This is a genomic window from Noviherbaspirillum humi, assembly GCF_900188095.1.
GTDB lineage: Bacteria > Pseudomonadota > Gammaproteobacteria > Burkholderiales > Burkholderiaceae_D > Noviherbaspirillum > Noviherbaspirillum humi.
Genome location: NZ_FZOT01000001.1, coordinates 279,459 through 336,329 on the forward strand (window position 1 = coordinate 279,459; position 56,871 = coordinate 336,329).

General features: G+C 63.7%; 51 protein-coding genes and 1 pseudogene (2 of these 52 running past the window's edge). 25 read left to right on the top strand and 27 right to left on the bottom strand.

Translation table 11 applies throughout. The annotated features are described in order from the left end of the window. Positions 1–716 carry the 3' portion of a b-glycosidase gene (locus tag CHB88_RS01360; RefSeq protein ID WP_089397491.1) on the top strand. It extends 529 nt beyond the left edge of the window, so 716 of the gene's 1,245 nt are visible here — the last part of the coding sequence; its start codon lies beyond the left edge, outside the window; the stop codon is at positions 714–716. Between the two features lie 47 nt (positions 717–763). Here the strand turns inward: CHB88_RS01360 and CHB88_RS01365 are convergent, their stop codons facing one another. Both CHB88_RS01365 and CHB88_RS01370 read right to left on the bottom strand, forming a co-directional pair. Then, the gene (locus CHB88_RS01365) at positions 764–1,282 is read right to left on the bottom strand and encodes a hypothetical protein (protein WP_089397492.1); all 519 of its coding nucleotides are present in this window, start codon (positions 1,280–1,282) and stop codon (positions 764–766) included. A 100-nt stretch (positions 1,283–1,382) separates the two neighbouring features. Further along, complete coding sequence (locus tag CHB88_RS01370; RefSeq protein ID WP_089397493.1) at positions 1,383–3,902, bottom strand: bifunctional diguanylate cyclase/phosphodiesterase; 2,520 nt, start codon at positions 3,900–3,902, stop codon at positions 1,383–1,385. A gap of 184 nt (positions 3,903–4,086) precedes the next feature. On the opposite strand from CHB88_RS01370, the gene CHB88_RS01375 reads away from it, so the two are divergent. After that, positions 4,087–5,394, top strand: a complete 1,308-nt coding sequence (locus tag CHB88_RS01375; RefSeq protein ID WP_089397494.1) for a family 1 glycosylhydrolase — start codon at positions 4,087–4,089, stop codon at positions 5,392–5,394. A gap of 45 nt (positions 5,395–5,439) precedes the next feature. Here the strand turns inward: CHB88_RS01375 and cls are convergent, their stop codons facing one another. After that, positions 5,440–6,873 (bottom strand): cardiolipin synthase, encoded by a 1,434-nt coding sequence (cls, locus tag CHB88_RS01380; protein ID WP_342745470.1) that lies wholly within the window; start codon positions 6,871–6,873, stop codon positions 5,440–5,442. A gap of 125 nt (positions 6,874–6,998) precedes the next feature. On the opposite strand from cls, the gene CHB88_RS01385 reads away from it, so the two are divergent. Continuing rightward, positions 6,999–7,808, top strand: a complete 810-nt coding sequence (locus CHB88_RS01385) for a DUF429 domain-containing protein (RefSeq protein WP_089397495.1) — start codon at positions 6,999–7,001, stop codon at positions 7,806–7,808. 30 nt (positions 7,809–7,838) lie between these two features. On the opposite strand, the gene CHB88_RS01390 is transcribed toward CHB88_RS01385, so the two are convergent. Next, a complete protein-coding gene (locus tag CHB88_RS01390) occupies positions 7,839–8,090 on the bottom strand; it encodes a DUF6139 family protein (protein WP_089397496.1) in 252 nt (83 codons plus the stop codon). Positions 8,091–8,470: 380 nt separating this feature from the next. Between CHB88_RS01390 and CHB88_RS01395 the strand changes: the two genes are divergently transcribed. From CHB88_RS01395 to CHB88_RS01415, 5 genes are all read left to right on the top strand, one after another. Next, a complete protein-coding gene (locus tag CHB88_RS01395) occupies positions 8,471–9,766 on the top strand; it encodes a dienelactone hydrolase family protein (RefSeq protein ID WP_245844636.1) in 1,296 nt (431 codons plus the stop codon). A gap of 68 nt (positions 9,767–9,834) precedes the next feature. Beyond that, positions 9,835–10,065 (top strand): hypothetical protein, encoded by a 231-nt coding sequence (locus tag CHB88_RS01400; protein WP_089397497.1) that lies wholly within the window; start codon positions 9,835–9,837, stop codon positions 10,063–10,065. Positions 10,066–10,212: 147 nt separating this feature from the next. After that, on the top strand, positions 10,213–10,983 hold the full coding sequence (locus CHB88_RS01405) for a histidine phosphatase family protein (RefSeq protein WP_089397498.1): 771 nt from the start codon (positions 10,213–10,215) through the stop codon (positions 10,981–10,983). A 19-nt stretch (positions 10,984–11,002) separates the two neighbouring features. After that, on the top strand, positions 11,003–11,890 hold the full coding sequence (locus tag CHB88_RS01410) for an NAD(P)H-hydrate dehydratase (RefSeq protein WP_089397499.1): 888 nt from the start codon (positions 11,003–11,005) through the stop codon (positions 11,888–11,890). Between the two features lie 110 nt (positions 11,891–12,000). Next, entirely contained in the window at positions 12,001–12,420 is a 420-nt protein-coding gene (locus CHB88_RS01415; protein WP_176442282.1) for a BLUF domain-containing protein, read from the top strand. A 9-nt stretch (positions 12,421–12,429) separates the two neighbouring features. Here the strand turns inward: CHB88_RS01415 and CHB88_RS01420 are convergent, their stop codons facing one another. Beyond that, positions 12,430–12,909, bottom strand: a complete 480-nt coding sequence (locus CHB88_RS01420) for a L,D-transpeptidase (RefSeq protein ID WP_089397501.1) — start codon at positions 12,907–12,909, stop codon at positions 12,430–12,432. A gap of 169 nt (positions 12,910–13,078) precedes the next feature. Between CHB88_RS01420 and CHB88_RS01425 the strand changes: the two genes are divergently transcribed. After that, a complete protein-coding gene (locus CHB88_RS01425) occupies positions 13,079–13,693 on the top strand; it encodes an MSMEG_1061 family FMN-dependent PPOX-type flavoprotein (protein ID WP_089397855.1) in 615 nt (204 codons plus the stop codon). Positions 13,694–13,714: 21 nt separating this feature from the next. Here CHB88_RS01425 and CHB88_RS01430 read toward each other — a convergent pair whose 3' ends face one another. After that, positions 13,715–14,248, bottom strand: coding sequence for an SET domain-containing protein (locus tag CHB88_RS01430; protein WP_089397502.1), 534 nt, complete (start codon positions 14,246–14,248; stop codon positions 13,715–13,717). Positions 14,249–14,366: 118 nt separating this feature from the next. On the opposite strand from CHB88_RS01430, the gene mnmC1 reads away from it, so the two are divergent. The 7 genes from mnmC1 (at position 14,367) to CHB88_RS01465 (ending at position 25,108) form a co-directional block, all read left to right on the top strand. After that, on the top strand, positions 14,367–16,208 hold the full coding sequence (gene mnmC1, locus CHB88_RS01435; protein ID WP_245844638.1) for an FAD-dependent 5-carboxymethylaminomethyl-2-thiouridine(34) oxidoreductase MnmC1: 1,842 nt from the start codon (positions 14,367–14,369) through the stop codon (positions 16,206–16,208). 536 nt (positions 16,209–16,744) lie between these two features. Then, positions 16,745–18,667, top strand: a complete 1,923-nt coding sequence (locus CHB88_RS01440; protein WP_089397503.1) for a PrkA family serine protein kinase — start codon at positions 16,745–16,747, stop codon at positions 18,665–18,667. Between the two features lie 110 nt (positions 18,668–18,777). Next, positions 18,778–20,046 carry a YeaH/YhbH family protein gene (locus CHB88_RS01445; protein ID WP_089397504.1) on the top strand — a complete coding sequence of 423 codons (1,269 nt, stop codon included), beginning with the start codon at positions 18,778–18,780 and terminating at the stop codon, positions 20,044–20,046. Next, positions 20,043–21,608, top strand: coding sequence for a SpoVR family protein (locus CHB88_RS01450; protein ID WP_089397505.1), 1,566 nt, complete (start codon positions 20,043–20,045; stop codon positions 21,606–21,608). Before CHB88_RS01445 ends, CHB88_RS01450 begins: the two co-directional genes overlap by 4 nt. A gap of 377 nt (positions 21,609–21,985) precedes the next feature. Continuing rightward, on the top strand, positions 21,986–22,756 hold the full coding sequence (locus CHB88_RS01455; protein WP_245844640.1) for a DUF4142 domain-containing protein: 771 nt from the start codon (positions 21,986–21,988) through the stop codon (positions 22,754–22,756). A 39-nt stretch (positions 22,757–22,795) separates the two neighbouring features. After that, the gene (locus CHB88_RS01460) at positions 22,796–23,245 is read left to right on the top strand and encodes a PA2169 family four-helix-bundle protein (RefSeq protein ID WP_089397506.1); all 450 of its coding nucleotides are present in this window, start codon (positions 22,796–22,798) and stop codon (positions 23,243–23,245) included. A 213-nt stretch (positions 23,246–23,458) separates the two neighbouring features. Then, positions 23,459–25,108: an NAD(P)/FAD-dependent oxidoreductase gene (locus CHB88_RS01465; RefSeq protein ID WP_089397858.1), complete on the top strand. Its 1,650-nt coding sequence runs from the start codon at positions 23,459–23,461 to the stop codon at positions 25,106–25,108. Here CHB88_RS01465 and CHB88_RS01470 read toward each other — a convergent pair. Both CHB88_RS01470 and gstA read right to left on the bottom strand, forming a co-directional pair. Further along, positions 25,105–25,593 (bottom strand): metallophosphoesterase family protein, encoded by a 489-nt coding sequence (locus CHB88_RS01470; protein ID WP_089397507.1) that lies wholly within the window; start codon positions 25,591–25,593, stop codon positions 25,105–25,107. The two genes, CHB88_RS01465 and CHB88_RS01470, sit on opposite strands and share 4 nt — an antisense overlap. 46 nt (positions 25,594–25,639) lie before the next feature. Further along, a complete protein-coding gene (gstA, locus tag CHB88_RS01475; RefSeq protein WP_089397508.1) occupies positions 25,640–26,251 on the bottom strand; it encodes a glutathione transferase GstA in 612 nt (203 codons plus the stop codon). Positions 26,252–26,446: 195 nt separating this feature from the next. Here gstA and CHB88_RS01480 point away from each other — a divergent pair, with 195 nt between their 5' ends. Next, entirely contained in the window at positions 26,447–28,105 is a 1,659-nt protein-coding gene (locus CHB88_RS01480; protein ID WP_089397509.1) for a long-chain fatty acid--CoA ligase, read from the top strand. A 761-nt stretch (positions 28,106–28,866) separates the two neighbouring features. Here CHB88_RS01480 and CHB88_RS01485 read toward each other — a convergent pair. Continuing rightward, positions 28,867–29,907, bottom strand: a complete 1,041-nt coding sequence (locus tag CHB88_RS01485; RefSeq protein ID WP_425436051.1) for an IS630 family transposase — start codon at positions 29,905–29,907, stop codon at positions 28,867–28,869. A gap of 304 nt (positions 29,908–30,211) precedes the next feature. On the opposite strand from CHB88_RS01485, the pseudogene CHB88_RS01490 reads away from it, so the two are divergent. Next, positions 30,212–30,586: pseudogene (locus tag CHB88_RS01490) on the top strand (AMP-binding enzyme); the annotation flags it as partial. 421 nt (positions 30,587–31,007) lie between these two features. On the opposite strand, the gene CHB88_RS01495 reads toward CHB88_RS01490, so the two are convergent. Beyond that, positions 31,008–34,016, bottom strand: coding sequence for a hypothetical protein (locus CHB88_RS01495; RefSeq protein ID WP_143131100.1), 3,009 nt, complete (start codon positions 34,014–34,016; stop codon positions 31,008–31,010). Between the two features lie 547 nt (positions 34,017–34,563). Between CHB88_RS01495 and CHB88_RS01500 the strand changes: the two genes are divergently transcribed. Next, on the top strand, positions 34,564–36,069 hold the full coding sequence (locus CHB88_RS01500) for a B12-binding domain-containing radical SAM protein (RefSeq protein WP_089397859.1): 1,506 nt from the start codon (positions 34,564–34,566) through the stop codon (positions 36,067–36,069). A 16-nt stretch (positions 36,070–36,085) separates the two neighbouring features. Here the strand turns inward: CHB88_RS01500 and CHB88_RS01505 are convergent, their stop codons facing one another. The 10 genes from CHB88_RS01505 to CHB88_RS01545 all read right to left on the bottom strand — a co-directional run bounded on the left by CHB88_RS01505 (position 36,086) and on the right by CHB88_RS01545 (position 44,421). Then, positions 36,086–36,304, bottom strand: coding sequence for a DUF3717 domain-containing protein (locus CHB88_RS01505; protein ID WP_089397512.1), 219 nt, complete (start codon positions 36,302–36,304; stop codon positions 36,086–36,088). A 25-nt stretch (positions 36,305–36,329) separates the two neighbouring features. Then, positions 36,330–36,458 (bottom strand): hypothetical protein, encoded by a 129-nt coding sequence (locus tag CHB88_RS25790; protein WP_281254967.1) that lies wholly within the window; start codon positions 36,456–36,458, stop codon positions 36,330–36,332. 10 nt (positions 36,459–36,468) lie between these two features. Then, complete coding sequence (locus CHB88_RS01510; protein WP_089397513.1) at positions 36,469–37,686, bottom strand: MFS transporter; 1,218 nt, start codon at positions 37,684–37,686, stop codon at positions 36,469–36,471. A 71-nt stretch (positions 37,687–37,757) separates the two neighbouring features. After that, a complete protein-coding gene (locus tag CHB88_RS01515) occupies positions 37,758–38,528 on the bottom strand; it encodes a hypothetical protein (protein WP_089397514.1) in 771 nt (256 codons plus the stop codon). An 85-nt stretch (positions 38,529–38,613) separates the two neighbouring features. Beyond that, entirely contained in the window at positions 38,614–39,453 is an 840-nt protein-coding gene (locus CHB88_RS01520) for an alpha/beta fold hydrolase (protein ID WP_089397515.1), read from the bottom strand. An 8-nt stretch (positions 39,454–39,461) separates the two neighbouring features. Beyond that, positions 39,462–40,535, bottom strand: a complete 1,074-nt coding sequence (locus CHB88_RS01525; RefSeq protein WP_089397516.1) for a branched-chain amino acid ABC transporter permease — start codon at positions 40,533–40,535, stop codon at positions 39,462–39,464. Next, a complete protein-coding gene (locus CHB88_RS01530; RefSeq protein WP_245844694.1) occupies positions 40,532–41,491 on the bottom strand; it encodes a branched-chain amino acid ABC transporter permease in 960 nt (319 codons plus the stop codon). Before CHB88_RS01530 ends, CHB88_RS01525 begins: the two co-directional genes overlap by 4 nt. A gap of 104 nt (positions 41,492–41,595) precedes the next feature. Next, on the bottom strand, positions 41,596–42,333 hold the full coding sequence (locus CHB88_RS01535; protein WP_089397517.1) for an ABC transporter ATP-binding protein: 738 nt from the start codon (positions 42,331–42,333) through the stop codon (positions 41,596–41,598). Then, the gene (locus CHB88_RS01540; protein ID WP_089397518.1) at positions 42,330–43,127 is read right to left on the bottom strand and encodes an ABC transporter ATP-binding protein; all 798 of its coding nucleotides are present in this window, start codon (positions 43,125–43,127) and stop codon (positions 42,330–42,332) included. The genes CHB88_RS01535 and CHB88_RS01540 overlap by 4 nt, the downstream gene beginning before the upstream one ends. A 118-nt stretch (positions 43,128–43,245) precedes the next feature. Next, entirely contained in the window at positions 43,246–44,421 is a 1,176-nt protein-coding gene (locus CHB88_RS01545) for a substrate-binding domain-containing protein (protein WP_089397519.1), read from the bottom strand. Positions 44,422–44,612: 191 nt separating this feature from the next. Between CHB88_RS01545 and CHB88_RS01550 the strand changes: the two genes are divergently transcribed. Continuing rightward, positions 44,613–45,107: a methylated-DNA--[protein]-cysteine S-methyltransferase gene (locus tag CHB88_RS01550; RefSeq protein ID WP_089397520.1), complete on the top strand. Its 495-nt coding sequence runs from the start codon at positions 44,613–44,615 to the stop codon at positions 45,105–45,107. A gap of 198 nt (positions 45,108–45,305) precedes the next feature. On the opposite strand, the gene CHB88_RS24130 is transcribed toward CHB88_RS01550, so the two are convergent. After that, positions 45,306–45,566, bottom strand: coding sequence for a hypothetical protein (locus tag CHB88_RS24130; protein WP_143131101.1), 261 nt, complete (start codon positions 45,564–45,566; stop codon positions 45,306–45,308). Between the two features lie 285 nt (positions 45,567–45,851). Between CHB88_RS24130 and CHB88_RS01560 the strand changes: the two genes are divergently transcribed. Next, positions 45,852–46,772 carry a cation diffusion facilitator family transporter gene (locus tag CHB88_RS01560; protein ID WP_089397522.1) on the top strand — a complete coding sequence of 307 codons (921 nt, stop codon included), beginning with the start codon at positions 45,852–45,854 and terminating at the stop codon, positions 46,770–46,772. Between the two features lie 84 nt (positions 46,773–46,856). On the opposite strand, the gene CHB88_RS01565 is transcribed toward CHB88_RS01560, so the two are convergent. Further along, the gene (locus CHB88_RS01565; protein WP_089397523.1) at positions 46,857–47,069 is read right to left on the bottom strand and encodes a glycine zipper 2TM domain-containing protein; all 213 of its coding nucleotides are present in this window, start codon (positions 47,067–47,069) and stop codon (positions 46,857–46,859) included. Positions 47,070–47,265: 196 nt separating this feature from the next. Between CHB88_RS01565 and CHB88_RS01570 the strand changes: the two genes are divergently transcribed. Then, on the top strand, positions 47,266–47,673 hold the full coding sequence (locus tag CHB88_RS01570) for a GFA family protein (protein ID WP_089397524.1): 408 nt from the start codon (positions 47,266–47,268) through the stop codon (positions 47,671–47,673). Between the two features lie 116 nt (positions 47,674–47,789). On the opposite strand, the gene CHB88_RS01575 is transcribed toward CHB88_RS01570, so the two are convergent. From CHB88_RS01575 to CHB88_RS01590, 4 genes are all read right to left on the bottom strand, one after another. Next, positions 47,790–50,471, bottom strand: a complete 2,682-nt coding sequence (locus CHB88_RS01575) for a DNA topoisomerase III (RefSeq protein WP_089397525.1) — start codon at positions 50,469–50,471, stop codon at positions 47,790–47,792. A 268-nt stretch (positions 50,472–50,739) separates the two neighbouring features. Next, complete coding sequence (locus CHB88_RS01580; RefSeq protein WP_089397526.1) at positions 50,740–51,216, bottom strand: Smg family protein; 477 nt, start codon at positions 51,214–51,216, stop codon at positions 50,740–50,742. Between the two features lie 220 nt (positions 51,217–51,436). Then, complete coding sequence (gene dprA / locus CHB88_RS01585; RefSeq protein WP_089397527.1) at positions 51,437–52,555, bottom strand: DNA-processing protein DprA; 1,119 nt, start codon at positions 52,553–52,555, stop codon at positions 51,437–51,439. A 12-nt stretch (positions 52,556–52,567) separates the two neighbouring features. After that, entirely contained in the window at positions 52,568–53,662 is a 1,095-nt protein-coding gene (locus CHB88_RS01590) for a LysM peptidoglycan-binding domain-containing protein (RefSeq protein ID WP_089397528.1), read from the bottom strand. Between the two features lie 178 nt (positions 53,663–53,840). On the opposite strand from CHB88_RS01590, the gene def reads away from it, so the two are divergent. Together def and fmt are read left to right on the top strand one after the other, a co-directional pair. Continuing rightward, positions 53,841–54,374: a peptide deformylase gene (def, locus tag CHB88_RS01595; RefSeq protein ID WP_089397529.1), complete on the top strand. Its 534-nt coding sequence runs from the start codon at positions 53,841–53,843 to the stop codon at positions 54,372–54,374. Between the two features lie 54 nt (positions 54,375–54,428). Next, a complete protein-coding gene (gene fmt, locus CHB88_RS01600) occupies positions 54,429–55,382 on the top strand; it encodes a methionyl-tRNA formyltransferase (RefSeq protein WP_089397530.1) in 954 nt (317 codons plus the stop codon). Positions 55,383–55,397: 15 nt separating this feature from the next. Here fmt and CHB88_RS01605 read toward each other — a convergent pair whose 3' ends face one another. Further along, a complete protein-coding gene (locus CHB88_RS01605) occupies positions 55,398–55,871 on the bottom strand; it encodes an Lrp/AsnC family transcriptional regulator (RefSeq protein ID WP_089397531.1) in 474 nt (157 codons plus the stop codon). A gap of 135 nt (positions 55,872–56,006) precedes the next feature. Here CHB88_RS01605 and rocD point away from each other — a divergent pair, with 135 nt between their 5' ends. Next, positions 56,007–56,871 carry the 5' portion of an ornithine--oxo-acid transaminase gene (rocD, locus tag CHB88_RS01610; RefSeq protein WP_089397532.1) on the top strand. It continues 377 nt past the right edge of the window, so only the first 865 of its 1,242 coding nucleotides appear in the window; it begins with the start codon at positions 56,007–56,009; the stop codon falls past the right edge of the window.

Sequence of the window (56,871 nt, forward strand, 5' to 3'; positions counted from 1 at the left end):
CCGGCGTCAAGGCGATACGCGAGGTCGCCCCTCAGGCGCGCATGATCCACATCGATCCGCTGGTGTACGTGGTGCCGCCGCGCGACCGCCCCGACCTGAAGGACGCCGCCTGGCACGAAACCTTTGTCGACACCTTCCTCGCCTGGGACATCATTGCCGGCCGGGAGCATCCGGAGCTGGGCGGCTCGCCGGAGGTGCTGGACATCGTCGGCGCCAACAATTACTCCTTTGGACAGATGGAGTACCGGGAGCATGGCCCGCACAAGGCGCTCGATCCGGACGACGACCGCATCAAGCCGCTATGCGAACTGCTCGGCTGGGTCTGGAACCGCTACCGGCGGCCGATGATCATCGGCGAGACCAGCGGCATGGGCCAGGGCCGCGCCGCCTGGCTGCACGACGTGATGCAGGAGTCGCTGGCGGCGGTGGACGAGGGCATGGACCTGCAGGGCATCTGCCTGTTTCCGGCGGTCGACATGCCCGACTGGCACACGGGGGAATGGCTGCACAACGGCATCTGCGATCTGGTCGAGCAGGATGGCGACCTGAAGCGGGTGCCGGACAAGGACTACGTGGATGAGCTGCGGCGCTGGCAGAAGGAACTCAACCGGGTCACCCGCCTCGACGCCGATCCCTTCAGCGACCCGGTGGAGCTGCAGGACGTGATCGACGCCGCCAAGCGTTTGAAGGCAAAGCCGGACGCCAACTGGTGCTGAATGGTTCGCCTGCGGCTCGTCGCCGGGATGCGCACTCGGCCCATGCGCTACTTGTGCCGCTCCAGGAAAGGCAGTCCGAACTGCTCCACCTGCGACAGCGCTTCCAGCGCCGGCTCGCGCACCCGATTGCGCGCCAGGACATGGGACAGACGCGGCTGGGCCTGGGTAAGGAAGGCGCTTACCTGCCGCTCCGGTTTCGAAAAGCGGTTTTCCACCCACCACCAGCTGTCGCTGCGCGGCGTGTCATCCAGCAGGCGGCCGAGCCGGCACAGGTAGTTGTCCAGCCGGGCGGCATGGCGCGGCGCCACCGGCGCCTGCTGCGCACCGGGCGAGGGCGGTTCCGGCAGGGACGACCAGCCCAGCTCGATGGTGAAGGCATCGCAGGTCGCATGCGGCACCAGCAGCAGCCAGTGATGCCGCAGGGGCGACGCCTTGCGCCCGTAGGCGTGCGCCTTGCGTTCCGCACCTGAACCGTCTTCGGATCCGAAGGCGGAAAACGGCAGGCTTTTCTCGGCGAGGACTTCGGCGAACACCTCTTCCAGGGCGGTCCAGTATTCGATCTTCATCGGCAGGCAACGGGATATCGACCGCTTCATTTTCGGGGGGCCGCGCGGCGGCGCGAAGTGCCGGACGGAAAATGACTTTTTGAGGCGGCAACAACTGTGGTTACAGACTCATGCCCTGCAGCGGCTTCGGCCGGCCGATCCAGAAGCCCTGAGCGTAGTCGATGTGCAGATCGCGCAGGTCCTCCAGCGTGTCCTCATCGCCGACGAACTCGGCGATGGTCTGCCGGCCCATGATGTGGCTGATCTCGTTGGTGAAGCGGATCATCTCGCGGTCGATCGGGCTCTCCTTCATCATGGTGACGAAGGAACCGTCTATCTTGATGAAGTCCACCGGCAGCATCTTCAGATAGGAGAATGAGGTCATGCCGGTGCCGAAGTCGTCCAGCGAGAAGCGGCAGCCGAGTTCCTTGAGCGATTCGATGAAGCGGATGGTGCGGTTGGGATTGTCGATCGCGCCATTCTCGGTGATCTCGAAGCACAGCTTGTGCGGCGGCACCGGCGAGGCTTCCAGGCACTGCAGCGCGAACTGCTGGAAGGACTCGTCGGCGAGGGTGCGGCGCGACAGGTTGATGGTGCACATGTCGAGCTGGCGCACATGCTCCGGCTGGCTCTCCAGCCAGGCCAGCACCCGCTTCAGCACCCAGCGGTCGACCGCCGGCATCAGGTCGTAGCGCTCCGCTGCGGGCAGGAAGGCGCCGGGGCCGATGTGGCGCCCGTCGGTATCCTTCAGCCGCAGCAGGATCTCGTAGTGCAGCAATTCATGCCGGTCATCCACCGGGGCGATGGTCTGGTAGAACAATTCCAGCTGGTCGGTGCGAAGCGCTTCGTTGATGCGCGCCACCCAATGCATGTCGCTCTGGCGCCGGATGGTGTCGGCATCATTGTCCTGGTGCACGAAGACCCGGTTGCGGCCGTTCTCCTTGGCGATGTAGCAGGCATGGTCGGCGCGCCGCAGCGTCTGCTCCAGCGAGATGGCGGAGGCATTCACCGGCACCACGCCGATGCTGGCGCCGACGGAGAAGGTGCGTCCGCCGAAATTGAATTTGAAATTGGTGGTGGTGTCGAGCATCTTGTTGGCGACGCAGACCGCGTCCTCGATGCCGCAATGCTCGACGATCAGGGCGAACTCGTCGCCGCCCAGCCGCGCCAGCGTGTCGCGCTCCCGGATCACCGACTGATAGGTCTGCGCCAGCTGCCGCAGCAGTTCGTCGCCGGCGGCATGGCCGCAGGTATCGTTCACCACCTTGAACTGGTCCAGGTCGAAATACAGCAGCGCGCTGTTGCCGCGTCCGCCCCTGGCCCGCTCCAGCGCCCGCTGCAGCCGCACCTCGAACTCGCGCCGGTTGAGCAGGCCGGTGAGGGCATCATGGCTGGCCTGGTGCGCCAGCGTGCGCAGCAGGCGGCGCGACTCGGTGACATCGTGCAGCACCAGCACCGCGCCCACCAGGCGGCCATCGGAAAGGTGGATCGGCGCCACCGCCGCATCCACCGCATAGCTGCGGCCGGTCGCCGAGCGCAGGGTGCCGTGCTGGAACAGCGCCGGCGTGTCGCCATCGTGCAGGCAGCGGGCCACGATGCCGGTTTCCGCCTGGGCCGCATCCATGCCCTCGAAGTCCAGCACCGCCGACAGCGCCTGCCCGCGCGCCTGTGCCAGCACATGGCCGGTCAGGTGTTCCGCCGCCGGGTTGAGGTATTCCACCCGGCCGCCGGTATCGACGATGATCACGCTGTCGGTCAGCACCTGCAGCGTGACCTGGGCCTTTTCCTTTTCCACCGTCAGCGAAGCCTGCATCTCCTTCAGCGGCTGCACGTCATGCAGCACCGAGACCGCATGGGTGATGCGGCCCTGTTCGTCGCGGATGGGCGCGGCGCTCACCGCCAGCACCGCCATTCTGCCGTCGGGCCGGCGGTAGGCGATTTCCTCGGCATGCAGCACCTCGCCCAGGCGCAGCGCCCGCATCACCGGCAGCCGGGCGACCGGCATCATGCGGCCCTGGTCATCGATGGCGCCGGCACCGTCCGCTTCGGCAGCCGCCAGCTTCGGCTCTCCGCCGAGCAGCCGCGCCACCTCGGCGTTCTGGTAGACCAGCCTGCCGGAATCGGCTTCGATGATGAAGACGCCGGAAGGCATCTGGTCCAGCACCGACTGGAAGCGGCGCCGTTCGGCGGCCACGCGCGTCTGCCGCGCCTGCTGCCAGTGCTGCAGCAGCTGCTCCTCCAGGCGCCAGCGCTGGCGCAGGTCGAGCAGGCTCAGGCTGAAGCCGTCCGGCATGGCGTCGTGGTCGAGCGCCGCCTCGAGCAGGAAATGCGTCGGCATGATGTCGCCGTCGCTGCGCCGGCAATCCAGTTCCAGCGCCTGCTTGCCGAGCGCCGCGGCTTGCATCAGGCTGGCCAGTCGGTCGGCATCGGCCGCGTTGGCGAGCAGGAAGGCGGGCATGCGGCCGACCGCCTGGGCTGCGTCATAGCCGGTCATGGCGGCGGCCTGGCGGCTCCAGCGGCTGATGCGGCCTCCGGCGTCGAGCTGGATCGAGGCATACAGCTGCACGCACTCCGCCATCAGCCGGGAATGGGCCGCGACTTCTTCGGGCGTTGCAGGGAAGGAAGCGCTGGGATTGAGCATGCGCTGGCCATGGGTGTTTTTCGTATTATCAGTACGACCAGCCGCCCGTCATTAAATTCCTGCCGATATCGGCCGCGAGGGCGCAATGCACACCGGGATGTCCCGATGAAACTTCGCCCGGCCGGTGCAGTCGATGCATCAGCAGCCGCCCGCGCCGAGGCGGCCATCCTCATCGGGAGGCGCCATGGTTCCGGGCTTCATTTTCGCCACCGGCATCGAAAACAGCATTCCTACCATCCAGGGCGGCCGGGTGCGCATGGACGAAATGGAGAAATGCGGCCACTACCAGCACTGGCGCACCGACTTCGAGCTGGTGCAGGAACTCGGCATCTGCTTCCTGCGCTACGGGCCGCCGCTCTACCGCACCTTCATCGGCTCGGAGCGCTATGACTGGTCCTTTTGCGACGAAGCCTTCGCCGAGCTCTACCGGCGCAATATCTGCCCCATCGTCGACCTGTGCCACTTCGGCGTGCCGGACTGGATCGGCAACTTCCAGAATCCGGATTTCCCGGACCTGTTTTCGCAGTACGCCGAAGCCTTCGCCCTGCGCTATCCCTGGGTGCAGCTGTACACGCCGGTCAACGAGATGTTCATCTGCGCGCTGTTCTCCACCTTGTACGGCTGGTGGAACGAACAGGAAACCACCGACCGCGCCTTCGTCACCGCCATCAAGCACCTGGTGAAGGCCAACGTGCTGGCGATGAAGGCCATTCTCCGGGTGCGCCCGGACGCCCTGTTCATCCAGAGCGAATCGTCGGAGTATTACCATGCGGAGAGCCCGAAGGCGGTCGGAACGGCGGAACTGATGAATGCGCGCCGCTTCCTGTCGCTCGACCTGAATTACGGCCGCCGCATCGACTCCGAGATGTACGAATACGTCATGGACAACGGCATGACCCGCGAGGAGTACCACTATTTCCTGGCGAACCATCTCAAGCACCACTGCATCATGGGCAACGACTACTACCTCACCAACGAGCACCTGGTGTCGGCCGACGGCATGACGCACGCGTCGGGGGAGATATTCGGCTATGCCGTCATCACCCGCCAGTACCATGAGCGCTACCGCCTGCCGGTGATGCATACCGAAACCAACCTGAGCCAGGGACCGAAGGGCGACGAGGCGGTGCTGTGGCTGCGCAAGGAGTGGGCCAACGTGCTGCGGGTGCGAAACGACGGCGTGCCCATCGTCGGCTTCACCTGGTACTCGCTGACCGACCAAGTCGACTGGGACAGCGCGCTGCGCGAGAACAACGGCAATGTGAATCCGCTCGGGCTGTACGACCTGAACCGAAACATCCGCGCCGTCGGCGCCGCCTATCGCCAGCTCATCAGCGACTGGCGCCAGGTGCTGCCGACGCAGAGCGTCTGCCTGCAGGTGCCCATCGTGATGCCGAACCAGTATTCGGAGCCGTGGGCGATGCGCAGCCGGCAGAGCGCGGAACGCACCGGACAGGCTTCCGCCGACGCCCAGCGGCCGCCCGAGCAGTAGCGCCGGCCGCTGGGCGTCGGCGGGGCGCGATTCACAGACAGTGATTCACAGCCAGTAGGAAAGCAGCCGCGTCGACCATTCGCGCATGCGCTGGAACATGCCGCGCTGGCTCCACTGCTCTGGCAGGATCTGGTCCGACTCCAGCACGTCGCGCTGGAACAGGGCCTCCATGCGGTCGGCGAAGTCGGTGCTGAGGATGACGGCATTGATCTCGTCGTTGTGCAGGAAGCTGCGGATATCGAGATTGGTGGAGCCGATGGTGGACCAGACGCCGTCGATCACCGCCGTCTTCGCATGCAGCATCGCCTGCTTGCGCTCGTAGATCTTGACGCCGGCGGCGAGCAGTTCGTCGTAGTAGGAGCGGCTGGCGTAGAGGATCAGCGTGTGGTCGGTGAAGCTGGGGAAGATGATGCGCACGTCGATGCCGCGCCGGGCCGCATCGATGATGGCGCCGACGATCTCCTTGTCGGGCACGAAGTAGGCGGTGGTCAGGTGCACATAGCGGTCGGCATGCGCCAGCGCCGAGACATAGGTCTTGTAGACCGAGTAATCCTCCTTCTCCGGCGTGCTGCCGATGGCCCGCACCAGGGAATTGCCTTCGCGCCTGAGCGGCGGGAAGAAGCCGGCGTCGGGCAGCGCCTGCCCGGTCTTGCGCAGCCAGGTGTCGACGAACATTTTCTGGAACTCGGCCACCGCCGGCCCTTCGATCTGCATGTGGGTGTCGCGCCAGGCGGCTTCCTTGGCATCCGGCGGGTTGTCGTCCTGGCGGCGGTTGCGGCTGAAGAAGGAACTCTTGCCATACACCCGGCTGATATTGACGCCGCCGGTGAAGGCGATGCGACCATCCACCACCAGCAGTTTGCGGTGGTCGCGCTGGTTCACCGTCCAGTTGCCGCGCGCCTCGAGCGGATTGACCGGATTGAATTCCAGCAGCCGGACGCCGCCGGCGCGCAGGCGCTCGAAGAACTCCTTCGGCGTGCCGAGCGTGCCCACGCTGTCGTAGATGACGCTGACCTGGACCCCGGCGGCGCGCTTTTCCAGCAGCAGATCGGCCAGCGCGCGGCCGACTTCATCATCCTCGAAGATGTAGGTTTCCAGGTTCACATGCCGGCTGGCGCCGCGGATGGCGTTCATCATCGCCCGCATGGTGATCGGGCCGTCGTCCAGCAGTTGCACCTTGTTGCCGGCCACCAGCGGCGCGCCGATGATGGCTTCCTCCGCCGCGATGTGCTTGCTCAGGATGTCGGTGGCGCCGGCCCTGGCCGCCATGCCGTCGATGATGGCCTGCTTGCGGCTGTCCGGCAGCTCGCCGCGGCTGCCGACGATATTGGGGGTGGCTTTCGGCGTGAGCTGGCTGTCGCGCAGATAGGAGACATCCGGCAGCGAGGCGCAGCTGCTCAGCAGCAACAGCAGCAGCAAGGCGCAGAAGCGTTGCAGCGGGCGGGAAAGCGACGGATGCATGGCGGAGTCTGTCATCATGGAAAGGGGATTGATGCTTTGAACATATTTGCAGGCAAATAATTCCGCATGGCGAAACCGATGATGCGACAGCGCCTGGACATTGCATCAGGTTGCGCTAGCTGCCGACCGGCTACACTGCCGGCATGAACATCATCGGCGTCGACTTCACCTCCGTTCCCCGCCGCAGCAAGCCCATCACCGTCGCCCATGGCGAGGCGGACGGCGCGGTGCTGCGCATCACCCGGCTGGTGCCTTATCCCGACTGGGCATCCTATGAGCACTGGCTGGCGCAGCCCGGCCCCTGGATCGGCGCCTTCGACTTTCCCTTCGGCCTGTCGCGCGAACTGGTGGACCACCTCGGCTGGCCGGGCACCTGGGCGGAGCTGGTGACGCATTGCGCCGCCCTGCCCCGCGCCGCCCTGCGCGACACCTTCAAGGCCTTCTGCGATGCCCGGCCGGCGGGCAGTAAGTTCGCGCACCGGGTCACCGACGGCCCGGCCGGGTCCAGCCCGTCCATGAAATGGGTCAATCCGCCGGTGGCTTACATGTTTCATGAAGGCACCCGGCGCCTGCTGCAGGCCGGCGTGACGGTGCATGGCCTGCACGCCGGCGATCCGCAGCGCATCGCGCTGGAAGGCTACCCCGGCCTGGTGGCGCGGGCGGTGACGCGCGCTTCGTACAAGAGTGATGAAAAGAGCAAGCAGACGCCGGCGCGGCGCGCGGCGCGCGTGGCCATTTTGCGTGCGCTGCAGGAGGGCAGCCATCCGCTCGGCGTCACGCTCAAGCTGAGCCGCAAGCTGGCTGGGGAATTGGTGGAGGATGGCAGCGCCGACTGGCTCGACGCGGTGCTGTGCGCGGTCGCCGCCGCCTGGGCGGCGCAGCGACCGAATTATGGCTTGCCGGCCGACATGGATCCGGTGGAAGGCTGGACCGCCGGCGCGGCATTCGATTGATCAGGCGGCATTCATTGTCCGCCCGTTAGCTCAGGCGTTCGGTCCGAGCCAGACCTTGTTCTGCACGCGGGAGATGGCATAGCCCTTGGCGCCGATCTGCTCCAGCGCATCGCGCGCATCCAGTCCCAGCACCGTCTCGTTGTCTTCGTCCAGGTCGATATTTTGCTCGGCCGTCTCCCAATCGATGTTCGTCGCTTCCTCGGGGATGGGCCGGCCTTCGGGCACGGCCAGATAGGAATAGTTGCCCGCGTTCTCAGGGCGCTTGTAGACATCAACTTTCATCTTCCTGTCCTTTCATGAGGGTTCCAGAACTCTCCCATCCCCCTTCTTGCCGGGGATGAAATGAGTTCTAGCATTGACCATCCGACATCACAAAAGGTTGCGGTGCCGGCGGGGCCCGTCGATCAAGTCGGTGCTTGCCTGCAGCCGCCGGCCGATCGTCTTGGCGGCCTGCCATGAAAGTTGAAGCCGGCCATGCCGCCTCGCCAACATACTCCAAATAAATCTTTCTGTATTGCATAAACGGATATTGAGTCCGGGAAACCCGATATTTAGAATGGGAAACGTTGCGCCACGTCAAGAAATTCTTGACCGAACGTCACCAGTCTTCAACGGGTTCTTCCAGAGCCGGTTTGCTTGCAATCCGAAAGTGTTTAGAGAGTATGTCAAAGTTTTTTGCACAGAAAAGAAACGCCCGCAGCAAATGGACCATTCAAGCCGCCCTCAGCGCGTTCGGTGCCGCCTTCGTCGGCGCCAGTTTGCTGTTCTCTTCCCTGCCTGCCGCCGCCGCCGCACCGGCGCCGATCGTACCGGCAGCACAGGCTGCGCCAATGACCATCGATGCCTCGATGAACGAGCAGGTCGTCATGGTGCCGGCCATGGTCGGCAACACGCGCGCCGCCGAGCTTGAAACCACCCTCTTCAAACCGCCGGGCAACGGTCCCTTTCCGCTGGTGATCATGAACCACGGCAAGGCGCTCGGCAATCCGCGCCTGCAGGGCCGCGACCGCTTCGTCTTCCTCAGCCGCGAGTTCGTCAAGCGCGGCTATGCGGTCGCCATCCCGATGCGCAAGGGCTTTTCCCAATCCACCGGCGAGTACGTCGACCGCGGCTGCGACATGACCGCGCACGGCCAGACCCAGGCCGACGACCTGCAGAGCGCGCTCGAGTATTTCCGTGCCCAGCCCTGGGTCGACAAGAACAGCATCGTGCTCGCCGGCCAATCCTATGGCGGCCTGACCGCGCTCGCCGCCGGCACCCGCGGCCTGCCCGGCGTGAAAGCCCTGATCAACTTCGCCGGCGGCCTGCGCGTGCACGGCGGCGACTGCGCCTGGCAATCGTCGCTGATCAAGGCCTTCTCCGAGTACGGCAGCCATACCAGCCTGCCCAGCCTCTGGTTCTACGGCGAGAACGACAACCACTTCAGCCCGGAGCTGGCCTCGCGCATGTACAACGCCTACCAGCAGGCCGGCGGCCGCGCCCGCCTGATCGCCTTCGGCCCCTTCAAGTCGGATGCCCATGGCATGAGCGGCAGCCGCGACGGCGTCAGGATCTGGTGGCCGGAAACCGAGCGCTTCCTGAAGGAGATCGGCATGCCGACCGACGAGATGTACGCGCTGGCCGACGACAACCGCATTCCGAAGACCGACTATGCGGCGATCGACAACATCGAGGCCGTGCCTTTCCTGCGCGACGGCGGCCGCGAGCAGTACAAGGTCTTCCTGAGCAAGTCGGCGCCGCGCGCCTTCGCCGTGTCGCCTACCGGCGCCTGGAGCTGGGCCGAGGATGGCGACGACCCGGCGGAGCAGGTGTTGGCCACCTGCCAGAAGAACAGCTCGCAGCCGTGCAAGCTGTACGCCGTGGACAACAACGTGGTCTGGGCGCCGGACACCATGACCGCCAGCGGCGGCAAGCCGGCCAATGCCAGCGGCGTCACGCCCAAGCTGACCGGGCCCTGATCTTTCCGCCAACCCCGACGCCTGCTTCGCGCCGCGGCCGAGCAGGCGTTTTCCATTCGCCTTCACTCATGAAAAACCCGCTTTCCAAATCCCGTGCCGGCCTGCTTGCCTCGATCGGCCGCCATTATTCCGGCCCGATCACCGGCGTCGCCCTGGCGGCGCTTTCCGCTTTCATGATCGTCACCGGCATCAAGGGCCTGCTCGGTTTTCCCATGACCCGCGCCAACGCCGCCGCCGACCTGCTGGGCATCGTCATCGTCATCGGCGCGCTGCGCTGGATGCGGTCGCGCAAGGATTAGCCTTCGCTGGACCCTGCCAGCGTCTAGGCGTTTTCCGGGCGGCATGGAATCCATGCCGCCCTTTTGCTTTCTCATCCGCTTCTGCATCCCTGACGAAACTTCACCCGGCGCGGCTTGTCATTCAAGACATATCGGGAAAGGCACAGCATGGTCGAGCAGAAATGGCCGCAGCACATCTGGATCGTCCGGCACGGACAGAGCGCCGGCAATGTCGCGCGCGACCAGGCCGAGGCGGCGCGCAAGATACTGATCGACATCGCCCATCGCGACATGGACGTGCCGCTGTCGGACCTGGGCCGGCAACAGGCGCAGGCGCTCGGCCGCTGGTTCGGCGCCATGCCCGTGGACCAGCGGCCGAGCGTGGTGCTGTGCTCTTCCTATGTGCGCGCGCAGGAGACGGCGCAGATCGCGCTGGAGGCGGCCGGCGTCGATATCGACGACATCGTATTCCAGGTCGACGAGCGCCTGCGCGAGAAGGAATTCGGCATCCTCGACCGCCTCACCACCTACGGCATCCGCCACAAGTACCCCGAGCTGAGCGAGCAGCGCGGCCACGTCGGCAAGTTCTATTTCCGTCCGCCGGGCGGCGAGAGCTGGTGCGACGTCATCCTGCGGCTGCGCAGCGTGCTCGACACCATCAGCCGCGAATACCGGCGCGAGCGGGTGCTGATCGTCGGGCATCAGGTGATCGTCAATTGCTTCCGTTACCTGCTGGAGCGGCTGGACGAAAGAGCCATTCTGGAGATCGACCGCGCCGCCGACGTGCCCAACTGCTCGGTCACGTCCTATGAATTCGATCCGGCCCGGGGCAAGCATGGCAAGCTGGTGCCGCGCCTGGTCAACTTCCTGGCGCCGCTGCAGGAAACCGGCACTCCGGTGACGGCGGAGCCGGACATGCCGGCCGCACCGAAATCCTGACCTTGCGCGAGATGCCTCCATGACCGAGCCCGACGGCGAGATCCAGCTCATCGACGACGACAGCCTGCGCGCATGGCCGCTGCCGATGCCGGCGATGGAGGGCGACAAGGAAGAGCGCGGCCGCGCCCTGATCGTCGCCGGCTCGCGCGAAATGCCGGGCGCCGCCCTGCTCGCCGTCAACGCCGCGCTGCGCGCCGGCGCCGGCAAGGTCACCCTGGCCACCGGAGAGAGCATCGCCCTGCATCTGGCCATCGCCCTGCCCGAAGCGCGGGTCGTCGCCTTGCCGGAAACCGACGATGGCGCCATCGCGCCGGAGCTCGGTCCGCTGCGCGAGCTGGCGCCGCGCTATGCCGCCGTGCTGATCGGCCCCGGGATGCAGAACGAGGAAGCGACATGCGCGCTGGCCGCGGCGCTGCTTCCGCTCGTGCGGGAGGCGAGCGTGGTGATCGATGCCAGCGCCATGGCGGTGCTCGCGAACGGCCGGCGCATCGATTCGCCGGTGCTGATCACGCCGCATGCCGGCGAGATGGCGCACCTGTCCGGCGACGACAAGGAGTCCATCCAGCGCGACCCGCTCGACGCCGCCCGCCGTGCGGCCCGCCGCTGGAACGTGCTGGTGGCGATGAAGGGAGCCACCACCTTTGTCGCCCATCCCGACGGACGCGCCTGGCGCCATGACGGCGGCAATGTCGGCCTGGCCGTGTCCGGTTCCGGCGATACCCTGGCCGGCATCATCGTCGGCCTGGCGGCGCGCGGCGCGCCGCTGGAACAGGCTTGCGCCTGGGGCGTGGCGCTGCATGCCCGCGCCGGCGAGCGGCTGTCGATCGCCGACGGCCTGCTCGGCTATCTGGCGCGCGACATCCCGGCCCAGGTGCCGGGCCTGATGCGGTCGCTGCGCAGCAATTGAGCCCGCCGGGATGACAGACTTATGGGATGCGTTCCGCCGGGGACGCGGATAAACTTTTCCCCGTCGACCATGCGGGACCATCTGCACGGCGCATCGACCGGGAGATTCCGATGCTATCCCTTACCTATCTCAGTTCGGCGGTCCGGCTCATGGGCGAAGCCGAGCTGGTCAACATGCTCAAGGCAGTGCGGCCGATCAACGAGCAGCTCGGCATCACCGGGCTGCTGCTCTACCGTGACGGCAACATCATCCAGACCCTGGAAGGGCCCGACGAGGCGGTGGAAGCCACCTTCGCCAAGATCTCGCGCGACCAGCGCCACAAGGATGTATTCCTGCTGATGAAGCAGGCGATCGACAAGCGGCAGTTCCCGAACTGGTCCATGGGCTTCCACAATGTCAGCAAGCTGTCGCCCGACGCGCTGAACGGATTCAGCGCCTTCCTGAGCGATCCTGTGGCGGCCGAAGCCTTCCGCGATTGTCCGGAGCCGGCCTACCAGCTGCTGGCCATGTTCCGCGAGAACATGAAGTAGCCCCCGAATTCACCCCTCGATATCCACCGCGCAGCCCGCCGGCACCCGGTCGAACAGATCGATGATGTCGGCGTTTCGCATGCGCACGCAGCCATGCGACAGCGGCACGCCCATGGGCTCGCTGTCTGGGCAGCCGTGGATGTAGATGTAGCGCCGCATGGTATCCACTTCGCCGAGGCGGTTGCGTCCCGGCTCGCAGCCCGACAGCCACAGGATGCGGCTCAATATCCAATCGCGCCCCGGATGCCGCGCCGCCAGTTCTTCCGAATGGATTTCACCCGTCGGCCGACGTCCGACGAACACCGTATTGGCCGGCAGGCCGGCGCCGATCCTGGCCCGTACCACATGGCGGCCGCGCGGCGTGCAATGGCTGCCGCGTCGTTCGCCGGCGCCGCGCAGCGCGGTCGATACCGGATAGCGGCGGATGGTTCCGTCGTCCTCGACGAGGCTGAGGCGTTGTTCGGGAATGCTGATGATCAGGCGCGGCATGTCAATCTGCTAAGCGGGTGGGACGAGGAAGCGTCGGCGGGAACAACGATAGCACCAAGCGCCCGGCGTCCACAATCACGCCGCGTTTGCGGCTGCTGCGAACCAGCCGGTTCTGGTAAGCTCGAACCGCGGTCCGCCCATGAGGAACCCTTGAGGAAGTTTGGAAATCATGTCTTTGCCCGATCCCGGTTTCGATATCACCAGCCTGAGCGCGCTGGAATCCCTGTTCGATGCGCCCAGCAAGGCGGCGATCGTCAAGGAATCCGACCGCATCATCCCCGGCTACCGGCAGCTGATCGAAGCCTCGCCCTTCGTCGCCCTGGCCACCGCCGGCGCAGGCGGACTCGACTGTTCGCCGCGCGGCGATGCTGGCGCGGTGGCGCAGGTGCTGGATGAAAAGACCCTGGTGCTGCCCGACCGGCGCGGCAACAACCGCATCGACAGCCTGCGCAACATCATCCACGATCCGCGGGTGGCGCTGCTGTTCCTGATCCCCGGCGCGGTGCTGACGCTGCGCGTGGCCGGCCGCGCCCGCATCAGCGTCGACCCGGCGCTGCTGTCCCGGTTCACGCAGGAAGGCAAGCCGCCCAAGGTCGTGATCGTGGTCAGCGTGGAGTCGGTGTTCTTCCAGTGCTCGCGCTCGGTGGCCCAAGCCGGACTGTGGGACGGCGCCAGCCATGTCGATGCGTCGCGCCTGCCGACGCCGGAAGCCCTGCTGGCGCAGCGCGGCGGCGCGCCCGGCGATGCGAAATACGACCCGCGGCCGGAACCGGCCGGGGCCTAGATCTCATTCAGGAATCGGCTTTCAGGCGGCCGCTTCCTTCTTCGCCGCCGGCTTGCGCTTGGACGCGAGCATGGTGCCGCGGCACTCCGGCGCGCCGCAGCGGCAGCCGTAGATGCGCTTCAGCTTGGCGGTATGCCGCTCCTCCAGTTGCAGGCCGTAGTCGTAATTCAGCTCTTCGCCGCGCGCGATGTCGCGCACGGCGTAGATGTACACCTTGCGGTCCTCTTCCCGGGCTTCGCAGTTCGGCGCGCAGGAATGGTTGATCCAGCGCGCATCGTTGCCCTCGCTGCCGCCGTCGATGATGCGGCCGCTCTCCAGGCTGAAGAAGAAAGTATGGCCGGACTCGCTGTCCTGCGCCTGATGGCGCTTCTCCGCCTTGCGCCAGCTGATGCGCTCGCCGCCGTATTCGATGATCCGGGTGCCGGCCGGGATCTTGCGGGTCGCGAATACGCCCTTGCCATGGACCTTGGAGTCTCTCACTGCATAGAACGGCTTTTCTGCGGACGGGGCGGGTGCGGCGGCAGGACTGCTCTTGGTGTTCTTGGAAGGTTTCATTCTCGGTTCGGGATGAGGAAAGCCGCCATCAGGGCGGCGGCTCGCGGGCTATCATTGTAATTTAAAGCGCTGCCCGATAATGCAGGTTCGTACGAGCCATCTCAAATCCGATGCATCCATGCCTGGCCTTCCGCTGAATCCCCTCCCGCTTCTTCCGGCCGACCCGTCGTTCGCAGAGCAAGGGCTGCAGCACGCCCGCCGGGTGCTGCAGCAGGCGCATGGACTGCCGCAGCGCTGGCAGCGGCGCGAACGCTTCACCTTCCTCGATGCCGGCTTCGGCGGCGGCGCCATGCTGTTCGCGCTCTGGCGGGCGCTGCGCGCCGATCCGCAGGCGCCGCGCCGCTTGCACTATGTCGCGCTGTTGCCGCGGCCATTCGAAGGCGGCGAATGGGTGCGCGCTTATGCTGCGCAATCCGAAGCCTTGCCCCTGGCGCAGGAACTGGCCGACGCCTGGCCGCCGCTGGTGCGCGGCTTTCACCGGCTGCTGCTGGACGCGGGGCGACTGACGCTCACCCTGGTCTTCGGCGACATCGGCCTCGACGAGATCGAAGGCCAGGCGGATGCCCTGCACGTCGATGGCGCGCTGGCGCCGATGCGTCCCGGCCGCCTCGCCGCGGCGCAGGCGACGCTGAGCATCTCGAACCCCGTGCCCGGATGGCAGCCGCTGCTGCGCAGCGATGGCTTCGATTGCGCCGCGACGGATGCAGCGCTCGACGATCTGCTGGTGGCGCGCCATGCGCCGCGCTGGGCCAGGACCGGCGCATCGCAGCCGCCGGACGAGCGTCATGCGATCGTCATCGGCGCCGGACTCGCCGGCAGCGCGGCCTGCGAACGGCTGGCGGCGCGCGGCTGGCGCATCACGCTGCTGGAACGTCATGCGGCGCCGGCGATGGAAGCCTCCGGCAATCTGGCCGGCATCGTCATGCCGCTATTGTCACGCGATGACAACCTGACCTCGCAGCTTGCCCGCGCCGCCTACCTGTTCAGTCTTGAGTTGTGGCGCCGCATCGGCGGCATCGGCGAAGTCATCGTCGGCGAATCCTGCGGCGTGCTGCAGCTTGCCGCCAGCGAAGACGATGCGCGCCTGCAGCGCGAGAGCGCCGCCGCGCTGGCCTATCCCGGCGGCTATGCCCGCTGGCTGGATGCGCCCGATGCGGCGAGGCTGGCCGATGGCGCCGCCGTGCATGGCGGCTGGCTGTTTCCCCAGGGCGCCTGGGTGCATCCGGCAAGCGTCTGCGGTGCCTTGCTGCGGGCCTGCGGTTCGCAGGTGGATGTGCGCTACGGCCAGCAGGTGGCGCGGCTGCAGCGCGTCGAAAACCGCTGGCAGATGCTTGATGGCGAAGACCGTCTCCTCGCCAGCGCGCCGGTGGTCATCCTCGCCAACGGCGCCGGCGCGCTCGGCCTGGCGCAGGCGGCGCATCTGCCGCTGCAATCGATACGCGGACAGGTGACCCATGTGCCGGCTGACAGCGTGCCGGCATTGCCGGTGGTGATCTGCGGCGATGCCTACCTCACCCGTCCCTCGAACGGCGTCAGCTGTCTCGGCGCTTCCTATGACATGGATGATGAGCGCGCGCTGCGGCAGCAGAGCCAGGACGAGAACATTGCGCGCCTCGCCGCCATGCTGCCCGGCGTCGCCGCTAGCCTGCGCGGCATGCCGCTCGATGGGCGCGTGGGCTTTCGCTGCGTGTCGGCCGATCGCCTGCCTCTGGCCGGCAGCCTGTCCGATGCGGACGCGCCGCTTCAAGGCACGCGCCTGCGCGACGTGCCGCGCCTGCCGGGATTGCATGCGCTGCTGGCTTACGGATCGCGCGGCCTGATCTGGGCCAGCTATATGGCGGAGCTGCTCGCCGACCGGCTCGATGGCGACATCCTGCCGATGAGCCGCGATCAGTCGGCAGCCCTCGACCCGGCGCGCTTCTTGTTGAAGATGCATCGGCGCGGAACGACGTCGCGCTGACACGCTCGACCCGGCAGCTGGCCCGGGCATTCACAAAGCAGGCTCTCATGGCATTGAGCTAGATCAGTGCATGCTGCCATACGCCAATCAAACACGCTGCACGGAAGTCAAAAATACCGAATGCCTCTGCGAGTGACCTTCTTCATAGTGCGCTTTCGCTACAAGCTGGTATAAACGAAACATGCGGGCGCGTCATGCGGCAGCAAGGAAAAGGGAAGCGGCGGACCGGGATGCGCACCTCCCATGAAAAGGGTGCTCGGCGCGAACGGGATGCGCACGCATTTGATGTCGATCAAGCTTCGGGGTCGAACTTAACGGTGCTTAAAAATTGTGCAGGCACATTTTTGTTAAACGCATTTGACCGACGTCAGGATGACGGCCTCCACACGGTTTTTTTGAACCTTTGTGACGGCTCAAAATTAATTGAGGTTTGTGGTGAAAATCCCCTATTGACCGTTTGGAAGACGGCGTATTATTGAATTGCGGAGTGGAAAGCACTCTCCCATCTACCGGTCGATTTAATCAAAGGATCCCTCATGAAAATCTTTGACAACTATGCATCGCGGTACGAACGGACAAGGGAGGAGGAGTACTCGCTCCAGGAGTATCTGGAGATTTGCAAGAAAGACCGGATGGCCTATGCCACTGCCGCCGAGCGCATGCTCGAAGCCATCGGCGAGCCGGAGCTGCTCGACACCCGCAACGATCCGCGCCTGTCGCGGATCTTCGCCAACAAGGTCGTCAAGATCTATCCGGCGTTCCGCGAGTTCTACGGCACCGAGGAAGTGATCGAACAGGTGGTTGCGTATTTCCGGCACGCGGCCCAGGGCCTGGAGGAGCGCAAGCAGATCCTGTATCTGCTCGGCCCGGTCGGCGGCGGCAAATCGTCGATCGCCGAGAAGCTCAAGCAGCTGATGGAGAAGGTGCCCTTCTACGCCATCAAGGGTTCTCCGGTAAACGAGTCGCCGCTCGGCCTGTTCTCCGAAGCCGAGGATGGCGCCATCCTCGAAGAAGACTACGGCATCCCGCGCCGCTACCTGCGCGCCATCCCCAGTCCCTGGGCGGTGAAGCGCCTGCACGAGTTTGGCGGCGACATCAACAAGTTCCGCGTGGTCAAGCGCTATCCGTCGGTGCTGAAGCAGATCGGCATCGCCAAGACCGAGCCGGGCGACGAGAACAACCAGGACATTTCCTCCCTGGTGGGCAAGGTCGATATCCGCAAGCTGGAAACCTATTCGCAGGACGATCCCGACGCCTACAGCTACTCCGGCGGCCTGTGCCTCGCCAATCAGGGCCTGATGGAATTCGTCGAGATGTTCAAGGCGCCCATCAAGGTGCTGCATCCGCTGCTGACCGCCACCCAGGAAGGGAACTACAAGGGCACCGAGGGCTTCGGCGCGATTCCCTTCGAAGGCGTGGTGCTGGCCCACTCGAACGAGTCGGAGTGGAAAGCTTTCCGCAACAACAAGAACAACGAGGCCTTTCTCGATCGTATCTATATCGTGAAGGTGCCGTATTGCCTGCGCGTATCGGACGAGGTAAAGATCTACGAGAAACTGATCCGTACCTCATCCCTCGCCAATGCACCCTGCGCACCGGGAACCCTGAAGATGATGGCCCAGTTCGCGGTGCTCTCGCGCATCAAGGACCCGGAAAATTCCAGCATCTTCAGCAAGATGCAGGTCTACGACGGCGAGAACCTGAAGGACACCGACCCGAAAGCCAAGTCCAAGCAGGAGTATGTGGATTACGCCGGCGTGGATGAAGGCATGAACGGTCTCTCGACCCGCTTCGCGTTCAAGATCCTGTCCAAGGTCTTCAACTTCGACAATACCGAAGTCGCTGCCAACCCGGTGCACCTGCTCTACGTGCTGGAGCAGCAGATCGAACGCGAGCAATTCCCGGGCGAGATTGAACAGAAGTATCTGGCCTATATCAAAGAGTATTTGGCGCAGCGCTATGTCGGCTTCATCGGCAAGGAGATCCAGACGGCTTACCTGGAAAGCTATTCCGAGTATGGCCAGAACATCTTCGACCGCTACGTGACTTTCGCCGATTACTGGATCCAGGACCAGGAGTTCCGCGATCCCGACACCGGCGAGAGTTTCGACCGCGAAGCGCTCAACGGCGAACTGGAGAAAATCGAGAAGCCGGCAGGCATTTCCAACCCGAAGGATTTCCGCAACGAGATCGTCAATTTCGTGTTGCGGGCGCGGGCGCAGAACAATGGCAAGAATCCGCTGTGGACGAGCTATGAAAAACTGCGTACGGTGATCGAGAAGAAGATGTTCTCCAACACCGAGGATCTGCTGCCGGTGATTTCCTTCAACGCCAAGGCGAGCGCCGACGATGCCAACAAGCATCAGGAGTTCGTCTCGCGCATGGTGGCCAAGGGCTATACCGCCAAGCAAGTCAGGCTGCTGTGCGAGTGGTATCTGCGGGTGCGCAAGGCGTCGTAACAGGGCGGCGGGGCGGCATGCCGCCCCGCCGCAGCAGCCAAGCGCGACACGCGGCATCGACAGAAAGCGGGCGCCGGATGGCATCGGCGGCCGCATGAGCAGGAGGCAATTTGGCTTATCTCATCGACCGGCGCTTGCAGGGCAAGAACAAGTCCGCAGGCAATCGTGAACGTTTTCTGCGGCGCTACAAGTCGCAGATCAAGGAAGCCGTTGCCCGCGCGGTGAAAGGGCGTTCCATCACCGACATCGAGAAGGGCGAGAAAGTCTCGATCCCGGTGAAGGACATCAATGAGCCTACTTTCGGCCATGCGTCCGGCGGCGTGTGGGAAGTCGTGCGTCCCGGCAACGAGGAATATCAGAAGGGCGACCAGCTGCAGCGGCCCAAGGGCGGCGGTGGCGGCGCCGGCAAGGGCAAGGCCAGCAACAGCGAGGAAACCACCGAAGACGAGTTCGGCTTCGAGCTGACCCGCGAAGAGTTCATGCAGTATTTCTTCGAGGATCTGGAACTGCCCAACCTCGTCAAGACCCAGCTGCAATCGATCACCGAATTCAAGCAGCAGCGCGCCGGCTTCAAGCTTTCCGGCACCACCTCCAACATCCATGTGCTGCGTTCGCTGCGCGGCGCCCTCGGCCGGCGCATCGCCGTCGGCGGCGGTTCCCGTGCCCGCCTGCGCGAGGCGGAGGATGAACTGGAGCAGCTGCTGAAGACGGTGCACGAGGATGATCACCGGGTGCTGGCGTTGAAGGAAGAAATCCGCCATCTGCGCTTCCGCATCAACGCCATTCCCTTCATCGACCCGATCGACCTCCGCTACAGCAACCGGGTGCAGGTGCCCAAGCCGTCGAGCCAGGCGGTGATGTTCTGCGTGATGGACGTGTCGGGTTCCATGGACCAGGCGAAGAAGGACGCGGCCAAGCGCTTCTTCATCCTGCTCTACCTGTTCCTGACCCGCGCCTATGAAAAGATCGAGGTGGTGTTCATCCGCCACCATACCCAGGCGTCGGAAGTGAGCGAGGATGAATTCTTCAACTCGCGCGAGTCGGGCGGCACGGTGGTGTCGTCGGCGCTGCATCTGCTCGACAAGATCATCCGGGAGCGCTACGCCAACACCGACTGGAACGTCTACGTCGCGCAAGCGTCCGACGGCGACAACTGGGACAGCGATTCCAAGACCTGCCGCGACTTGCTGGTCAACCGCATCATGCCTGCGGTGCAGTATTTCGCCTATGTCGAGATCACCGAGGGCGAGCCGCAGAACCTGTGGGAAGAGTACGCCGGCATCGCCGAGACCCAGCCGAATTTCGCCATGCAGCGCATCGAGTCGCCGGCCGACATCTATCCGGTGTTCCGCGAATTGTTCAAGAAGCAGACCACATGACCACAGCCACCGCCACCAAGAAGCCCGCCCGCAAGTCCTCGCGCCGCAAGAGCGGTCCGGTGCGCCTGCCGGAGCAATCGGAGTGGACCTTCGAGCTGATCGAGCAGGCGCATGAAGAGATCCGCCGCGTGGCCGAAGGCTTCGGCCTCGACACCTACCCGAACCAGCTGGAGGTCATCACCGCCGAGCAGATGATGGATGCCTACGCATCGGTCGGCATGCCGGTGTCCTACAGCCACTGGTCGTTCGGCAAGCACTTCATGTCGACCGAGAAGAGCTACAAGCGCGGCCACATGGGCCTGGCTTACGAGATCGTCATCAACTCCAATCCCTGCATCGCCTACCTGATGGAGGAGAACAGCCTGACGATGCAGGCGCTGGTGATCGCGCATGCCTCCTACGGCCACAATTCCTTCTTCAAGGGAAACTACCTGTTCCGCACCTGGACCGATGCCGACGCCATCATCGATTACATGGTGTTCGCCAAGAACTACATCACCGAGTGCGAGGAGCGCTACGGCATCGATGCGGTGGAGATGGTGCTCGATTCCTGCCACGCGCTGCAGAACTACGGCGTGGACCGCTACAAGCGGCCGGCCCGGCTCTCCATCACCGAGGAGCGCGAGCGCCAGCAGGAACGGGAGCGCTACCTGCAGTCGCAGGTGAACGACCTGTGGCGCACCATCCCGCGCAAGCACGAAGCCGCGGCCATCGACGCGCCCAAGCGCTTTCCGGCAGAGCCGCAGGAAAATCTGCTCTACTTCATCGAAAAATACGCGCCCCTGCTGCAGCCGTGGCAGCGCGAGATCGTGCGCATCACGCGCAAGATTGCGCAATATTTCTATCCGCAGCGCCAGACCCAGGTGATGAACGAAGGCTGGGCCACCTTCTGGCATTACACCATCCTGAACCAGCTGTACGACGAGGGCGTGGTCGGCAACGGCTTCATGATGGAGTTCCTGCAAAGCCATACCAACGTGGTGTACCAGCCGCCGGTGACCAGCCGCTTCTACAGCGGCATCAACCCGTATGCGCTCGGCTTCGCCATGATGCGCGACATCCGCCGCATCTGCGAGGACCCGACCGAAGAGGATCGGCGCTGGTTCCCCGACATCGCCGGCAGCGACTGGAAGAGCACCCTCGACTTCGCCATGCGCAATTTCAAGGATGAGAGCTTCATCGCCCAGTATCTGTCGCCGAAGCTGATCCGCGACTTCCATTTCTTCGCCATCCTCGACGACGACAAGGAAGAGAACCTGACCGTATCGGCCATCCACGACGAAGCCGGCTACCGCCATATCCGCGAGCAGCTGGCCGGCCAATACAATCTCGGCAACCGGGAACCGAACATCCAGGTCTGGTCGGTGGACACCGATGGCGACCGGGCGCTGACCCTGCGTCACAATCAGTACATGCGGCGGCCCTTGAATCAGCAGGCAGAGGAAGTGCTCAAGCATGTGACCCGCCTGTGGGGCTTCGACGTGCGCATGGAAACGGTGGATCCGGACGGCAACATGATCACCCGCATGGAGTGCAAGCACGAGAAGCAGCATCGTATCTGACGCCTCGCATTGCCATGCATCCGGGCCGGAAGGATGCATGGCAATGCATGGAGCCTCCGCAGACGGCACGTCCTGCAAACGCGCTCACCTGAGGCCTGAGTGAAGACTTCAGCGAAGGTGCTGCCGAATCCTGTCGGCAATTCCTGCCGTCAAGCATGTTCGCATTTACAGTTCGCTGCTGTAATTTTTGCATCTTTCCTGTAGTCGCTTCTACACTTTACCGCCGTCCTTTCCCGCTTTCGCGTCTCTTTCCCTGGTGTTCGCCGTGCCATCGCGCTTGTTGCAGCATTGGCACGACCATTGCCTGAGTCTGTCTTGCTTCGACCATCGCATCGCCATCCGGCACCTGTTTCGAACCAGACCAAGGAGAGATTTCCATGTTAAAACGTGAGCACATGCCGCACATCCTGGGGGCTGCAACGCTGGCCGTCATGTTCAGCGCCGCATCCGTCCACCCGCAAACCACCGGCGCCAGCCCGAGCACCCCGTCGAGCGCCGCCTCTTCCTCCGACAAGACGTCCGCATCTGGCACCGCCACTGCCGGCGGCATGGACAAGGCAGCGGCTGCCAGCAAGAGCGGCAGCAGCACCATGAGCCGCGGCGACCAGCGCATGATGCGAGACCTTGCCCACGCGAACCTCTCGGAAGTGGCTGCAGGCAAGCTGGCGCTGGAAAAAACCAAGGATGAGCGCGTGAAGTCCTTCGCCCAGAAGATGATCGACGACCATACCAAGGGCATGGATGACCTCCAGAAACTGGCGCAGGCCAAGGGCGTGGATCTGCCGACCGAGCCGGACACCAAGCACAAGGCCGCGATGAAGGGGCTGGAGAAGCTCTCCGCCGAGCAGTTCGACAAGAAATACATGGCCCAGGGCGGCCTCGCGGACCACAAGGCCACCCACAAGCTGCTGGAAAAAGCCCAATCCAAGGCCGGCGATGCCGATCTGAAAGCGCTCGCCGCCAAGATGCAGCCCATCGTCGATGGCCACCTGAAGTTGGCCCAGGACACCACCGGCCGCACCAGCGCCACCAAGGCGGCATTCGGCAACACCAAGCTGGACAAGCCGAAGTCGGGCGACACCGCTTCCGGCAGCTCCGGTACCAGCGGCAGCGCCAGCTCGGGCAGCGGCTCGCAGCTCGGCAAATGACGGCATCCCCGATATCGACATCTGGACAATGGAGAAATTATGGATAAGGACGACGTCGTTTCCGTATTGAATGATCTGATCGAAACCTGCAAGGATGGCGAGGAAGGTTTTCGCGTCTGCGCCGAGGACATCAGCGACCCGCAGCTCAAGACCCTGTTTTCCAATCGCTCCCAGGCATGCGCCAAGGGAGCAGCCGAGCTGCAGCAGATGGTGACCAGCTACGGCGGCAAGCCGGAGACCGGCAGCAGCGTCTCCGGCACCCTGCATCGGCGTTGGGTCGACATCAAGTCGCTCGTCACCGGCAAGGACGACAAGGCGGTGCTGGAAGAGTGCGAGCGCGGCGAGGACGTGGCGAAGAAGAGCTATCGCCAGGCCTTGGAAAAGGAGTTGCCGGCGGAGGTGCGTTCCGTCGTCGAGCGCCAGTATCAGGGCGTGCTGCAGAATCATGATCAGGTGAAGCGCCTGCGCGAGCAGTATCGCAATACCTGACGCGGCGCAGCCGTATTGCCGCCAGCCGGCGCCTTCTCGCAAGGGAGGCGCCGGCTTTTTTTGCGGCTGGACAGTCGGCCCGCGGCATGGGGCGCCTGGCGGGCTGGAGTAAAATAGCGCCCTCTCTGGAGCGCCGTTCAGGCGCTCAACGGCTTGCCGGCCTTGCCTCATCTCCGCTGCAACGCCGCCCATCATTTTCCGGAACCCCTGCGCATGTTGCGACTGAATGAAGTAACCCTCCCGCTCGACCATCCCGAAGAAGACTTGAAAGCCGCCGTGCTGGCGCGGCTGCAGATACCGGAACAGGATCTGCTCGGCTTCAATATCTTCCGCCGCGGCCACGATGCCCGCCGCAAGAGCGCCATCCTGCTGGTGTACACCCTCGACGTGGAAGTGCGCGACGAGGAAGCGCTGCTGCGGCGCTTCCAGGGCGTGGCCAATATCGGCCGCACGCCGGACATGGAATATCGCTTCGTCGCCCAGGCGCCGGCAAGCTTCGGCGGCAAGCGGCCGGTGGTCATCGGCACCGGTCCGTGCGGCATCTTCGCCGGCCTGATTCTGGCGCAGATGGGCTTCAAGCCCATCATCCTGGAGCGCGGCAAGGCGGTGCGCGAACGCACCCAGGATACCTGGGGCCTGTGGCGCAAGCGGGTGCTGCAGCCGGAATCGAACGTGCAGTTCGGCGAAGGCGGCGCGGGCACCTTCTCCGACGGCAAGCTGTACAGCCAGATCAAGGACCCGAAGCACTACGGGCGCAAGGTGCTGGCCGAGTTCGTCAAGGCTTACGCGCCGCCGGAAATCCTGTACGTCAGCAAGCCGCACATCGGCACCTTCCGCCTGGTGAAGATGGTGCAGGCGATGCGCGCCACCACCGAATCCTTTGGCGGCGAATTCCGCTTCCAGAGCAAGGTGGTGGACCTGAACATCGAGGACGGCCGCATCCGCGGCGTGGTGCTGGAAGGCGGCGAGGTGATCGATACCGACCATGTGGTGCTGGCAGTGGGCCACAGCGCGCGCGATACCTTCCAGATGCTGTACGACCGCGGCGTGTATGTGGAAGCCAAGCCCTTCTCGATCGGCTTCCGCGCCGAGCATCCGCAATCGCTGATCGACAAGGCCCGCTTCGGCAAGTTCGCCGGCCATCCGCTGCTCGGCGCTGCCGACTACAAGCTGGTGCACCATGCCAGCAATGGGCGCACGGTGTACAGCTTCTGCATGTGCCCGGGCGGCACGGTGGTCGCGGCCACCTCGGAGCCGAACCGGGTGGTCACCAACGGCATGAGCCAGTACTCCCGCAACGAGCGCAATGCCAACAGCGGCATCGTGGTCGGCATCACGCCGGCGGTGGACTATCCCGGCCATCCGCTGGCCGGCATCGATTTCCAGCGCGCGCTGGAGTCGCGCGCCTTCGAGCTCGGCGGCGGCAATTACGATGCGCCCGGCCAGCTGGTGGGCGACTTCATCGCCGGCCGGCCCTCCACCGAATTCGGCTCGGTGCTGCCCTCCTACAAGCCGGGCGTGCACCTCGGCGACCTCGCGCCCAGCCTGCCGGAATATGCGATCGAAGCCATGCGCGAAGCCTTTCCGGCCTTCGACCGCCAGATCCGCGGCTATGCAATGCACGACGCGGTGCTGACGGGCGTGGAAACGCGCACCTCGTCGCCGGTGCGGGTCAAGCGCCAGGACAATTTCCAGAGCATGAACGTGAAAGGCCTGTTCCCGGCCGGCGAGGGCGCGGGCTATGCCGGCGGCATCTTCTCCGCCGCGGTGGATGGCATCAAGGTGGCGGAAGCCGTGGCGCTCAGCCTGGTCGGGCGCGAGGATGCCCAGGGCGGCTCGGCGCCGGGCATGCAGACCTACTAATCCACTTCCAGCGTCAGCAGGCGCGGCTTGCGCCTGCCTGCCTCGATCTCCAGGAAGCCCACTGAAATCGGCAGCTTGAAGCGGCGCGGCCCGGCGCTGCCGGGGTTGATGTAGATGACCTTGCCTTCCATGCTGATCTGCGGCTTGTGCGAATGTCCGCTGATCACCACGTCGGCCCCGGCCGCATCCTCCGGACGCAGTTCCTTCAGGTCGTGTATCACCAGGATGCGCACGCCCTCTACGGTGAGGGTTTCGACTTCGTTCAAGCCGTGCGCCCAGTCGCCGCGGTCGTTGTTGCCGCGCACCGCCAGCACCGGCGCGATCTTCGCCAGATCTTCCAGCACCTCGGGCGCGCAGATGTCGCCCGCATGGATGATGCAGTCCACGCCGGCCAGCGCATGCCGCGCTTCCGGCCGCACCAGGTTGTGGGTATCGGAAATGAGGCCGATCACGAGGCCCAGGCGATCCGGTTTGTTCGTCGTCATGCGGCTACGACACCGGATCGATCACCGGGTTTCGTCTCGACGTGAGTCAAGCCGGAATCAGGCCTTCCGCCACCATCGCCTTGCGCACCGCCGGACGGGCGGCCACGCGCTGCTGGTAGGCGCCGATCGCCGGCCAGCGGCTCAGGTCGATGCCGACGCGCGGCGCCCAGTTCAGCACGGTGAACAGGTAGGCATCGGCCACGGTGAAGCTGTTGCCGGTGAGGTAGTCCTTGCCTCCCAGCTGATTGGCCACCGCGTCCAGCCGATTGGCGAGGTTGTCGCGGGCGATGGTCTTGTACTCTTCCGGCGTGGTCGGGCGGAACAGCGGGCTGAAGCTCTTGTGCAACTCGGTGGAGATGAAGTTCAGCCACTCGATCAGGTGGTAGCGTTCCATGCTGCCGGCGGCTGGCGCCAGCTTGCTCTGCGGCGCCTGGTCGGCGAGGTATTGAACGATGGCCGGACCTTCGGTGAGCACGTCGCCGCTGTCGAGCTGCAGCGCCGGCACATAGCCGCGCGGATTCACCTGGCGGTAGTCGTTGCCGCTGGCGGTCTTCTTGTCCGCCAGATTGACCCGCTCGGTCTCGAAGTCGAAGCCGGCTTCGCACAGCACGATGTGCGGGGACAGGGAGCAGGCACCGGGGGAAAAATAGAGTTTCATTCGTCAGGCTCCTATAGGGATCATGCGGTGAGGCGGAACTGAACAAATCGTCAATCCGGAGTGCGATGGTAGCGCAGCCGGCGCGATCCTGCTCCTGCCTGCGCAGCCTCAAGCGCCGCCAACCGGCGCATGCCGCCCGCTTGCCATGAAGGCTATAATCGTCCGGGCCAAATCCAAAAACAGCAGGCGGAGACAATGAACACCACCCACTACCCCCATTGGCCGGCGGGCATGCCCTATGCCATTTCCACGCCGGAAACCAGCGTCTACCTGAACCTCGAGATATCGGCGCGCCGCTATCCGAACCGGCCGGCGATCATCTTCTACGACGCGCTCCTGACTTACGCCGAGCTGGACCGCCAGGTGCGGCTGCTGGCCGGCTATCTGCAGCAGCAATGCGGCGTGGCGCGGGGCGACCGGGTGCTGCTCGACATGCAGAACAGCCCGCAGTTCATCATCGCCTACTTCGCCATCCTGCGCGCCGACGCCATGGTGGTGCCGGTGAACCCGATGCTGATGACCGACGAGCTGCAGCATTACGTGGAAGACAGCGGCGCGTCGGTCGCCATCGCCGCCCAGGAAGTGTTTCCGCGCCTGGCGCCGCTGGTCGGCAACACCGGCCTGACGCATGCCATCGTGGCCAGCTACTCCGACTACCTCACCGCGCCGACCGACCTCACTGTGCCCGACTTCGTGCGCGCCCCGCGCAACGTGCCGGCGCAGGACGGCGTGGCGACCTGGAACGACGCCCTCGCCGCCGGCTGCGAGCCGGGACCGCACCAGGCCGGCCCGGACGACCTCGCCTGCATGCCCTATACCTCCGGCACCACCGGCAAGCCCAAGGGCTGCGTGCATACCCATCGCTCGCTGATGTTCAACGCCGTCGCCAGCCCCACCTGGTCCGGCGCCACCGTCGCCGACCAGGTCACGCTGGCGGTGCTGCCCTTCTTCCACGTCACCGGCATGCAGTCGGTGATGAACTCGGCCATCTACTGCGGCGGCGCCATCGTCGTGCTGCCGCGCTGGGACCGCGACGCCGCCGGCCAGCTGATCACCCGCTATAAGGTCACCGGCTGGACGCTGATCCCGACCATGATGATCGACTTCCTCTCCAACCCGCGCCTCGGCGAGTACGACATCAGCGGCCTCAAGCGCATCTCCGGCGGCGGCGCCGCCATGCCGGCCGCCATCGCGCAGAAGCTGCTGGAGCTGACCGGCCAGACCTACATGGAAGGCTACGGACTCTCCGAAACCATGGCCGCCACCCACGTCAACCCGCCGCATCGCATGAAGCAGCAATGCCTCGGCGTGCCCTACTTCAACGTCGACGCCCGCATCGTCGATCCGGTCACCTTCCAGGAAGTGCCGCAGGGCGAGCAGGGCGAGATCTGGCTGCACGGCCCCCAGGTGTTCCAGGGCTACTGGAACGACCCGCAGAAAACCGCCGACGCCTTTGCCGAACTCGACGGCAAGCGCTTCTTCCGCTCCGGCGACCTCGGCTACATGGACGAGGAAGGCTTCTTCTTCTTCACCGACCGCCTGAAGCGCATGATCAACGCCAGCGGCTTCAAGGTCTGGCCGGCGGAAGTGGAAGCGATGATGTACCAGCACCCGGCGGTGCAGGAATGCTGCATCATCGCCGCCCGTGACGCCTATCGCGGCGAGACGGTGAAGGCGGTGGTGGTCAGGCGCCCCGGCAGCGAGGCCAGCGCCGAGGACATCATCGAGTGGGCGCATGCCAAGATGGCGGCATACAAGACGCCGCGGGTGGTGGAGTTTGTAGAGGCCTTGCCGAAGTCGGCGACGGGGAAGGTGATGTGGCGGGTGTTGCAGGAGAGGGAGATGGCGAAGTGAGACAGGAAGCCCCGCAGATTTGGTCCGCGGGCGCTTTTCAGCAGGATGTTTGCATTCGAGGAAATAGCTTCGTATAAGCTCGCAACTGCCTGATCAAATTGTGGGTACTACACCTTAGCGGTTGCTCCATTGTGCGGCAAACATTCCGGATTGAACGACAGATCAACCTGTCAAATAAGAGAAACCGGTCGCCCCACTGGCCGGGGCTACACACCAAAGCGATCTTGAGCATTCTTAAAGCTCGGAACATCAATGCGAAAACCGGGGAATTTAAGCCGTCGGAAGATTATTCTTTGAATGTATGCAATAAGATCGCTTTTCTTCATGACTTTGATTTTTAATCAGGCAAAGTCACATTTATGACAGGCGGTAAACCGTTAGGCACCAGAGATCCGTCGCACCTTATCTCGAACTTTATTACTCCTCCCGAGCCAACATTCGGTATCTCAAGCTTCACGCGCCTGCTATCCTGTGCCACGTAAGGCTCAGCCACTGAAATATGTTTGCCGCCTTGGACTCTATTGTCATATACAGCAGCATCCACTCTGACAAGTCCATGATTTTTGTTTTCACCAATGCCTTTAACTGTATAGTTACCCGGTCCAGTCTTATCAATCTTTGTGCTTAGAATGCAGCTTGGCCCATTAGATTGTTTATGAGGCGTTAGAAACCCAGAGCGAACAATATTGTTTTGACTTACATATTCTTTCCTCGGCACTCCACTTATTGAGCCGGCCCTGTTTTGTTGAACTGAAACGGTGTCATGCTGCGTAAGCGACCGTGTGATGCTCGAAATACTTTCTGATGCGGGCCGGCATATTGGCCAGCTTGTGCAGGTAGCTGGCAACGGCCCGTTTCAATTCGCCCTGGCCGCGCCGTGGCGCCAACTTTGACATCGCCTGCTTCAGGTCCGCATTGAGCAGTTCATCCGGGTTTAATTCCGGGCTATAGCTCGGTAGATAAAATACTTCGATTTGCGCTCGGTGTTTGTTCAGCCAGGCCACGACTTCTGGCGCCTTATGCACCTTCAGGTTATCCAGAATCAGGAACACCTTGCGCTTGGCTTCGTGTGCCAGGCGGCGCAGGAAGCCAATTAGCAGGTTGGCATTGATTGCCTGCTTGAGCATCATCCAGCGCACCTCACCCTTGTTCGTCACCGCCGAGATCAGATCCACCTTTTCCCGTCGATGACACGGCCGCACCACCGGTGTATCACCAGCAGGGGCATAACTGCGCCCACGTACGTCATCGCTGCGCAAGCCGGTCTCGTCGCCCCAGTAAATCTCGCCATCTTCGGCCGCCGCCCGGCCGGCGATGACCGGGTATTGCTCGTCGAGCCAGCGCTGCACCGCCACCGGGTCTTGTTCGTAGGCACGTTCCAAGGGCTTTTGCGGCGTATAGCCCCAGCGCTTGAGGTACTTGCCCGTGGTGCGCACGATCAGCCGCTGGCCGGTCTGCTGCGCAATGAGTGCTGCCACCGCCGCCCGGCTCCACAGCGCGAACGGCAAGCCCAGCTCATCCGGTGTATGCTCGGCCACCAACGCCTGAATCGCCTGCTGCTGGCGGGCATCGAGCAAACAGTTTTCTCCCTTCCGTGGCCCGCGATGCTGCTGCACCGGCACGGCTGCCCAGCCGCCCTCACGGTACGCCCTGACTGCGCTGATGGCCGTGTTGCGCGATACTTCGCACAAGGCGCTGACCTGGTCGTACGTCATGCCGCTCAAATACAGTTTCACGGCGCGCCGCCGCCGTTCATTCAACACCACCACTGGCAGCAGTCGACTATCGCTGCGTTGCTCCATCGGTTCCATGATTGGCTCCTGCGTATCGGTCGTCAATCCCTTGGATGCCAATATCCGATGCACAATTTCGACAACCCGCTGGCTACATAACGCGTTGCTTGATCGAAAGTCAGGCTCGATATATCAAGGCCGGATCAATAAATTAAATGAACTGGACGAACAGCCATTAGCAAACGATGTGCCAAGGCAAGTTGGCACGCCAGTTTCGAATGATGGAAGCGGATGTAGGTTTTTCGTTCAGAACGGCTTAAAGAGACGTCGATTGCCAGACATATCGAGCAGAGACGGCAACAAAAAATTGCTTTTCTTTCATTTCGGCGACATCTGCTATACGAATGAGAGAGCAGTTTTTTTCATTAATCTCCTCAAGCGCATGATCAACGCCAGCGGCTTCAAGGTCTGGCCGGCGGAAGTGGAAGCCATGATGTACCAGCACCCGGCGGTGCAGGAATGCTGCATCATCGCCGCCCGCGACGCTTATCGCGGCGAGACGGTGAAGGCGGTGGTAGCCAAGCGGGCAGGCGTCGAGGCCAGCGCCGAGGACATCATCGAGTGGGCGCATGCCAAGATGGCGGCGTACAAGACGCCGCGGTTGGTGGAGTTTGTAGAGGCCTTGCCGAAGTCGGCTACGGGGAAAGTGATGTGGCGGGTCTTGCAGGAAAGGGAAATGGCGAAGTGAGGTAAGAATGTCACGCAGGGCTTGAGCGCTGCGTGATCCCTGATTGACTCATTGATTCGCAAAGTGGGATTACGCTGGCAATGTCGAATTCATTACCCATTTGGCGTTGTATTGCATTCCCTCTTTGGTGTCGTCGTCGGTGCGGCACGATGAGGTTGTGCCGCCAATATTGGCACCGGAAAAGACGAAAATCTGTCATCACGGTCAAGTGACGGCAGCCAATTTTTTATTTCTCTGCTCATGATCCAATTTTTTTTTGTGTGGGGAAAGCCAAGGTTTGATGTGATGAATTTGTAAAACGAGAAAATTTTTTCGATTGTGAGTCGTCTGATGCGGAAAGCATGCTTCCGCCAAATTTCCGTTGAATCAAAATGAGGAACGGCTTGCAGTTACAGATCCCAAGATATCAAACCTGAAGAAATCAATTTTTGCGCTGGTTGCTTTCGCTGTGCCGATCGCTGCTTTCGCCTTGCTGAAGAATGAATTCAGAGTACCGGATCAACCCGTCGATACTTTGCATTCCAGGGTAAAGCCTCTTCAACGCCTTGAGACCGCGAATCAACTCTTGATGCATTGCTTTAGTACTTTCGCCCGAGAGCGCCAATTCAGTCGAAATCTGCCGAGGCGTTGTCTCTTTGTCTTGCATCATAAGCTTCGCTTTGCCAACAAAATCAATGTAGCGTCTGCAGTTCTGGATTATTTCTTCCTTGAACCGAGGGTTGGTTGACAGAAGGTTTTGAAATACCAGCTTGAATGTTGTGACGATGTTTTGCGGAACCTCGTAAAGGTAAACGTTGGGCTTGCTGGGATCAGCTACAAGTTCATTGGTGCCATTTTCCACAAAGTCTCTTATCTGGTTCATATAGGGCGTATTGGGTTCAATATTGCCCATAAATGTGTTGTACCCAGTCCTGTTGAAGAAATCGGTAATTACGGTAACTGCATTGACCTTGAGCTTCGTTGCCATCTGGCGTTCGTCGAGGTCACTTTTTCCCTTGGTCAAATCTCCCCAGAGTTCGTCAACAATTGGCAGTTTCGCAGTTACCGTTTTTGCAAATTCGGGAAGTGCCCTAAGAGCTTCAGCCAAGCCAAATAATTCCGCTTCAATGAAGGGATCGTTCAATTCTTCGATATTGCTTCCCACCGCAGCAATTTTTGCTTCTATCCCTAAGCCGGTTACCACATGAGCCATATCGTGGCCGGGGAGATAAAAATCGAATTGATGCGTCAATCCGTGAGTAACGAAAGTTCTTCCATTGTTGGTTAACGTTATTTCGCCATAAAACTTTCCATCCACGTTTGCTGAGGTTGAATCTACAGTCCCAGACGGGACAAACCTAATTGTTGAGTGAGCCTCAACCGAAAAGGACTCTATATTGGTCGGGATAGATTCATCCGGTGGGTTGGCAGGCTCCAAGGCAGGAGCGGCGGTTCGCAGAATATTTCTTATTCCCTTATCGATGACATACCCAAACGCTTTATTCTGTCGGATTGCTTGCTGAATAAGCGGTGGAAGTTCACTAAACTCCACTTCTGCAAGCCACTTGTTCAGTGTCTCGGTCGATGCAGTTCGTATTTGATCAAGTATCGCCGCATTCGTTTTCTCGAGTTCATCTTCAGAAGCCGTGCCATCGCTACCACCCACAGGGTCGCTCTGGCCAGTGCTTCCACCACTTGGATTGTTACGCCAACCAGCCCCCAAGACTTGAGCTGCCAAGAAGGCAGCCGCCTGCTCGGGCGTCATTCCGGTAGCCTGCATGACCCGCCGCACATTCCCTTCACTGACACCGTATTTCTCCGCCGCTGCGGCAGCGGAGTCGCTTCCGCCGGTGGGATTGATGGCTGGCTTCTGAAGCGGCTGCGGCTGCCCGCCTTGTTGCGGTAAGTTGCCCGACGAGCGAGGCGACTGCCCAGGCAATGGGACAAACGCGGCCTCGGCAACAGCGCCGCTCTTGCGCTGCGCCAGCACGTAATTGCGCAGTCGCTGAATCCAGCGCGTGTCGCGTGTATTGCCGCCCGGCGGTAGTAGATCCAGCCGGTTTGCGGGTATGGGGTACACCCGGGGCGGCTTGGCCTGCGGGTTGCCAAAGCCGATCCAGGCGCTGCCATCCTGGGTATAGAGCGTCAGAGTGGCGATATAAGAGCGATTTGGTGCACCGCCGCCGCCTGGAATCGAGATGCCAGGCCCATTGTTCTCAACTCGCATCACCGGTTGGGGAACACCTGACCGATCGAACACCACCGCCTTGAAGGGAGAGCGCTGCCGGGCAGCGCTTATACGACCGTCGATGGCATCTTTCCAAAGCCGTTGCGCCAGCGTGGTGAATCCAGCGTCGTCCATCGGAATGCCAAACAAGCTTACGGATCCGCTGAATCGCAAATGAATCGCCCGGATGCCCTCGATGATGCCGCGCACCCGTTCAACCGGGATGGCGCGCTTGTTATCCACCTTATCGTCCAGCACCGCATGGATGAGCTTGTTGTAGATGGCGACGGTGAGCGTATCCAGGCAATACGTGGCGAGAGGTTCCGGCAGAGCGGCTTCAAGCACTTTCTTCTTTCCCGCTTCGTACAGCCCCGGCAAATCGCCGGCTAGCAGGCGCTCTTGATCCCACTTGGCGTTGCCGCTGATGATGCCAGCGGCGAACTCGTTGGCGAGACGATTGGCGTGGCTTTGCTGCTGTGGCGTGGATATGGCAATAGGCGCCGAGGATGATGGCGTGGTCGATGCGCTTGCCTTTGCCTGCGTCGCTTGGCCCTCCTGAGTGCCGACCTGCCCAAGTTTGTAGCCTGCGGTTGACTGTCTCGCTGTCGTTGGTGGTGGCGAAGAGGTGTTGGCGTTCTTCACGTACCTGTCCTGCAACTCGCGTAAGCCATTTGGCGATCCGAATGCAGTGACCATGACTCGCGTGAACATGGCGAGAAAGGCCGGATCGGTTCGCTTGTTGGGATCGGAAGTCAGCAGTTCGCCAAGACCTGCGGCAAGCCGGCTCAGCGCAATCTTCTGCTGCATGGACAGCTTATTTTTCGCCTCAAGCAAAGGCAGCCGAATTTTAAGTTTTGCGGCTTTGTCGAGAGCGATCTCGCTCATCTGCAGATCGCGCTGCGATAGTGCCCAGGGAATTTCACCGGTGAGCTTGGACCAGTTGAGTTCAGCTTCGGAAGGGCCCAGGAAGCCAAGCGCGCCTGCGAGCGCATTGCCTACTTTGGAAGGCGCTTGTTGTGGTACAGGTAGCGCTTTTATTGCGTTCGTGGCGCCCGACGCATTTTTTAATACTTGGATGATCTCCGCTGATAGACCAGATGCTGCGGATTCGGCTGGCGGAACGAAAGCCACTTTCGGCACAGAGGCTGTTGCACCAGGTTGCATGGAACCAGTATGGATCGCCGTATTAAACTTGATCAGCTTAGGAAATGGTTTCTTCCACATGGCAGCATCCTTTAAAAATCAGATCAGCAATGAGGCAAGACGTGTTACGGGTGTCAAAAATATCGGTTGAAAACGATGATGTTCACTGCAATTTGCGTCGCCGCTACGATGAGCGATCTATTAACGCTGAGCCATATCGATCGAGATTTGCAATTTCGCAATTTCGCAATTTTATTTCTGAGTAGCCTTCAATCTTCGCCTTTTGATACGAGGGTACTTACTAGATGAGGTTGATTTAATCGATACAAGGCAATGGACGACTGCACGTGCAGTTTGGAACTAGGTAGCAAAAGCTGATCCAATGCACGGTAGTCTGGCGCTTGAAGTTGTGGCAGCGGGACGGCGATGTGCGTCGGAGATTAGTCAAGAGCAATGCCGAATGCGGCGCGTCGGCACCGAGCGCTCAGAGCGGCATTCTTACCTTTAAGCAGTATCCTTCTTTCAAGGCGATGCAGGACATCAAGTGCACTAGTCCTTTAAAAACTGGCCTGCAGATTGAGCTGCCTCCTCGCGTACAATGGCGCCTGCCCATCCCCGCCACCCCAGCATGACCATCCTCCTCTCCACCCTCAACGCCCGCTACACCCACGCCTCCCTAGGCCTGCGCTACCTGCTGTCCAACATGGGCGACCTGCAGCCGGTGACGCGGCTGCAGGAGTTCGTCATCGGCGCGAAGACCTCTGACGTGGTGGAGCGGCTGCTGGCGCACCAACCGAAGATCATCGGCTTCGGCGTCTATATCTGGAACGTGGAAGAAACCAGCCGGGTGGTGGCGATGCTCAAGCGGGTGGCGCCGCAGGTGGTGATCGTGCTGGGCGGGCCGGAGGTGTCGTACGAGCCGCAGGAGCAGCGCATCGTGCAGCTGGCGGATTACCTGGTCACCGGCTGGGGCGACGTCACCTTTCCCGCGCTGTGCCGGCAGATTTTGCATGGCCCGAAGCCGCTGATGAAAATCCATGCGGGCGCGCAACCGCCGCTGGAAGAGATCAGGCTGCCGTATTCGCAGTACAGCGACGAGGACATCGCCCACCGCACCCTGTACGTGGAAGCCTCGCGCGGCTGTCCATTCAAATGTGAATTCTGCCTGTCATCCCTGGACAAGACCGCCTGGCCGTTCGACCTCGATGCCTTCCTCGCCGAACTGGAGGCGCTGCATGCGCGCGGGGCGCGGCTGTTCAAGTTCGTGGACCGTACCTTCAATCTCAACATCAAGTCCAGCCTGCGCATCATGCAGTTCTTCCTCGACAAGCTGGCGGCGCATCCCGACGATCCGGTCTACGCCCATTTCGAGGTGGTGCCGGACCATCTGCCGGATGCGCTGAAGGAGGCGATCCTGAAATTCCCAGCCGGCACGCTGCAGTTCGAGATCGGCATCCAGAGCTTCAATCCCAATGTGCAGACACTGGTGAGCCGGCGCCAGAACAATGAAAAGGCCGCGGAGAATATCCGCTGGCTGTGCAGTCATACCCAGGCCCATCTGCATGTGGACCTGATCGCCGGCCTGCCGGGCGAAGACATCGCCAGCTTCGCCGCCGGCTTCGACAAGCTGGTGGCGCTGGGGCCGCACGAGATCCAGTTCGGCATCCTGAAGCGGCTGCGCGGCACGCCGATCATCCGCCATACCGACGCCTACGGCCTGGTGTTCGATCCCTATCCGCCCTACAGCATCCTCGCCACCGACCGCATCGACTTCGCCAGCATGCAGCGCCTGGTGCGCTTCGCCCGCTACTGGGACCTGGTGGCCAACTCCGGCCGCTTCGCACATACCCTGCCGCTGATCCTGCGCGATGCGCCCTTCGCCCATTTCATGGCGCTGTCGGACTGGCTCTACGCCCAGACCGATGCCACCCACCGCATTGCGCTCGACAAGCTGGCGGCGCTGGTCGGGAAATGGCTGCGCTTGCAGGGACTGGAAAAGGAAGCCGAAGCGGCGCTGGCGAACGACTATGCGGGGCAGGCGGGCAAGCCGGGGAAAAATGCCGGCAAGGCGGAAAAGGCTGTCAAGGCGGATGCCGCCGCCCTGCCGCGCCAGCAGCGGCATGCGGCCGCCTGACGAGAGGAATGGAAACCTACTGCGGTTGCTGCACGCGCCACGCGTCAATCAGGTTGCGCAAGTTTGCATCCACCGATTCCAGCGGCAGGCTTTTCGCGTGATGGAAGATCATGGTGGCGTAGAGCGTGGCCAGCGCATCCACCTCGGGCGACAGCGCCCTTTCCTCGCCGCTGGACGGGCGCAGCTGGCGCCAGTGGTTGATGGCCTGTTCGAGTTCGGCGAGCGTGATCTCCATCGTTTTTATCTCCCTGAATGCGCGCTCAGAAACACAGGATGATGCGGTTGGCCAGGTCCACCACGAAGGCCGGCTGCAGATAGCCGGCGAAGGCCACGGCGAGGATCAGCGCCGCCGCGACGGCGATGAGCAGCTGCTTGATCCGGACCGGCATGGCGCTCTCCTCAGGCAGTGGCGGGCTGTGCCCGCGCGATGGGCTTTTCGTTGATCGGCAGGTTGATCAGCGCGGCGAACAGGCCGAGGCCGACGGTGATCAGCCAGACCGTGTTGTAGCTGCCCTGCAGGGTGAACAGGTAGCCGCCCAGCCACACGCCGAGGAAGCTGCCGACCTGGTGCGAGAAGAACACGAAGCCGGACAGCATCGACAGATAGCGCACGCCGAAGATGCCGGCCACCACGCCATTGGTCAGCGGCACGGTGGAGAGCCAGAGCAGGCCCATGCCGGCGGCGAAGATGTACACCGACCACGACGTCAGCGGCGCCAGCAGGAACAGGGTGATCAGCACCGCGCGGGTGAAGTAGATGGTGGAGAGCAGGTAGCGCTTGGGGAAGCGGCCGCCGAGCTTGCCCGCATAGTAGGAGCCGAAGATGTTGAACAGGCCGATCAGCGCCAGCGCCATCACCGCCACCGTCGGATCGAGCAGGCCCTTGTCCTTCAGGTAGGACGGCATGTGCACGCCGATGAACATGAGCTGGAAGCCGCACACGAAATAGCCGGCCACCAGCAGCTGGAAGGGCCGGTGCGAGAAGGCTTCGCGGATGGCTTCGGCGATGCTCTGCTGTGGGCCGCCGCTTTTCTGCGGCGGCGGCTCGCGCAGCTGCAGCGCCAGCGGCACCATCAGCAGCAGCACCGCCGCCGACAGGATGTAGAGCGCGCCCTGCCAGCCGGAGGTGGAGATGAGCTGCTGCTCGATCGGCATCAGCGCGAACTGGCCGAAGGAGCCGGCGGCGCCGGAAATGCCGAAGGCCCAGGAGCGGCGCGATTCCGGCGCCACCCGGCCGACGATGCCGGTGACCGCGCCGAAGCTGGAGCAGGCCAGCGCGCCGCCGAGCAGGATGCCGACGCCGATGACGTAGACCGTCGGCTGGTCGACCATGGCCATCCACAGCAGGCCGGCGGCGTAGAGCAGCGCGCCGAGCAGCACCACGCGGGCGGTGCCGAAGCGATCGGCGGCCATGCCGGCGAAGGGGCCGAAGGCGCCCCACAGCAGGTTCTGCAGCGCCTGCGCCAGGGAGTAGGTTTCACGGGTCCAGCCGTGCGCCTGGGAAATCGGCTGCAGCCAGAAACCGAAGCCGTGCCGGATGCCCATCGACACCGTCAGCACGAGGCCGCTGGCGATGAGCACGGTTTTGAAGGAAGGGGCGCGGTCGACGGTGAGCATGGCTGTCTCTTGTTATCGGTTGAAGTCCGAGTGTAGCGCAAAGCGGTTTTCCGCACCGGGCGCAGGTTCCTTCAAAAACCCGAAGACTCCATGGCCGGATGCAGGCCGCGCAGGAAGGCGATGCGCCGGCCGACCGCCGACTGGCTGGCGCGCGCCGAGCGCCGGTCCGCCCCTGGGCTGTCCTGACGCTGCTGCTCCAGCCGGGCCACTGCCTGCTGCAGCCAGGAACGGAAGGCCGGCTGCAGCGGGCCGCGGTAGCGCCGCGCCGCATCCTGCACCAGGGATTCGAAAGTGCGGTCGTCGAGTCTGCCGTCGGCGATCGGATCGGTCGGCCGGCCCAGGCCGGCCAGCGCCTTGTCAAGGAAGAAGCGCCGCACTTCCCAGCCGGCCCCGGTTTCACCCAAGGCTTCAATTTCGTCCAGCCGGCGGAAGGTCGGCGCGCAGTAGATGGCCTGGCCTTCCACCCAGGAGGCGGCCCAGGGCATGCCGTGATAGTCGACGCCGATGTCGAGGTAATGCTGGTGCGACAGCACATAGCGGTAGGCGGGATCGCTCGCCTTGGGCGATTGCGCCAGGAAGGCGGCGGTAGGCTGGGCGCGGCGCCGGTCTTCCGCGAGGAAGGCATCGATGAAGCCGGGATCGCCCTTGGCGGCGGCGGTGAAGGCCTGGCAGGCGGCGATGTCCTCGCGGAAGGCCGCGAGGATGGCCTGGGCCTGTTCATCCTCCGCCCGCGGCGCGGGAGCGGGCGCGGGCGCGGCCGCGGGCATGGCGGGTGGTGGCTGTTGGTTGGCGCAGCCCGCCAGCGTCAGGAGCAGGCAAACGATCACGAAGCGCGTTGGCATGTTTCCTCCCGGTTCCGCTTGTTTTTCGTCTGCGTTTGAGTGTGTCGCTCCGTTCTGGTTGCATCGAAGGCGGCGGGCGCCGCTTTCAATCCGCCAGGAAATCCGCCACCAGCCCGATCTGTTCCGGCACGTTCAGCGCCGGCGCATGGCCGCAGCCGGGGATGACTTCCAGACGGGCGCGCGGGCCGCGCCGGGTCATTTCCTCTGCGGTTTCCTGCAGCAGCAGGTCGGAATCGATGCCGCGCAGCACCATCACCTTCATGTCCAGCGCATCGTAGGCCGGCCACAGGTCGTAATCCCGCGGATGGACGATGAATTGCCGCACCATCGCCGGATCGTAATGCGGCGCGATCCGGCCGTCGGGCAGGCGGCGCGCCGAGGTCTCGGCCATGCGCCGCCATTGGGCATCGCTCTGCCAGCCGTAAGGCTTGTAGACGGTGCGCAGGAATTGCTCGAACTCCGCCATGGTGGCGAAGGCGGGCGGATTGCCGGCATAAGCCTTGATGCGCTCGATCGCCGCCTGCGCCAGCGCCGGGCCGTTGTCGTTGATTACCAGGTGGCTGATGCGGCCCTTGAGCGTGGTGGCGCCGGCCACCGTGCCGATGGCGCCGCCCATGGACGTGCCGACCCAGCGCAGCTGCTTCATGCCGAGTTGGTCGGCCAGGTCGCGCGCCAGTTCGGCGTAGAAGGCGAGGCAGTATTCCTTGTCCGGATCAGGACTCCATTGCGAGAAGCCGCGGCCCAGGGTGTCGGGGCAGACGATGCGATAGCGGTCGGCGAGGGCGGCCGCCAGGTCGTCGAAATCGCGCCCGGTGCGCGCCAGGCCGTGCCACATGAGGAGCGGCGGCGCGTCCGGCCTGCCCCATTCGACGAAGTGGATCTCGCGGCCCTGGCACTGCACGTAGCGGGAGGATGGCTGGTTCATGGCGTCTCTCACGACTTCTTCGCGAGACGGGCGGCGCGCAGCTTGCCGACGATGCCGGTGGGGAAGAAGTACACCGACAGCACGAACAGGATGCCCAGCCACAGCAGCCAGCGGTCCGGCGACAGCAGCGCCGGCAGCAGCGGCAGCGAGGCGGTGGCGGCGGATGCCATGCCCATCAGGTCCTGCAGGTAGCTTTGCGCCAGCAGGAACAAGGTGGCGCCGCACACCGCGCCGTACAGCGTGCCCATGCCGCCGATGACGACGATGAGCAGGATGTCGATCATGATCTCGAAGGACAGCGAGGTGTCCGGCCCGTTGTAGCGCAGCCAGAGCGCCAGCAGGCAGCCGGCCAGGGTGGCAAACAGGGCGGCCAGCACGTTGGACCAGGTGCGGTACACGACAGTGCGGTAGCCGATCGCCTCGGCGCGGAAATCGTTCTCGCGGATCGCCTGCAGCACCCGGCCGAAGGGAGAATTGACGATGCGCAGCATGGCCAGGAACAGCAGCAGCGCGATGGCGAACACCAGGTAGTAGGTGATCAGCCGGCCGTCGAGCGATACGCCGAACAGCGGGTTCTCGCTGAGCTGGAAGGCGGGGGAGAGCACGTCCGGCAGCTTGAAGTTGAGGCCATCCTCGCCGCCGGTGATTTCCGACAGCTGCGAAGCCAGGGTCTGGAAGGCGGAAGCCACCGCCAGCGTGATCATGGCGTAGAAGATGGCGCGCACGCGCAGCGAGAACAGGCCGATCACCAGCGACAGCAGCGCCGACAGCAGCAGCGCGCCGCCGGCGCCCAGCAGCAGGCTGCTCCAGCCGGGGCCGAGCCTGGCGCTGGCGATGGCCACGCCGTAGGCGCCGATGCCGAAGAACATGGTGTGGGCGAAGGAGACGATGCCGGTATAGCCGAGCAGCAGGTCGTAGCTCGCCACCAGCACGATGAAGATCAGGATCTTGGCGGCCACGTTGAGCGCCTTGGCGCCGGGGAACAGGAAGGGGGCCAGCGCCAGGCCGAGCACGATCACGGCCAGGAGCGCCGCCAGCGCCCGGCTGCGCGGCAGATCGCGGGAGAGGAGTCGGGTCATCATCGGTTGGTCACCGCGAAGAAGCCCTGCGGGCGCCACAGCAGCACGGCCACCATCAGCAGGATGTTGGAGAACAGCGCCAGCTTCGGCGCCAGGAAGCCGGTGTAGTTGGCCATCAGCCCGACCAGCAGCGCCCCGAGGAAGCAGCCGGTGGTGGAGCCGAGGCCGCCGATGATGATGACGATGAAGATCAGCACGTTGACCTGGCCGCCCATCTGCGGCACCACGTTCTGCTGATACAGGCCCCACATCACCCCGCCCAGTCCGGCCAGCGCCGAGCCGGCGACGAACACGCCGACGAACAGGCGGCGGATGCGGTAGCCCAGGCTCTCCACCATTTCCCTATCCTGCACGCCGGCGCGGATCAGCAGGCCGAGCTTGGTGCGGTTCAGCACCAGCAGCAGGACGGCGAGCACGACAAGCCCCACCGCCATGGCGATCAGGCGGTATTTCTCGACGGCGGCATCGCCGAGCAGCACCGAGCCGCGCAGCGCCGCCGGCAGCGGCAGCGGCTGCTGCGCCGGGCCCCACACCACCTTGATCAGTTCTTCGCCGATCACCATGCCGCCCATGGTGATCAGGATCTGCTTCAGGTGCTGGCCATAGACCACCCGCACCAGCACCCGCTCGAACGCCAGGCCGATGGCGCCGGCGGCGAGCATGGCAGCGGCCATCGCCAGGCCGATCGCGGCAAGATTGCGGCCCAGATCGTCGGCTTCTATCCACTCTGGTATAGCGCCGGTCACCGACAGCGCGACGAAGGCCCCGAGCGCGATGAACACGCCATGGCCGAAGTTGAGTACGTCCATCAGGCCGAAGATCAGCGTCAGGCCGGAGGCGATGATGAAGATGATCATGCCCATCGCCAGGCCGGCGGCCGTGAGCGTGACCCAGGTCGGCGCCGAGCCGACGAAGGGCAGGGCCGCCAGCGCCAGCAGCGGCACCAGCAGCAGCGGCATCCAGTCGATGCGCCTCGGCGCCGGCGGCGCGGCATGGACGGCGGGCGCGGCCTGAATCGGCGCTGCCGTTTCCACGGGAGTGGCTTGTTCCATGGTGATCTTCCTCATTGGTGCGCGGCCAGCGACAGGCCGAGCAGTCGGGTCTGCAGTTCCTCGTTCTCCGCCAGCTCCGCCATCGGGCCGCGGTGCACGATGCGGCCGTCGTCCATCACGGCCACGCTGTCGCCGAGCTGGCGGGCGAAGTTGAAGTTCTGCTCCACCAGCAGGATGGTGGTGTCGGTCTGCTTCAGTTCGCGGAAGGCGGTGATCATGTTGGCGATGATGGCCGGCGCCAGGCCCTTGCTCGGCTCGTCGATCAGCAGCAGCTTGCGCGGCTCGACGATGGCGCGCGACACCGCCAGCATCTGCTTCTGGCCGCCGGACAGCTTGCCGGCGGGATGCAGCCAGAATTTCTTCATCGCCGGAAACAGGCCGAAGATCCACTCCAGGCGGGCGGTGTCGATGTCGGCGATGCTGCGCGCGCCGCGCGCCGCCAGCAGCATGTTCTCGCGCACCGAGAGGTCGGCGAAGATGCCCATGTTCTCCGGCACGTAGGCGATGCCGAGCTGGGCGATGTCGGGTGTGCCGCGCCTGGTGATGTCGCGGCCGTCGAACCGGATGCTGCCCTGCGAGGCTTGCCACAGGCCCATGATGGTGCGCAGGGTGGTGGTCTTGCCGGCGCCGTTGCGGCCGAGGAGCATGGTCAGCTGGCCGCGCGGCACGTCCAGGTCCACGCCGTGCAGGATGTGATACGCGCCGATATGGGTGTGCACGCCCTTGAGGCTGAGGATGTTTTCGCTCATGCCGCTTCCTCCACCGGCGCCTGGCCGAGATAGGCTTGCTGCACCACCGGCGAGGCGATCACCGCCTCCGGCTCGCCGTCGGCCATCAGGGTGCCGTTGTGCAGCACGATGATGCGGTCGGCCAGCTCCCGCACCACGTCCATCTTGTGCTCCACCAGCAGGATGGTCTTGTCGCGCCGCGCCTTGAGTTTGCGAATCAGGTCCAGCACCACCGGCACCTCGTCCACGCTCATGCCGGCGGTGGGTTCGTCGAACATGTAGACCTGCGGATCGAGCGCCATCAGCAGCGCCACCTCCAGCTTGCGCTGGTCGCCGTGCGGCAGCGAAGCCGCCGGCGCGTCGCGCCGCGCCTGCAGCGCCACGCTTTCCAGCAGTTCGTCGGCGCGCTCGATCAGGGCACCGTGGCGGGTCCAGACGTTCCACATGTCGAGGCCGATTCTGCGGCGCGACTGCAGCGCCAGGCGCACGTTCTCCAGCACGCTCAGGTTGGGGAACAGGCTGGTGAGCTGGAAGGCGCGGCCGAGCCCGGCATGGGTGCGCGCGGAAGCGGCCAGCGACGAGATGTCGCGGCCGTCGAGCAGCACCTGGCCGGCGCTGGCGTGCAGCTGGCCCGAGATCAGGTTGAAGTAGGTGGTCTTGCCGGCGCCGTTGGGGCCGACGATGGCCGTCAGCGTGCCGGGCGCGAAGCGGCAGGACACCGCGTTGACCGCCACATGGCCGCCGAAGCGGATGGTGAGGTCGCGCGTTTCCAGGGAGCCTGGGCGCGACGCGGACTCGGGTTCGTGTTGGAGCATGATTTCCTTTGCCTGAAAGCGGCAATGTCACGGACGGGCGGATGATGCTGGCCGCCGACCGGCCGTTGGTAGCCGGACGGCGGCCGCACGCGCCGGGCGGCGCATGCGGTGAACGATATCAGCGCTTGTTCCGGATCGGCACGTTCATCTCTTCCGGCTTGATCTCGCGCACCAGTTCCGGCACGCCCCAGGCGAAGGCGGGGTCGGCCTTGATCTTGAAGTGGTACATCGACTGCAGCGCCTGATGGTCTTCCTTGCGGAAGGTCATCTTGCCCTTGGGCGTGTCGAAGCTCATGCCTTCCATGGCGGTGATCAGCTTCTCGCTGCCGGTGTCGCCATTGGTCTTCTTCAGCGCCTCCACCAGCGCGATGCCGGCCGCCATGCCGCCGGCGGTGAAGAAATCGGGCGGCGACTTGTAGCGCTTGTAGTGCTCGGTCACGAGCCAGTTGTTGACCGGGTTCTTCGGGATGCCGAAGTAGTAGTAGGTCGCGCCTTCCATGCCGGGGAAGTTCTTGTAGGCCGCCATGGCCGGCAGGATGTTGCCGCCGGTGGCGATCTCGATGCCGTAGCGCTTCGGATCGAGGTCGGCGATCTTGAACGGATTGCCGGCACCGGCCCAGATGATGAAGATCACCTTGCGGCCCGGCTTGCCTTTCAGCGAATCGAACAGGCGCTGGGCGCCGGCGGTGAAGTCGGTGGTGCTGGTCGGCAGGTACTCCTCATGCACGATCTTGGCCTTCTTCAGCGCATCCTTGAAGGCCTTCACGCCGTCGCGGCCGAAGGCGTAGTCCTGCGCCAGCGTGGCGATGCTGACGTTCTCATGATCCAGGGCGACGGCATTGGAGATGGCGTCCTGGGAAGAGTTGCGGCCGGTGCGGAAGATGTAGCGGTTCCATTTGTCGCCGGTGATGGCGTCGGCCACCGCCGGTTCCACCAGCAGCACTTTCTTGTACTCCTCCGCCACCGGCAGCATCGCCAGCGCGGTGTTGGAGCTGGTCGGGCCGACGGCGATGTCGGCCTTGTCGTCGGCATAGGCGGACGCGAGCTGAGACTTGCCGACATCGGGCTTGCCCTGGGTATCCTTTTCGATCACCACCAGCTTGTTGCCGTTGACCTGCATCGTGCCGTTGGTGGCGTAGTCCAGGCCCATCAGCAGGCCGGCCTGGGTCTGCTTGGCGTAGGCTTCCAGCGGGCCGGTCTTGTCATACACGTGGGCGATTTTGATGTCTTTGGCGTGAACGCCGCTTGCGGCGCAGCAGAGCGCGGCAACTGCCGCGAGCAGATGATGTCTCATGCGTCTTCCTCTCTATCGTTATATATTTTGACTTGTCCTTATCCTTGCCCGGGCCTTGCACCCGGCGGAATGCGGCAAGTTTCGTTTCAGGTTACAGCAATGCAATCCTGATGCAAAGTAGTAAAACTACCATGGCAGAGCGGCGTCAAGAGGATTGCCGCATCGTGGATGGAAGGATTTGGGAGTCCGTGATGATTCACTACACCGTTCGAACCAGCCCCTTGGGGCCGATCACGCTCGCCGCCACCGACGACGGCCTGTGCGGCCTGTATTTCGATGAGCATAAGCACTTCCGCGGCGCCGAAGGATGGGCGCGCATCGACGGGCATGCCGTGCTGCGGGAAGCGGCGCAGCAGCTGGATGCCTATTTCAGCGGCCGCGCGCAAACCTTCGACCTCGACCTCGACCTGCCGGGCACGGCATTCCAGCAGACGGTATGGCGCCACCTGCGTACGCTGCCCTACGGCTGCACCACCACGTATGCCGCCGTCGCCCAGGCGATCGGCATGCCGTCGGCGGTGCGGGCGGTGGGCACGGCGATCGGCCGCAACCCGCTTTGCATCGTACTGCCCTGTCATCGGGTGCTCGGCAGTTCGGGCGCATTGACCGGTTATGCCGGCGGCTTGACGCGCAAGCAGGCGCTGCTCGCGCTGGAGCAGGAAGTCTCTCTGGTACGGGAAGGCTGAGCCGGTGATTCGGTCGTCGGGCCGCGGAATGGAGGCGGCGAAACGACGGGCTCGGGAAGAAAAGCCGATGTTGGCGTGAAGGCCTGGGCGATGCTGTCGCGCCCTCGTCTTCGCTTGAAGCAAGCCAGGCGGACAGGCGCAGGGCAGGCAAGGGCGGCAGCACCGCCCTGACCAAGTACCCTACTGGCTACGGGTGAATCAGCGGGAGCCGCCGCCTGCACCGCCGCCCGAACCCGAGCCGCCGGAGCCGGAATCACCGCCGGCTGCGGTAGCGCCGGTCGAGGAACGGTTCGGTCCAGCGGTGGACGAGGTGCCCATCGCGCCCGAGGTGCCCGAGCCCATGCTCGAAGAAGATGCGCCGGTGCTGGAGCTGCCAGAGCCCATCATGCCGGTGCGACCGGTGGAGCTGCATGCGGCCAGAACCAGGGCGCATGCCAGAGGGATGGTCCATTTCATCATGTGTTTCTCCAAAAATAATTCGGTGAAGCATGAACAGATTTTCATGCCAAGTTTGCATGCATGCGCCTAGTAGAATCTAACCTCCGGGGAAAGTTCCAAGGTTTTCCATTTTGTTATCTGCGGAACAAAACTGTTCCACGGCATCGCGTTTTTCAATGAAACGCCATGCCGGCTGCGGCGAGCCGCAGTGAACAAAAGCGCCTGCCCATTGCCTATATGTCATCTGCGCGCGGAGCAAGCCCGGTTCATGCTCCGGCGCCCATGACTGCATGCACCCGGAGGTCTATGTCATCGCATTCGGAAGGATCAACCAAGGCCATCTTCTATGCCCTCGGCGCCAATGGCGGCATTGCGGTCTCGAAGTTCGCCGCCGCCCTGTACACCGGCTCCGGCGCCATGCTCGCCGAAGCCATCCACTCCCTGGCGGATTGCACCAACCAGATCTTCCTGCTGATCGGTCTGCGGGAAGCGAAAAAGCCTGCCGACGAGTTTCATCCCATGGGCTACAACCGCGTGGTGTACTTCTGGGCCATGATGGTCGCATTGCTGCTGTTCTTCGTCGGCGGGGCCTTTTCGGTCATGGAGGGCATTTCCCATTTGCGTCATCCGGGGCCGATCAGCAATCCCTATGTGGCGCTGGCCGTGCTCGGCATCTCGGTGCTGCTGGAAGGCTTTTCGCTGCGCGGGGCGATGAAGGAGATCCGCAAGGTGGCGGGCGGCAAACCCTTTCTGCGCTGGTTCCGCGAGACGAGGCAATCGGAATTGCTGGTGGTCGCCGGCGAGGACATCGCCGCGCTGGCCGGCCTGTGCATCGCCTTCATCGCCGTGCTGTTGACCATGGTCACCGGCAATCCGCTCTGGGACGCCTGCGGTTCGATTGCCGTCGGCGTGCTGCTGATGGTGGTGGCGGTGATGATCACGCATGAGGTCAAGGCGATGATCACCGGCGAATCCGCCGCGCCCGAAATCCGGCGCGCCATCCGTTCCCACATCGAAGGACGGCCGGAAGTGGAAAAGGTGCTGCACCTGATCACGCTGCAATGGGGAGAATCGCTGATGGTGGCGGTGCAGGCCAAGATGCGATCCCAGCAGTCCGATGCCATGCTGGTGGATGCGATCAATCGCGTGGAAGAAGATATCCAGAGGCGCTGGCCGCAGGTGCGCTGGTGCTTCTTCGAGCCGGACGTGGAAAAGTCGGCGACCTGAAGAAGCGAAAAGGCGATGCGCGGCATCTCGGCCACGCATCGCCCTTGTGGATGGGTGGGCGCCAGGGCGCCCGCCAAAGCCTGCTTATTTGCCCAGCTGGTTGCCGATGACGCCGCCCACTGCGGCGCCGCCCACTGTGCCGAGGGTGCTGCCATTGGTCAGCACATTGCCTGCCACGCCGCCAAGGGCCGCGCCGCCGGCCGTGCCAACGGTTTGACGTGAAGGTGTGCCGCAGCCGGAAAGAGCGGAGACGAGGGCAACGGCGCTGGCAATCGAAACTACGGTACGCTTGAACATGTTTACCTCCGGTGGTGGATGGAAAGCGCAGCAAGCCGCGCATGATGTTGAATTCGTATGGTTTCGACTTCCGCGTTGAAACCGGAGTTCCATTTAGACATTTGCAATTGCGACAAAATGTAACCCCCGGTCGGCGCTTGCGATCACCTCCAGGCGCAGACCTTCATCCGCCTGGCATCATCTCGAAAGGAAGCGCATGGTAGAAGGCAGCTGCATGTGCGGCATGGTCCGGTATCGTTATGCCGGAAATTTCGGCGTCGTCACGGTGTGCCACTGCGCGCACTGCCGCAAGGCGCAAGGCTCATCCGGCGTGGTCGCGGTACCGGTCGATGCGGCACGGCTGGAATGGTTGGAGGGGAAAGCGTCGATTGCCGAATATGAATCGTCTCCCGGCAAGATGCGCGCCTTCTGCCGCCAGTGCGGCAGCCCGCTGTATTCGCGCCGCGTCGATGATCCCGGCGTGCTGCGCCTGCGCATGGGAAGCATCGACAGCCCGACCGACGCCGTGCCGGCGGCGCACATCTTCGTCGCCGATCTGCCTCCATGGGCGGCGCTCGAAGATGACGCGCCGCGCTACGCGGGTTTCGAACCGAGCCGGCAATGACGCCGGTACCGATGGACGGCACTGGCCGGCCAGTGCTGACGCCGAAGCGGAAATGAAAAGGGCCGGCATGCTGCCGGCCCTCGGGAGGAACATCAGGCGGGATATTGGCGCCCTGCTTACGCCGCCAGCTTGCGCGTCGGCGCTTTCTTGGCGGCAGTCTTCTTTACCGCCGTCTTCTTCGTGGCGGGCGCCTTCTTCACCGCCGGCGTCTTGGCCGCGGTTTTTGCCGCCACCGCCGACACCGCGGCTTCCGAACCCGCTTCCTTCGCCGCCGCCTTGCCGCGCGCCGGCGCGCTCTTGCGCTCCTCGAACTCGAAGCTCACCTTGCCATCCTTGGCGCGCACCAGATAAGCCTTGAACGGCCGTCGGGTGCGCTGGGAGACGAAGCCCGGCAGCAGGTCGGTGCGGCCTTCGTTGAGCAGCTTGGCCATCTGCTCCGGCAGGATTTCCTGCTGAAGGATGATGCGGCCGCTGCGGAAGTCGCAGGCCTTGGGCTTGGCGACCGTCTTTTCGCAGACATAGGCCAGGCCCATTTCATACACGCCGCTGCTGCATTTCGGGCAGGGGCCGAGCGGCGTCTGCTCGCTGAAGTCCACGCCCTCGCCATCCTCCGACTCGTCCTGGTTCTGGCCGAAGTCGAATTCCAGCTTGAAGTTGTTGATGTCGTTGTCGCGCGAAATCTTCAGGATGGCCGCGAAAGGCCGGCCCATCTTCGAGCGGAAGCCCTGCAGCGGACCGATTTCGCGCTTGGCCAGCAGTTCTTCCACTTCCTCCACTTCGAACTGGCGGCCGCCCGGCGTCTTGCCCATCGAGAAGTCGCACTGGGTGCAGGCGAAGCGGCGGTAGTTTTCCTTCACCACGCCGCCGCAGTTCGGGCAGGGCGTGCGCAGGGTCGCATAGTCGCCCGGGATGGTTTCGTTGTTGTACTCCTTGGCGCGCTTGACGATGATTTGCGCCATCTGCGCGATCTCGCGCATGAACTCTTCGCGGCTGATCCTGCCGCGCTCCATTTGCGCCAGCTTGTATTCCCATTCGCCGGTGAGTTCGGGCGCGGTGAGTTCGTTCACGCCGAGGCCGCGCAGCAGCGTCATCAGCTGGAAAGCCTTGGCGGTCGGCACCAGTTCGCGGCCTTCGCGCAGCAGGTACTTTTCGTTCAGCAGGCCTTCGATGATGGCGGCGCGGGTGGCGGGCGTGCCGAGACCCTTGCCGGCCATGGCTTCGCGCAGGTCCTCGTCATCCACCAGCTTGCCGGCGCCTTCCATCGCCGACAGCAGGGTCGCTTCGGTGTAGCGGGCGGGCGGCTTGGTCACCAGGCCGACGGCATTCACCTTGTCGGTCTTGACCTTCTCGCCCGGCGCGACCGGCACCAGGATGTTGCCGTCGCTCTTGCCGCTGCCGTCTTCCTTCTTTTCCGACTTCTCGGGCGCCACCGCCTCGCGGCCGTAGATCGCGAGCCAGCCGGCATGGGTCATGACCTTGCCTTCGCTCTTGAACTGGTGGCCGGATACCTCGGTGAAGCGGGTGGTCACCTGGAATTCGGCGGCCGGGAAGAACACCGCCATGAAGCGCCGCGTCACCAGGTCGTACAGCTTCTGCTCCGGCTCGGACAGGTTCTTCGGCGCCTGGGTGGTGGGGATGATGGCGAAGTGATCGCTGATCTTGGTGTTGTCGAAGATGCGCTTGTTCGGCTTGACCCAGCCCTTGTCCAGGATCTGCTTGGCGAATTGATGGTAGTTGTGGTTCTCGGCAACCACGTCCAGGGTCTGCTTCACCGTGGCGATGTAGTCTTCCGGCAGGTGGCGCGAGTCGGTACGCGGGTAGGTCAGTACCTTGTGCTTCTCGTACAGCGCCTGCGCCAGGCCGAGGGTGTTCTTGGCGGAGAAGCCGAAGCGGGCATTGGCCTCGCGCTGCAGGCTGGTGAGGTCGAACAGGGCCGGCGCCATCTGGGTGGTCGGCTTGGACTCCTCGGTGACGGTGCCGAGCTTGCCGCGGCAGGCGGCGACGATGGACTCGGCCGCGGCCTGGCTCCAGAGCCGCTCCGGCCGCTTCTCAGGATCGTTCTCGTCCTTCTTGTGCCTGGTGTCGAGCCAGCGTCCTTCGTAGACGCCGGCGGCGCAGACGAACTCGGCGCGCACTTCCCAGTAGTCGCGCGGCACGAATTTCTTGATCTTCTCCTCGCGCTCCACCACGATCGACAGCGTCGGCGTCTGCACCCGGCCCACGGTGGTCAGGTAGAAGCCGCCTTCCTTGGAGTTGAAGGCCGTCATCGCGCGGGTGCCGTTGATGCCGATCAGCCAGTCGGCCTCGCTGCGGCAGCGGGCGGCGTCGGCCAGCGGCAGCATGTCGCTGTCCTCGCGCAGATGCTTGAAGCCTTCACGGATGGCGCCCGGGGTCATCGACTGCAGCCACAGCCGCTTGATCGGCTGTTTGGCCTTGGCGTACTGCGTGATCAAGCGGAAGATCAATTCGCCTTCGCGCCCGGCGTCGCAGGCGTTGATAAGCATCGACACGTCCTTGCGCTTGATGAGCCGGTTCAGCACCTTCAGGCGCGACTCGGTCTTGGCGATCGGATTCAGGGCGAAATGCGGCGGAATGATGGGCAGATGGGTGAAGGTCCATTTGCCGCGCTTGACGTCGTACTCTTCCGGCACCGCGATTTCGACCAGGTGGCCGACGGCGGACGAGAGGACGAACTCGTCGGATTCGAAGTACTCATCGTGCTTGGTGAAGCCGCCGAGCGACTTCGCGATGTCATTCGCGACCGACGGCTTTTCGGCGATGATGAGGGCTTTAGTCATAACGTTGATCTCGAGGATAGGTGCCCAACCCGAAGGTGCGCCATTGGCGCAGGCCGTTCATGCGGGGTTCGGCACGGAAATTTAAGCTTGGCAATTCCTGGCAACGGCACAGATAGGGACCAAGCGAGCTTAATCAAGCGGCCAATGATAAGCGCGTTGCGCAGCGAACGGCAAGCGCGCAGCCGTTGAAGCAGGAAAGCCAGGCGGGATGCTGCCAAATCGGACGGCCGCTGCCCCGTCCTGGTTCGCTGCGCGGATGAAGTGAAATTCAGTGCAGCAGTCGGGGTTCGGCGTCTTCGTCGTCGAGGAACAATTCATCGAACATGAGGCCGTCCGGTTCCTTGCCCTGGCTCCAGAGCACCATGAGCACGATGACCTTCAGCTTGTCCAGCGAAAAGTCCGACGCGGCAACGGCCAGCGCGCGCTCGATCACGATCTCGCGCTGGATTGAATCGATCACCTTGGCCGATTCGAGGAACTGCAGGAAACCGATGGCCTCCGTGCCGAGCAGATCGTACTCCTGCTGCGCATAGATGCGGGTGCCGAAGGAAAACGCGGTTTGCTGGGGGTGATGGTCGGAAAAGCCGTGGGTGGTTTCAGCCAGATCGGTCAGCCAGCCCAGCGCTTCGGAAATCTCTTCGTCCTCGAAGCCGGCAGCCGAGAGTTTCTTTACCAGGACGTCCGGATCCGGGCAGGCGTCGGGACGATAATAGGTTTCGTACAAATAGACGAGGACATCAAACATGGCTTTACACTCGTGTTAGTCAACAGGATCACAGCCGTGCTGCGGGGCTGCACTCGAGACACTTCTCAGACTCAAAATTTCTTTACACCAAGCTTGATTCCATCAAGAAAAGTCGGGTCGTTGCACGCCAGGGTTGATTAGTGGGAAAGTCCGATTACAGCATAACTGAAAAAAGCAAGCGGAAGAAGCGTGGAATTCCCTATTTCAAGGGAAATCTTGATCAAACGATACGCCGGTAATTGCCATTGGGGAGCAACTCTACCCGGTTTTCCATTTCCAGGTGCAGAAGCGCCGTGGACAGGCTGGCGATGTCCAGCCCGCTGCGCATCGCCAGCACATCCACCGGCGCCGGATCATGGCCGAGCGCCTGCAGCACCTGTGAAGTCATGACATCGTCGGCGGGCTTGCCGGCATCGGGATCCTCCGTCGACGCCCGGCAAGCCGCCGCCAAGGCCCCGATCTCTTCCAGGACGTCCTGCGCCGATTCCACCAGCTTGGCGCCCTGCTTGATCAGCAGATGGCAGCCCTTGGAGAGCGGCGAATGAATGGAGCCCGGGATGGCGAATACGTCCCGGCCCTGTTCCAGCGCCAGACGGGCGGTGATCAGCGAGCCGGATTGCGCCGCAGCCTCCACCACCAGCACGCCGCGCGACAATCCGGAAATGATGCGGTTGCGGCGCGGGAAATTGGCGGCAATGGCCGGCGTGCCGAGCGGATATTCGCTCAGCAGGCAGCCCTCGGCGGCGATCTCGTGCGCCAGCCGGTGATTGCGCGAGGGGTAAACGATGTCGGGCCCGGTGCCGATCACCGCCACCGTGCCGCCTGCCCCCTTGAGCCCGCCGCGATGGGCGGCGGCGTCTATCCCGAGCGCGAGGCCGGAAATGATGCCGAGGCCGGACTGGCTCAGGGCTTCGGCGAAGCGCTCCGCATTGGCCATGCCTTGCGCGGTGGCGTTGCGGCTGCCGACGACGGCGATGGCCGGCGCCGTCAGCAAGGCCAGCCTGCCCTTGGCGTAGAGCACCAGCGGCGGGTCGAAGGTTTGCAGCAGGGAGGAAGGATAGGCCGGATCGCCCAGCAGCAGGACATGGTTGCCGGGCGCCTGCGCCCAGGTCAGCGTTTTATCGATCAGCGCGCTGGTGGTGTCGGAAACCGGCTCCAGCAGGGCGTCGGCAACGCGCGCCGGCACGACGTCCCGCAGTGCCACCGGATCGGCCGCGAAGATGTTCGACGGCAGGCCGAAGGCCGCCAGCAGCTTGCGCGCAGTCGCGGGGCCGACGCCGGGCGTCTGCTCAAGCCGCAGCCAGTCCGCGATTTCCTGATGACGCTCGGCGCTCGCCATGCGGGCGCAACCTTACTCGGATGACCTGGCCGGGTCGCCGACCTGGACCGAATCGGTGACCTGCATCACCAAGGCATAGGAGATGCGGTCGAAGGTGCGGAACACGAACAGGCTGCCGTACTGCTGGTCGGGCAGCTTGACCGGCTGCCGCCGGTCGGTGCGGTCCGGCACGATGGTGCCGAGGCGATACAGATCGAGCACCGTACCGGCGTCGATGCCGTCGGCGCTGCCGCGATTGATGGTGACGATCTGATTCTGGCCGGCATGGCTGACGCCGCCGTAGACCGACACCACCCGGGCATCGACCGGTTTTTCCGGCGCATGCGGTACATAGTTCAGCACCGGCGCCGGCGGCAGCGGCACGAGGCGGTCGCCGATGCCCATTTCCTGCTTGACTTCCGCGACTGTAAACATATGTGCTTCATTGGGAGCGCGGGCGGCGCGCGCCAGGTTCACGGTGCCGAGGTAGGCGGCCTCATAGCCGATCACGGCGCCGTTCACCGGATCCCTGAGCGGCACGCCGGGGCGGAACACCTGAAAGCTGGTGACGTTGCCGATGTCGCCGCGCACGAAGGCCTTGTCGTTCTTGCCCAGGATGACGCGGTTTGCCTCGGCAGCAATGATGCGGGGCGCGCCGTTCAATTCCGCCGGTCCGATGACGAGCGGCTGCGAGAGGAAAGGCTCGATGAGGTGCGAGGGAATCGATGGAATGGATTGCGCCGACAGTTCTTCGCTGCGGATCTGCGGCTTGAGCTTGAGCGTATCGCCGTCCGCATTGCCGATCTGATTACCGCTGCCGATGGCGTTGCCGAGGCGCAGGCGGCCGGCGGCGCGGTCGAGGTAGACGATCTGGCCAGGGTAGATCCAGTGCGGGTTGCGGATCTGCTCCCGGTTCATGCCCCAAACCTGTGGCCAGCACCAGGGTTGGGAAAGGAATCGGCCGGAAATGCCCCAAAGCGTGTCGCCGCGCACCACCACATGCTGGTCCGGGGCGCTGGCCAGAAAGGCGCAGCGCGGATCATTCGCAGGCTGGCCGGCATCGGCGGCGAAGCCTGCGGACGCGCTGAGCAGGGAAAGGAAAAGTGCGGCTGTGCTAAACTTTTTCATAGGTGGTCCGGTCAATTCGGCTCTTCGTTTGTTTATTGTTGTTGTCGCGCCGCGGCAGGCTGATTTAGGCGGTATGGCATGAAAATATTGCCACAGTGAATCAAATTCTGCCCACAAATCCTGGTGCTCGCAAGGCAAAAGGCGTTCTTATCCCGTTGCGCTGTTGCGCAAAAGTCGTATGTCTCTATTAAATATCCTGCGTTACCCCGATCCCCGGTTGCACAAGGTTGCCAAGCCGGTAGCGGTCTTCGACGAGCGGTTGAAGAAGCTGGCCGCCGACATGGCCGAAACCATGTACGAGGCGCCTGGCATCGGCCTGGCCGCCACCCAGGTCGATGTGCATGAGCAAATCGTCGTCATCGACATCTCCGATACTCATGATGCCCTGCAAGTATTCATTAACCCGGAAGTGGTCTGGGCCAGCGAGGAGAAGCAGGTGTACGACGAAGGCTGCCTGTCGGTGCCCGGCATCTACGACGGCGTGGAGCGCCCTTCCCGGGTCAAGGTGCGCGCCTTGGATCTCGACGGCAAACCGTTCGAGGTCGACGTCGATGGCCTGATGGCGGTCTGCATCCAGCATGAAATGGATCACCTCAAGGGCAAGGTTTTCGTCGAGTATCTCTCGCCGCTGAAACGCAACCGCATCAAGACCAAGCTGCAGAAGGAAGAACGCGAACTCATGCGCGACCGGAAAAAGACGGCGGTGCGCTGACCTTCATCCTGCCGGCGCGGCGCTGAGGGTCTCGAGCGGCTACAATCCAGCCCCATGAAAATCATCTTCGCCGGTACGCCCGAATTTGCTGCCGTCGCGCTTAAGGACTTGCACGACGCCGGCTTCGACATTCCCCTCGTCCTCACCCAGCCCGACCGTCCGGCCGGCCGCGGCATGCAGCTGCAGGCCTCGCCCGTGAAGCAGTTCGCCCAGGCGCACGGCATTTCGGTGGCGCAGCCGGTATCGCTGCGGCTCGATGGAAAATATCCCGACGCGGCGCGCGAAGCGCAGCAATTGCTGCAGGCCACGCCGCATGACGTCATGGTGGTCGCCGCCTATGGCCTGATCCTGCCGCGCTGGGTGCTGGACCTGCCCCGGCATGGCTGCATCAATATCCATGCGTCGCTGCTGCCGCGCTGGCGCGGCGCCGCGCCCATCCATCGGGCCATCGAGTCCGGTGACGCCGAGACCGGCGTCACCATCATGCAGATGGAGGAAGGACTGGACACCGGCCCGATGCTGCTGAAGGAAGCGGTTGCCATCGAGCCGCAGGACACCACCGGCAGCCTGCACGACAAGCTGGCGCAACTGGGCGGCAGGATGATCGTCGATACCCTGCGCCGCCTGCAGAAGGCGCCGCTGCAGGCCGCGCCGCAGCCGGAGCAGGGGGTGACCTATGCCGCCAAGATCAGCAAGGAAGAAGCGGCGCTCGACTTCACCCAGCCGGCCGAACAGCTGGCGCGCAAGATCCGGGCATTCAATCCCTTTCCCGGCGCCGGCGGACAGTTCGGCGGCGTCACCCTGAAATTGTGGCAGGCCGAAGTGGTAACCGCGCCTTCGTCCGCCCGGCCGGGACAGGTCCTGGTGGCGGATGCCCAGCAGGGTGTGGTGGTTGCCTGCGGCAGCGGCGCGCTGCGCCTGGCCGAATTGCAAAAGCCCGGCGGCAAGCGCCTGCGGGCGGCCGAGTTCCTCAAGGGCTTCCCGATAGAAGGCGGCAGCTTCGCCTGACAATGTCCATGCTCGTCAGCGGCCGCGATCCAGCGGCAGCGGGCTGACCGGCTTGATCTCTTCCAGGCAGACGGTGGAGCGCACCCCGGACACGCCCGGCACCTGCATCAGCCTGTCGGTGAGGAAAGCCGACAGCGATTTCAGGTCGCTCGCCACCACCTTCAGCAGATAGTCGAAATCCCCGGAAATCGCGTAGCACTCCAGGATTTCCGGAAATTGCCGGATCACCTTTTCCATGGACCGCACCTGCTTGAACTGCTCGCGGTCGAGGTTGAGGCTGACGAAGGCGGTCACGCCCAGCCCGATGGCCTCGGGATCGATCTTCACCGTATAGCCGCGTATCACGCCTTCGCTCTCCATGCGCTGCACGCGGCGATAGCATTGCGGCGCCGAGAGACTGGCCTTGTCCGACAGTTCCACGTTCGAGGCGCGGCCGTTTTCCTGCAGCGTGCGCAGGATGGCGCGGTCATACCTGTCGAGAGACTGCATGGTTTCTCCAAAATAGGGTATATGGATGAACGATTCTTGCACATAAGACTGGTTTCATGTCTGATTATGCAAAAACGTTTCTCGCCTTTATCCGTAAGATGATCCCTATTCCGCTCACTTTTTCGGGAGGGGCAAATGGAAACGATCATCCAGATGGAAGCGCGGTATTGCGCCGCGAACTACGACCCGCTGCCGGTGGTGCTGACCCGGGGCGCCGGCGTATGGTTGTGGGATGTGCATGGCAAGCGCTATCTCGACATGATGTCGGCCTACTCCGCCGTCAGCTTCGGTCATAGCCATCCGGCCCTGGTGGATGCGCTCGCCGCTCAAGCCCGGCGGCTGGCAGTCACCTCCCGCGCCTTCCATACCGACCGCCTCGCGCCCTTCCTGCAAACCCTGTGCGAGATGACCGGCATGGCGCGGGCGCTGCCGATGAATACCGGCGCCGAAGCCGTCGAAACCGCGATCAAGGCGGCGCGCAAATGGGCTTATCAGGTCAAGGGAGTGCAGCCGGAAAGGGCGCAGATCATCGTCTGCGACGGCAATTTCGCCGGCCGCACCACCACCATCGTCGGCTTCTCCTCCGAGGCGCAATACCGCGAGGGCTTCGGTCCCTTCACGCCGGGATTCGTCTCGGTGCCCTTCGGCGATGCCGCCGCGCTGGAAGCGGCGATCACGCCCGATGCCGCCGCCTTCCTGGTGGAGCCGATCCAGGGCGAAGCCGGCATCGTGGTGCCGCCCGAAGGTTATTTGCGCGCCTGCCGCGAAATCTGCTCCCGCCACCGGGTGCTGCTCATCTGCGACGAGGTGCAGACCGGCCTCGGCCGCACTGGGCAGCTGCTGGCCTGCCAGCACGATGGCGTGCGGCCGGACGGCCTGACATTGGGCAAGGCGCTCGGCGGCGGGCTGTTGCCGGTCTCCGCCTTCCTCGCCAGCGAGGAAGTGATGTCGGTGTTCCGGCCCGGCGACCATGGCAGCACCTTCGGCGGCAATCCGCTGG

Coding starts and splice junctions, on each gene's coding strand:
- CHB88_RS01365 (WP_089397492.1), bottom strand. CDS start 1,282: ATGAAGATCGAATACTGGACCGCCCTGGAAGAGGTGTTCGCCGAAGTC.
- CHB88_RS01370 (WP_089397493.1), bottom strand. CDS start 3,902: ATGCTCAATCCCAGCGCTTCCTTCCCTGCAACGCCCGAAGAAGTCGCG.
- CHB88_RS01375 (WP_089397494.1), top strand. CDS start 4,087: ATGGTTCCGGGCTTCATTTTCGCCACCGGCATCGAAAACAGCATTCCT.
- cls (WP_342745470.1), bottom strand. CDS start 6,873: ATGATGACAGACTCCGCCATGCATCCGTCGCTTTCCCGCCCGCTGCAA.
- CHB88_RS01385 (WP_089397495.1), top strand. CDS start 6,999: ATGAACATCATCGGCGTCGACTTCACCTCCGTTCCCCGCCGCAGCAAG.
- CHB88_RS01390 (WP_089397496.1), bottom strand. CDS start 8,090: ATGAAAGTTGATGTCTACAAGCGCCCTGAGAACGCGGGCAACTATTCC.
- CHB88_RS01395 (WP_245844636.1), top strand. CDS start 8,471: ATGTCAAAGTTTTTTGCACAGAAAAGAAACGCCCGCAGCAAATGGACC.
- CHB88_RS01400 (WP_089397497.1), top strand. CDS start 9,835: ATGAAAAACCCGCTTTCCAAATCCCGTGCCGGCCTGCTTGCCTCGATC.
- CHB88_RS01405 (WP_089397498.1), top strand. CDS start 10,213: ATGGTCGAGCAGAAATGGCCGCAGCACATCTGGATCGTCCGGCACGGA.
- CHB88_RS01410 (WP_089397499.1), top strand. CDS start 11,003: ATGACCGAGCCCGACGGCGAGATCCAGCTCATCGACGACGACAGCCTG.
- CHB88_RS01415 (WP_176442282.1), top strand. CDS start 12,001: ATGCTATCCCTTACCTATCTCAGTTCGGCGGTCCGGCTCATGGGCGAA.
- CHB88_RS01420 (WP_089397501.1), bottom strand. CDS start 12,909: ATGCCGCGCCTGATCATCAGCATTCCCGAACAACGCCTCAGCCTCGTC.
- CHB88_RS01425 (WP_089397855.1), top strand. CDS start 13,079: ATGTCTTTGCCCGATCCCGGTTTCGATATCACCAGCCTGAGCGCGCTG.
- CHB88_RS01430 (WP_089397502.1), bottom strand. CDS start 14,248: ATGAAACCTTCCAAGAACACCAAGAGCAGTCCTGCCGCCGCACCCGCC.
- mnmC1 (WP_245844638.1), top strand. CDS start 14,367: ATGCCTGGCCTTCCGCTGAATCCCCTCCCGCTTCTTCCGGCCGACCCG.
- CHB88_RS01440 (WP_089397503.1), top strand. CDS start 16,745: ATGAAAATCTTTGACAACTATGCATCGCGGTACGAACGGACAAGGGAG.
- CHB88_RS01450 (WP_089397505.1), top strand. CDS start 20,043: ATGACCACAGCCACCGCCACCAAGAAGCCCGCCCGCAAGTCCTCGCGC.
- CHB88_RS01455 (WP_245844640.1), top strand. CDS start 21,986: ATGTTAAAACGTGAGCACATGCCGCACATCCTGGGGGCTGCAACGCTG.
- CHB88_RS01460 (WP_089397506.1), top strand. CDS start 22,796: ATGGATAAGGACGACGTCGTTTCCGTATTGAATGATCTGATCGAAACC.
- CHB88_RS01465 (WP_089397858.1), top strand. CDS start 23,459: ATGTTGCGACTGAATGAAGTAACCCTCCCGCTCGACCATCCCGAAGAA.
- CHB88_RS01470 (WP_089397507.1), bottom strand. CDS start 25,593: ATGACGACGAACAAACCGGATCGCCTGGGCCTCGTGATCGGCCTCATT.
- gstA (WP_089397508.1), bottom strand. CDS start 26,251: ATGAAACTCTATTTTTCCCCCGGTGCCTGCTCCCTGTCCCCGCACATC.
- CHB88_RS01480 (WP_089397509.1), top strand. CDS start 26,447: ATGAACACCACCCACTACCCCCATTGGCCGGCGGGCATGCCCTATGCC.
- CHB88_RS01485 (WP_425436051.1), bottom strand. CDS start 29,907: ATGGAGCAACGCAGCGATAGTCGACTGCTGCCAGTGGTGGTGTTGAAT.
- CHB88_RS01495 (WP_143131100.1), bottom strand. CDS start 34,016: ATGTGGAAGAAACCATTTCCTAAGCTGATCAAGTTTAATACGGCGATC.
- CHB88_RS01500 (WP_089397859.1), top strand. CDS start 34,564: ATGACCATCCTCCTCTCCACCCTCAACGCCCGCTACACCCACGCCTCC.
- CHB88_RS01505 (WP_089397512.1), bottom strand. CDS start 36,304: ATGGAGATCACGCTCGCCGAACTCGAACAGGCCATCAACCACTGGCGC.
- CHB88_RS25790 (WP_281254967.1), bottom strand. CDS start 36,458: ATGCCGGTCCGGATCAAGCAGCTGCTCATCGCCGTCGCGGCGGCGCTG.
- CHB88_RS01510 (WP_089397513.1), bottom strand. CDS start 37,686: ATGCTCACCGTCGACCGCGCCCCTTCCTTCAAAACCGTGCTCATCGCC.
- CHB88_RS01515 (WP_089397514.1), bottom strand. CDS start 38,528: ATGCCAACGCGCTTCGTGATCGTTTGCCTGCTCCTGACGCTGGCGGGC.
- CHB88_RS01520 (WP_089397515.1), bottom strand. CDS start 39,453: ATGAACCAGCCATCCTCCCGCTACGTGCAGTGCCAGGGCCGCGAGATC.
- CHB88_RS01525 (WP_089397516.1), bottom strand. CDS start 40,535: ATGATGACCCGACTCCTCTCCCGCGATCTGCCGCGCAGCCGGGCGCTG.
- CHB88_RS01530 (WP_245844694.1), bottom strand. CDS start 41,491: ATGCCGCTGCTGCTGGTGCCGCTGCTGGCGCTGGCGGCCCTGCCCTTC.
- CHB88_RS01535 (WP_089397517.1), bottom strand. CDS start 42,333: ATGAGCGAAAACATCCTCAGCCTCAAGGGCGTGCACACCCATATCGGC.
- CHB88_RS01540 (WP_089397518.1), bottom strand. CDS start 43,127: ATGCTCCAACACGAACCCGAGTCCGCGTCGCGCCCAGGCTCCCTGGAA.
- CHB88_RS01545 (WP_089397519.1), bottom strand. CDS start 44,421: ATGAGACATCATCTGCTCGCGGCAGTTGCCGCGCTCTGCTGCGCCGCA.
- CHB88_RS01550 (WP_089397520.1), top strand. CDS start 44,613: ATGATTCACTACACCGTTCGAACCAGCCCCTTGGGGCCGATCACGCTC.
- CHB88_RS24130 (WP_143131101.1), bottom strand. CDS start 45,566: ATGATGAAATGGACCATCCCTCTGGCATGCGCCCTGGTTCTGGCCGCA.
- CHB88_RS01560 (WP_089397522.1), top strand. CDS start 45,852: ATGTCATCGCATTCGGAAGGATCAACCAAGGCCATCTTCTATGCCCTC.
- CHB88_RS01565 (WP_089397523.1), bottom strand. CDS start 47,069: ATGTTCAAGCGTACCGTAGTTTCGATTGCCAGCGCCGTTGCCCTCGTC.
- CHB88_RS01570 (WP_089397524.1), top strand. CDS start 47,266: ATGGTAGAAGGCAGCTGCATGTGCGGCATGGTCCGGTATCGTTATGCC.
- CHB88_RS01575 (WP_089397525.1), bottom strand. CDS start 50,471: ATGACTAAAGCCCTCATCATCGCCGAAAAGCCGTCGGTCGCGAATGAC.
- CHB88_RS01580 (WP_089397526.1), bottom strand. CDS start 51,216: ATGTTTGATGTCCTCGTCTATTTGTACGAAACCTATTATCGTCCCGAC.
- dprA (WP_089397527.1), bottom strand. CDS start 52,555: ATGGCGAGCGCCGAGCGTCATCAGGAAATCGCGGACTGGCTGCGGCTT.
- CHB88_RS01590 (WP_089397528.1), bottom strand. CDS start 53,662: ATGAAAAAGTTTAGCACAGCCGCACTTTTCCTTTCCCTGCTCAGCGCG.
- def (WP_089397529.1), top strand. CDS start 53,841: ATGTCTCTATTAAATATCCTGCGTTACCCCGATCCCCGGTTGCACAAG.
- fmt (WP_089397530.1), top strand. CDS start 54,429: ATGAAAATCATCTTCGCCGGTACGCCCGAATTTGCTGCCGTCGCGCTT.
- CHB88_RS01605 (WP_089397531.1), bottom strand. CDS start 55,871: ATGCAGTCTCTCGACAGGTATGACCGCGCCATCCTGCGCACGCTGCAG.